The organism is Streptomyces sp. NBC_01591, assembly GCF_035918155.1.
Classification (GTDB): Bacteria; Actinomycetota; Actinomycetes; order Streptomycetales; family Streptomycetaceae; genus Streptomyces.
This window is the reverse complement of record NZ_CP109327.1, coordinates 6,520,983-6,578,653: the sequence shown is the minus strand read 5'-3', so window position 1 is coordinate 6,578,653 and position 57,671 is coordinate 6,520,983. Positions and strand designations below refer to the sequence as shown.

Genomic DNA, 57,671 nt, shown 5'->3' with positions numbered 1-57,671 from the left:
GAAGTCCAACCTGGTGTGGACCGCCGGGCACTGTGTGCACGCCGGCAAGAAGGGCGGCTGGTACCGCAACATCGCCTTCGTGCCGTCGTACAACAACCAGGGCCTGTCGCTGGCCGAGCTGAAGAAGGCGACCAAGCAGGAGATCGCCCCCTACGGCGTGTGGTGGGGCAGCTGGGCGCAGACGTCCGACCAGTGGATCTCGCAGGGTTCCTCGATGGGCGGGCAGGGCGCGCCGTACGACTTCGCGGTGCTGCACGTGACGCCGGAGAAGGGCTCGACGGGCAAGTCCCTGGAGGAGACGGTCGGTTCCGCGCTGCCCGTCGATTTCAACGCCCCGGCCGTGCCGAAGATCGACAGCATGACGGCGACCGGCTTCCCGGCCGCTCCGCCGTACGACGGCCAGAAGGCGTTCCAGTGCGCGGACAAGCCGGGTCGGCTCTCGCTGACCGCGCAGGACCCGACGATGTACCGCATCGGCTGCACCATGACCGGCGGCGCGTCGGGCGGTGGCTGGGTCGCGAACGGCCAGGACGGCAAGCCCGCGCTGGTCTCCAACACCTCCATCGGACCGGTGACGGCCGGCTGGCTGGCCGGGCCGCGGTTCGGCAAGGAGGCCAAGGGCGTCTACGACTCGGTCAGCAAGAAGTACGCGGGACAGTGACGACGGACCGTCACCCGGGCCGGTCCCGAGGACGGTGACGGCACATCAGGGGCCCCCGGCGCGGCAGTTGCGCGCCGGGGGCCCCTGTACGTCGTGCGGCACCGCCGCCCGGCCGCGCCCCGTGCGGGCCGCGCCGCCGCGGCAGGGGGCATGCTCCGGACCGTCATAGGGTGACCCCTGCATCTTCGGTGGCCGTTGGTCCGGCCACCGAGCCGTATGACACGTTCATGGCAATTTCAGAAATTTCAGGGGGAACCCTTTCCATGCGATCCATACGTCCGCTGCTCGCCGCGACCGGTCTCGTCGCCGCGCTCGCCCTGACGGCCACGGCCTGTGGTCCGAGCGAGGACAACGCGACCGGCAAGCCCGCCGCGGACTCCGCGGGTGGCCAGGACGCCGGCGGCTCCCTACCGACGGTCTGGCCGAGACGCTGAAGAAGCACGGTGTCGACCCGGAGAAGTGGAAGAACGGCGAGTGGAAGAACTGGGACAAGGACAAATGGCTGCGTGAGGCCAAGGACTTCGTCAACCCGGTCATCGAGGGGCTGTGGAAGCCCGACCGGATGAAGTCGGCCAAGGACCCGGCGAAGACCCTGGCGGCCGGCGACGTCTCCGGCGGCCAGGGCGTCACCGATCCGGAGCCCGCTCCGGTGCGGGCCGAGCGCGAGAAGACGCCGTACCACGACTACGCGGCCCCGGTCGGCAAGGTGTTCTTCGACTCCCCCGAGGGCTCGATGGTCTGCTCGGGCACGGTCGTCAAGGACCCGGAGAAGCCGGGCCGGTCCAACCTGGTGTGGACCGCCGGACACTGCGTGCACGCCGGGTCGAAGGGCGGCTGGTACCGCAACATCGTCTTCGTGCCCGCGTACAACGACAGGGGCAAGTCCGCCGCCGCCCTGGAGAACGCGCAGCCGCAGGAGATCGCCCCGTACGGCGCGTACTGGGCGGACTGGGCGACGACGTCCGGTGAATGGCTCGCCGACGGCGGCCCCACCGGGGGCGAGGGCGCCCCCTACGACTACGCGGTGCTGCATGTGAAGCCGGAGAAGGGGACCAAGTCCCTGGAGGAGACCGTGGGCAACGCCCTGGCGGTCGACTTCGACGCTCCCGAGATCTCGCGGATCGACGCCATGGGCGCCTGGGGATACCCCGCCGCTCCCCCGTACGACGGCCTGATCATGCACAAGTGCGTCGATCGCCCCGGGCGGCTCTCCATCAGCCCGGGCACTCCGGCGATGTACCGCATCAGCTGCACCATGACCGGTGGGTCGTCCGGCGGCGGATGGTTCAGAAAGGGCAGTGACGGCAAGTCCGTGCTGGTCTCCAACACCTCCATCGGACCGGTGACTTCGGGCTGGCTCGCCGGCCCCCAGCTGGGCCGGGGTGCCAAGGACGTCTTCACCACGATGAGCGAGAAGTTCGCCGGCCGCTGACGGCCACCTGCCTCCTATGACGGCCGAAGGCCCGCCCCTGGTCGGGGCGGGCTTTCGGGCGTTACCGAGCCGTACAGCGCCGCGGTCAGTGCGCCACGGGGACGAACGAGGAGAGCTCGGCCGCCAGCTCCTCGTGTACCCGCGCCTTGAGCAGGGTGCCCTCCGACGTGTGCTCCTCGGAGATCACCTCGCCCTCGGCATGCACCCGGGAGACGAGTCCACCCTGGATGTACGGCACGAGGGCCTCGATCTCGACCGACGGCCGCGGCAGTTCGGTGTCGATGAGCGTGAGCAGCTCCTCGATACCAACGCCGGTGCGCGCAGAGACGGCGATCGCGTGCTTCTCGATGCGCAGCAGTCGCTGGAGCACCAGCGGATCGGCCGCGTCCGCCTTGTTGACCACCACGATCTCGGGCACGTCCACCGCGCCGACTTTGCGGATCACCTCGCGCACCGCGGCGAGCTGCTCCTCCGGCGCCGGGTGGGAGCCGTCCACCACGTGCAGGATCAGATCGGACTCGCCGACCTCCTCCATGGTGGAGCGGAACGCCTCGACGAGGTGGTGCGGCAGATGCCGTACGAACCCGACGGTGTCGGCCAGGGTGTAGAGCCGGCCGCTCGGCGTCTCGGCCCGGCGCACAGTCGGGTCCAGGGTGGCGAACAGGGCGTTCTCCACCAGGACGCCCGCACCGGTGAGCCGGTTGAGCAGCGAGGACTTGCCCGCGTTGGTGTAACCGGCGATGGCGACCGACGGCACCTTGTTGCGCTTGCGCTCCTGGCGCTTGATCTCGCGGCCCGTCTTCATCTCCGCGATCTCCCGGCGCATCTTCGCCATCTTCTCGCGGATCCGACGCCGGTCCGTCTCGATCTTGGTCTCACCGGGACCACGGGTGGCCATGCCGCCACCGCCGCTGGAACCGCCGCCGCCCATCTGACGGGAGAGCGACTGACCCCAGCCGCGCAGCCGCGGCAGCATGTACTGCATCTGTGCCAGCGAGACCTGCGCCTTGCCCTCTCGGGACTTGGCGTGCTGGGCGAAGATGTCGAGGATCAGGGCGGTCCGGTCGACCACCTTGACCTTGACGACGTCTTCCAGGTGAATCAGCTGGCCGGGGCTGAGCTCACCGTCGCAGACGACGGTGTCGGCCCCCGATTCGAGGACGATGTCGCGCAGCTCCAGCGCCTTGCCCGAACCGATGTAGGTGGCCGGGTCCGGCTTGTCACGGCGCTGGAAGACGGCGTCGAGCACCTGGGCGCCCGCCGTCTCCGCCAGTGCGGCCAGCTCCGCGAGGGAATTCTCCGCGTCACGCACGGTCCCCGACGTCCAGACACCGACCAGCACCACGCGCTCCAGGCGCAGCTGCCGGTACTCGACCTCGGTGACATCTTCGAGCTCGGTGGAGAGCCCTGCCACACGCCGCAGGGCGGCGCGCTCGGAGCGGTCGAGCTGCTCGCCGTCCCGCTCCGTGTCGATCTCGTGGCTCCAGGCGACGTCCTCTTCCATCAGGGCGTCGGCCCGAAGGCTCTCGGTGAGGCTTTCGGTGACATTCTCCGTAGCACTCTGCGCATCCTGCGCGTCCTGGGGAAAGGAAGAAGAGGAGGTCATTGGATCCTTACGTCGTTGGAAGTCCGTTACATCAGTCACAACGCGTGACCCCTTCCGATGATTCCCGCTGTCGGGAATCTCCGGTCCGGCCGCCGCAGCGACTCGTCGATAGTGGCATGGTCGGCCGCACCCGTCACCCGGGTTTATCGCTGTCCGGCGGGCGCGGTGCTGTGCCAGTCCGGGTGTCCCGGCATCGGCGGGGTCTTCTCCCCGTACAGCCAACCGTCGAAGAACGAGGTCAGGTCGCGGCCCGCGGTCCGGGACGCCAGGCGGACGAAGTCCCCGGTGGTGGCGTTGGAGTCCCGGTGCTTCCTCACCCAGCTCCGCTCCAGCCGGTCGAACGCGCTCTCGCCGATCTCCTGGCGCAGCGCGTACAGGATCAGTGCGCTGCCGTCGTACACCACCGGCCGGAACAGGCTGATCTTCTGTCCGGGTTCCGGGGCGTCGGGTCGGGCCGGCGGGCCGCCCGCGGCGCGCCAGCCGTCGGACCTGGTATAGGCATCGCGCATCCGGCGTTCCAGCGCCTTGCCACCGTGCTCCTCGGCGTAGCGGGCCTCGTACCAGGTGGCGTGTCCCTCGTTGAGCCATAGATCGGACCAGCTCTGCGGGGAGACGCTGTCGCCGAACCACTGGTGGGCGACCTCGTGCACCATGATCGATTCGAGGTACCACTCGGGGTAGTCGTTCCCGGTGAACAGGGCCCGCTCGAAGAGTGAGAGCGTCTGGGTCTCCAGCTCGAAACCGGTCTCTGTGTCGGCGACGAGCAGTCCGTACGTCTCGAAGGGATAGCGCCCGACCTGCTGTTCCATCCACTCCAGCTGGGCGGGGGTCTTGCTGAGCCAGGGTTCGAGGCGTTTGCGGTCGGCCTCGGGCACCACGTCGCGTACCGGCAGCCCGTGCGGACCGGTCCGGTGCAGGACGGCGGAACGCCCGATCGAGACCTGAGCCAGTTCGGTGGCCATGGGGTGTTCGGTCCGGTAGGTCCAGGTGGTGTCGGCGCCTTGCCGGGCCGTGCCGGCGGGCAGTCCGTTGGCCACCACGGTGAGGTCCTTGGGCGCGGTGATCCGGAAGGTGAAGTACGCCTTGTCGGCGGGGTGGTCGTTGCTCGGGAAGACCCGGTGCGCGGCGTCGGCCTGGTTGGCCATGGCCAGACCGTCGGCGGTGCGCAGCCAGCCGCCGCTGTTCTGGTCGCCGGAGGGGTCGCTGGTGTGCCGGACGGTGATGCGCAGCGGCACCCCGGCAGGCAGCCGGCCCAGTGGCTGGATGACGAGGTCCTCGTCCTTGAGGGCGAAGTCGGCGCGCAGTCCGTTGACTTCGACCGTGCGGACCGTGCCCAGGGTGAAGTCGAGGTTGATCCGGTCGAGCGGTTCGGTGGTCCGCGCGTCAATCCTGGTGACGGCGTCCAGCGGCTTGCTGTTGTCGCCGTGGTAGGTCATTCCGACGTCGTAGGCGCGGACGTCGTACCCGGGGTTGCCGAGGTGGGGGAAGAGCGGATCACCGATGCCGAGTGGCACGGGTGAGGGGAGGGTGGCTGCGACGAGGGTGGCTGATGCGGTGGCCAGCAGAGCGGCCCGCAGACAGCGGGAGATGAACGGCATGAACTACCGCTACCAGCGACTTCGCCCTGGGCAGGCGCGGCGCGCGCCGCGCCACCCGAATGAGATCGCTGTGGCGGATGGCTCCGGCCGGCGGAGTCAGACGGTGGCCGCGGGGTGCTGGGCCCGGCTCACGTCGTACACCCCGGGCACGTCACGCATGGCGCGCATCAGGGACGGCAGTCCGGCCGCGTCGGGGAGCTGCAGGGTGTAGGTGTGCCTGACACGCTGTTCGCTGGGCGGTTCGACGGTGGCGGAGACGATCGCCGCGTCCGCCGTCGCGATCGCCTCGGTGAGATCGGCGAGCAGCCGGGGGCGTCCGAAGGACTCGGCGACCAGCGTGACCCGGCACTCGGTGGCGTCTCCCCAGCTCACCCCGACCGGCGACCGGCCGACGGACCGCATCCGGGCGACGGCGGGACATTCCAGCCGGTGCACGGTGACGGCGCCGCCGCGCACGACGAATCCGGTGACGGCGTCGGGGGGTACGGGGGTGCAGCAGCCCGCGAGCCGTACGGTGGCGTCCGGCAGGTCCACCACGGCGCTCGCGGCGCGGCCCGCGGCGGGCCCGGTGCCTGCGGGCTCCTGCGGCTGCGGTCCGGGCCTGGAGTGGCCGTGCGACTGCTGCTCGGGCCCGGATTCCGCGGGCCGGCCGCCGTGCGGGCCACGGGTGTCCTCGGGGTGGGCGTCCAGCCAGCCGGTGATGGCGATGCGGGCGGCGGGGGTCCGGGCGTGGTCGAGCCAGTCGGGCGAGGGGCCCGAGGCGGCGTCCTCGGCGAGCAGCAACTGCACGGTGTCTCCGTCGCTGAGTACGGTGCCGAGGGTGGCCAGGCGGCCGTTGACCCGGGCGCCGATGCAGTTGTGCGCTTCGTCCCCGTACTGCGCGTAGGCGGCGTCGACGCAGCTGGCTCCGGCGGGCAGCCCGAGCGTGCCGCCGTCGGTCCGGAAGACCGTGATCTCCCGGTCCTGGGCCAGGTCGGCGCGGAGCGTGGTCCAGAAGGTGTCGGGGTCCGGGGCGGACTGCTGCCATTCGAGGAGCCGGGAGAGCCAGCCGGGCCGGGTGGGGTCGGCGCGCTCTCCGTCGGCGGGTTCGGCGGCCTGGGGTCCGGTGCCGCTCTCCGCGGCGTACGGATTGCCGAGGGCGATGACTCCGGCCTCGGCAACCTTGTGCATCCGGTGGGTACGGATGAGGACTTCGGCGACCGCCCCGTCCTCGCCCACGACGGCGGTGTGCAGTGACTGGTACAGGTTGAACTTGGGGGCGGCGATGAAGTCCTTGAACTCGGAGATCACCGGAGTGAAGCAGGTGTGCAGTTCTCCGAGCACGGCATAGCAGTCGGCGTCCTCGCCGACGAGCACCAGCAGTCGGCCGAAGTCGGTGCCGCGCAGTTCGCCGCGTTTGATGCCGACCCGGTGCACGGACACGAAGTGGCGTGGCCTGATGAGGACTTCGGCGGGGATGCCGGCCTCCCGCAGCACCGTCGTGACGTTCTCGGCGATGGCCGCGAGCGGGTCCTGACGGGCGGCGCCGGAGCCGTCCGGGTGCGCCGACGCGGCGTCGATCAGCGCGCGGGTCCGTTCGTACTCCTCGGGGTGGAGGATCGCGAAGACGAGGTCCTCCAGCTCGGTCTTGAGGGCCTGCACCCCGAGCCGTTCGGCCAGCGGGATCAGTACGTCGCGGGTGACCTTGGCGATCCTGGCCTGCTTCTCGGGACGCATCACGCCGAGGGTGCGCATGTTGTGCAGCCGGTCGGCGAGCTTGATGGACATGACCCGGACGTCGTCCCCGGTGGCGACCAGCATCTTGCGGAAGGTCTCCGGTTCGGCAGCCGCTCCGTAGTCGACCTTCTCGAGTTTGGTGACGCCGTCGACGAGATAGCAGACCTCTTTGCCGAACTGGTCCCGTACCTGATCGAGGGTCACGTCGGTGTCCTCGACGGTGTCGTGGAGCAGCGACGCGGTGAGTGTCGTCGTCTCGGCGCCGAGCTGGGCGAGGATCAGCGTGACCGCGAGCGGGTGCGTGATGTACGGCTCGCCGCTCTTGCGCATCTGGCCGCGGTGCGAGGACTCCGCGAGTACGTAGGCCCGGTGCAGGATCGAGAGGTCGGCGTCCGGGTGGTGGGCCCGGTGGGCCTCGGCGACATGGCCGATGGCATCGGGCAGCCGGTCGCGGGAGACGGGGCCGAGCAGCGCGACGCGCCCGAGCCTGCGCAGATCGATCCGGGGACGGCCCCGTCTGCGGATGGGGGCACCTGGGCTGGTGGCCTCTGTGCTCATGCGGGGCACCTCCGGCGACGTCGACCGGCGGTGGGAAGGTGCGGTCGCGCCTCCGGGCCGGTGCTTGATGCTACCGAGCCCACCACGTGGCGGAGTCCGGCTCTCGCCCAGCGTGAAAGGGATCACCCATTCGAGCGAAGGTCCGGGGCCCTTCGTTTGGATCATTCCGGGCTCGCGGGCCCCGGTGCCTGATCCGGCCTGATCCAAACGAGAGGCCCTAGCCGATCACCGTTTCGAGCCAGGAGGAGTCGATCAGGCCTTCGGCGACGATCACAGCCGGTCCGGTCATCTCGATCTCGCCGTCCGGCCGCTCGGTGATCACGAGGGTGCCGCCGGGCAGATCGACCGTGTACGTGACAGGGGTGCCGGTCTCCGCGGGGTCCGCGCCGTCCCTGCGGGCCGCGGCGACGGCCACGGCGCAGGCACCCGTGCCGCAGGAGCGGGTCTCGCCGGAGCCGCGCTCATGGACCCGCATGGCGACATGGCGCGGTCCGCGGTCCACGACGAATTCGATGTTGACGCCGTCGGGGTAGACGGCTGCGGGGCTGTAGGGCGGTACGGAGAGCAGATCGCCGGCGTGGGTCAGGTCGTCGACGAAGGCGACCGCGTGGGGATTGCCCATGTTCACGTTGCGGGCGCCCCAGCTCCGGCCGCCGAGACTGACCGTGACGCCGTCCTCGGGGAGGAGCGCGCGCCCCATGGAGACCGTGATGGCGCCGTCCTTGGCGATGTGCACCTTCTTCACGCCGCCCCGGGTCGCGACGGCGAGGTCGCCCTCCTCGACGTGCCCGGCGCGCTGGAGGTATCCGGCGAAGACCCGTACCCCGTTGCCGCACATCTCGGCGATCGAACCGTCCGCGTTGCGGTAGTCCATGAACCACTCGGCCTCGCCCGCCATGGCCTGCGCCTCGGGGTGCGCGGCGGACCGTACGGCGTGCAGCAGCCCGTCACCGCCGATACCGGCGCGGCGGTCGCAGAGCCGGGCGACGACGGACGCGGGCAGGTCGATGGCGTTGTCCGGGTCGGGAACGATCACGAAGTCGTTCTCGGTGCCGTGACCCTTGAGGAAGGCGATCTGCGAGGTGCTCACAGGGCAACTGTACGAAACGGCGCCGACAACCGGCGGCCCCGGCCCGCCCCCGCGGGCTCCGGCATGACGGCAGGGCCTGCGGAAAGGGCCCGCTCCGGCCGTCAGCGGAGCCGTGCCACGCGCCAGACGGCCAGTGCGACCAGCGCGCCGCAGACGGCGACGTACAGGGCGATCACCCGCCAGTCGGAGCGCTCGCCCGAGCCACGCTGCGGCAGCCCGGGCCAGGTGTATCCCACGCGGCGGGCGGCCATCATGCCCCAGCCCGCGGCGCAGCAGCTGATCAGCAGGCCCAGCATGGCCACGACCGCGCCGCCGTCGCCGAACTCGAAGGCCAGCGGGAAGGCGAACATCAGCGACCCCACCGCGGCGAGCATGACGATCGGTGCCAGCTGCCAGATCCGCAGCTTGCGCGCGGGCCGCAGCTCGACCTCGACCTCGGGGGTCGCTTCGAGCTCGTCCGGCCCGTCGGGGCTCAGACTTGCTGCCTCATGCAGCGCGTCCGGTGCGTCTTGTTCAGTGTCGCGAGGGCCGGCCTCCATCGCCACGCGCCCTCCCAACTCGGACTCCACTGGTCGATCGATGCTCGATGATGGCACGCTCCAGGTCGCCGAAATGACGGGCAGGGCTTCCCGATGCCATCACGTGATCAGGCTGTAACCGCTCGTTTGACCAACGCCAGCGCCTGGTGCGGGAGTTCCCCGCGGTGTTCCGCGGCACCACTCAGCCAGTGGACCCGCGGGTCGCGGCGGAACCACGAGTCCTGACGGCGGGCGAATCGCTTGGTGGCGCGAACGGTCTCGGCCCGCGCTTCGTCCTCGGTGCACTCCTGGGCCAGCGCGGCAAGCACCTGCTGGTAGCCGAGCGCCCGGGACGCGGTTCGCCCCTCGCGCAGGCCGTGTGTCTCCAGGGCGCGGACCTCGTCGACGAGTCCGGCCGCCCACATCCGGTCGACCCTCAGGGCGATGCGTTCGTCGAGTTCGGGGCGGGCCACGTCGACACCGATCTGGACGGTGTCGTACACCGCATCGTTACCGGGGAGATTGGCTGTGAAGGGCTTGCCGGTGATCTCGATGACTTCGAGGGCCCTGACGATCCGGCGGCCGTTGCTCGGCAGGATGGCCCGGCCTGCTTCGGGATCGGCGGCAGCGAGCCGGGCGTGCAGCGCGCCGGAGCCGCGCTCGACCAACTCCTCCTCCAGCCTGGCCCGTACCTCGGGGTCCGTGCCGGGGAACTCCAGGGCGTCGATGGCGCCCTTCACGTAGAGGCCGGAGCCGCCGACCAGGACGGGGGTGCGGCCGGCGGCGAGCAGCCGGTCGATCTCGGCGCGGGCCAGCCGCTGGTACTCGGCGACACTGGCGGTCTCGGTGACGTCCCAGATGTCCAGCAGGTGGTGCGGGACGGACTCGCGTTCGGCGAGCGTCAGCTTCGCGGTGCCGATATCCATCCCCCGGTAGAGCTGCATGGAGTCGGCGTTGACCACTTCGCCGTCGAGCTGCTGAGCAAGGAATACCCCCAGATCGGACTTTCCGGCTGCAGTGGGACCGACGACGGTGATGACCCGCGGTGCGGGAGCTGAACTTCTCACCGCCACAGTCTCGCAAACCTCCGCCCCACTTCCCGAACGAGTGAGGTGACCGGCCGTGAACAGGAATTGCCGTCCCGGCCCGGACCCGTCCTGCCGCGCCCCCCGGGCGGCGCGGATCTTCTCGCAGGCCAGTAGAATTCATAGTAAGTATGGGCGGTTTTTCATGGTTTGAAGAACCGCCCGACCGCAGTCCCCCAGCAGGGAAGGTGCCCGATGGGCTTCCTGGACAATTTGAAGGCCAAGCTGAGCCCCGCCAAGGACAAGGTCGGCGAACTCGCGCATCAGCACGGGGACAAGATCGACCAAGGGCTCGACAAGGCCGCACGGACGGTCGACCAAAAGACCAAGGGCAAGTACAGCGACAAGATCGAGTCCGGAGCGAGGAAGGCCAAGGACGCGGTCGAGCGCCTGTCTCACAAGGACGAGGGGTCCCACAAGGACGAGGGCGGTACGCCGCCGCCCGCTTCCTGACCAAGAATTGATCGAGTCCGACGGACGGCCGTGGAGCGAGAACGCTGCACGGCCGTCGCCCGTCGGTCCCCGGGCGGCGGCGGTTCAGGACCAGGTGGCGACCAGGTAGCCCACGCCGTACGGAGCGTCCTCGTACAGCAGCCGCCCGGCCAGGCCGGTCCCTTGGGCCGCACCCGCGAGCACCTGCCAGGGCGCCCGGCCCGCAGCCTTCAGTTCGTACGCCAGTGACTCGTCCAGTGCGATCAGCGCGCCGGGGTCCGCCGCGCCCAGCGCACGGGCGGCCGCCGCGTCGAACGCCTCGGCACGTTCGTCCAGATAGCCCGGGGCCTTGAGCGTGCGGCAGGCGCTGCCGTCACCCATCACGAGCAGCGCGACCCGGTCCGCCCTGGCGGCCAGGTCCCGTCCGGCGCTCGTGCAGCGGCCGGTCTCCAGCGGCTCCCCCACGCCCAGCCCCTCGACCGGCGCACCGGTCCATTCCGCGCGGGCCAGCAGCCAGGCGCCGACGGACAGGGACGGCGGGAGCGAGTGGTCCGCCACCGGTCCGCGGTCGCGACCGAGCCGTACGCCGAGGTCGACGCCGAAGCCCTTGAAGGTGCCGGTGGCGCCCTCGGGGTGCGGGCCGCGGCCCGGCCGGTCCGCGGGGCCGACCACGATCAGCAGATCGGGGCGCGCGGCGGCGAGCACGCCGACGGCGTCGGCGCAGGCGTCCCGCAGGGTGTCGAGCTCGGGCGCGGCACCGGCAGCGACCTCGGGTACCAGCAGGGGCGGGCAGGGGCAGACAGCGGCGGCGACAAGCATGGTGGGCAGCGTACTGCTAGGACCCGGCACACCTGTCGGCCGCCGTCGGGCTCCGTCGGGCGCCCCCCGGTGTCAGTCGCAGCCGCAGCCGGGGGCCGCCGCGGCCGGCAACGGCGCCGGGGCTCCGATGCCCGGCAGTCCCAGCATCACTCCGGCCGGCTTGGCGGCCTCGGCGGCGTTGCGCTTCTCCCAGGCGTCCCCGGCCCGGGTCCGCCGCACGGCCGGCGGTGCGCCCTCGGCGAGCAGATGGTGCGGGGCCGCGTAGCTGATCTCGACGGTCACCACGTCGCCCGGGCGCACGTCCTCGTCCGGCTTGGTGAAGTGGACCAGGCGGTTGTCGGGGGCGCGGCCGGAGAGGCGGTGGGTGGCGCCGTCCTTGCGGCCCTCGCCCTCCGCGACCATGATCTCCAGCGTCCGGCCGACCTGCTTCTTGTTCTCCTCCCAGGAGATCTCCTCCTGGAGGGCCGACAGGCGCATGTACCGCTCCTGGACGACCTCCTTGGGGATCTGCCCCTCCATCTCGGCGGCCGGGGTCCCGGGACGCTTGGAGTACTGGAAGGTGAAGGCGTTGGCGAAGCGCGCCTCGCGGACCGCGTGCATGGTCTGATCGAAGTCCTCCTCGGTCTCGCCGGGGAAGCCCACGATGATGTCGGTGGAGATGGCGGCGTCCGGCATCGCGGCGCGCACCTTCTCGATGATGCCGAGGAAGCGTTCCTGCCGGTACGAGCGCCGCATCGCCTTGAGGATTGTGTCGGAGCCCGACTGCATCGGCATGTGGAGCTGGGGCATCACGTTGGGCGTCTCGGCCATGGCCGCGATCACGTCGTCCGTGAAGTCGCGGGGGTGCGGAGAGGTGAAGCGGACCCGCTCCAGGCCCTCGATCTTCCCGCAGGCGCGCAGCAGCTTGGAGAAGGCCTCGCGGTCGCCGATGTCGGAGCCGTATGCGTTCACGTTCTGGCCGAGCAGGGTGATCTCCGAGACGCCCTCGGCGACCAGGGCCTCGATCTCGGCGAGGATGTCGCCGGTGCGGCGGTCCTTCTCCTTGCCGCGCAGCGCCGGGACGATACAGAAGGTGCAGGTGTTGTTGCAGCCGACGGAGATCGAGACCCACGCGGCGTAGGCGGACTCGCGTCGGGTGGGGAGCGTGGAGGGGAATGCCTCCAGGGATTCGGCGATCTCGATCTGCGCCTCCTCCTGGATACGGGCGCGCTCCAGCAGCACGGGCAGCTTGCCGATGTTGTGCGTACCGAAGACGACGTCGACCCAGGGGGCCCGCTCGACGATGGTGTCGCGGTCCTTCTGCGCCAGGCAGCCGCCGACGGCGATCTGCATGCCGGGCCGCTTGGTCTTCATCGGGGCGAGCCGGCCGAGGTTGCCGTAGAGCTTGTTGTCGGCGTTCTCCCGCACCGCGCAGGTGTTGAAGACGACGACATCGGCGTCACCGTCGGAACCCTCGGCGGCACGTACGTAACCCGCGCCCTCCAGCAGCCCCGACAGCCGCTCGGAGTCGTGGACGTTCATCTGGCACCCGTAGGTGCGCACCTCGTACGTTTTCAAACCGTCCACTACTCCACCAGCCACGTCGTTGCCGCTCACCCGTCCAGGGTAAGGGCTCCGACCGGGCCCCGATGATGAATACCCCGCCGCCGGGGAGCGGCCCTGGTCATCGCCGGGGCGGACTGGCAGGATCGCCGCCATGCTCCAGGCACTCTCCCGTATCGGCACGCGACGCGTTCTTCAGGCGTGCGCCGCCGTCGCCGTCGCGCTCGGGCTGCTGTTGTGGTGGCTGCTGCCGCTCGGGCAGCCGGAACCGACCGGAACGCTGACCTTCAGCACCGGTGTGCGCAGCGGGGTCTACCAGCGCTACGGCGAGCGCCTCAAGGGGGACCTGGCCAGGGATCTGCCCGAGGTGTCGATACGGCTGCAGACCAGTGAGGGCTCGCAGCAGAACATCGCACGGGTGGCGACCGGGAAGGTCGACTTCACCATCGCCACCGCCGATGCCCTCGCCACCTATCTGCGCAGCGGCAAGCCCGGCGCCGACCGGCTGCGGGGCTGTGTGCGGCTGTACGACGACTACATCCAGCTGGTCGTGCCCCGCGACTCGGAGGTGCGGAAGGTCTCGGATCTGCGTGGCAAGCGTGTCGGGGTGGGGCAGCGGGGTTCGGGGGTACGGTTGGTCGCCGACCGGCTGCTGACCGCCGCGGGTCTTGATCCCGCGAACGACGTGACACCGGTTTCCGCCGGTATCGACACGATGCCGGAGCAGTTGGAGAACGACCGGCTCGATGCCTTCTTCTGGTCCGGCGGACTGCCCACGTCCGCCGTGCAGGAGCTGTCGGACCGGTTCGCGATCCGGCTGGTGCCGCTGGAGGCCCCGCTGATCAAGGAGCTGCAGGCGGCGGGCGGGTCCGCCCGCTACTACCGTTCGGCCATGATGCCGGCCGATGCCTACCGCAATGCGCAGCAGGACGCGGCGGTGCCGACGGTCGCGGTCGCCAATGTGCTGGTGACCACGGAACGCTCGGACCCGACGTTGACGGAGGCGTTCACCCGGACCGTGATCGACAGCCGGGACCGGATCGGGCGCGAGGTGCACGCCGCCCAGCTGGTGGATCTGCGTACGGCGATCTACACCGATCCGCTGCCGCTGCACGAAGGGGCCAGCCGCTACTACCGCTCGGTCAAGCCCTGATCGTTCCTCTTCTTCTGTTCCGCTCAGCCCTGCGGGAGCTGCGGTTCCGCTCAGCCCTGCGGGCCGTTGCGCGGCACCGAGACCGTCACCCGCAGCCCGTGCGGCTCATGAGCCGCGTAGCTCAGGGAACCGCCGCCGGCCGCCAGGAGCGCCTGCGAGATCGAGAGCCCGAGGCCGGAGCCCTGGATGTTCTGATGCTGGGTGCTGCGCCAGAAGCGGTCGCCGACGCGTTCCATCTCCTGTGCGGTCAGGCCCGGCCCGCGGTCGGCGACGACGACGCTGACGTCATCGCGGCCGGAAGCGACCGTGACGACGACCTCTTCGTCGGCCGGGGTGAATTTCAGGGCGTTGTCGATGATCGCGTCGAGGGCGCTCGACAGCGCGATGGGGTCCACCCAGGCGGTCACCGCGGACGAGCCGTCCGCCCTGAGCCGTACCCCCTGTTCCTCGGCGAGCGGCCGCCAGGACGCGACGCGCTCCGCGGTGAGCGCGCCGATGTCCGTGAGCTGCAGATCGGCCGCGGCGTGTTCGGCCAGCGCCAGGTCGAGCAGGTCGTCGAGGACCTGCGCCAGGCGTTTGCCCTCCGTGCGCACGGAGGCGATCTCCTCGTTGTCCTCGGGGAGTTCGAGCGCGAGGAGCTCGATCCGCAGCAGCAGCGCGGCGAGGGGGTTGCGCAGCTGGTGCGAGGCGTCGGCGACGAAGGCGCGCTGCTGCTCCAGCACGTCCTCGACGTTGTCGGCCATCTCGTTGAACGACCGGGCCAGGCGCCTGAGTTCCGGCGGCCCGCCGGAGGCCGCGACCCGGGACCTCATCCGCCCGCTGGCGATGTCGTGGGTGGCCGCGTCCAGGGTCCGCACGGGCAGCAGCACCCAGCCGGTGAGGCGGATCGCGGCGCCGACCGCCACCAGCATCGCGATCGCTTCGCCGGCCGCGATCAGCAACCAACCGCGCAGCGTGCGCGAGCGCATCTCGGCCGTGGGCGAGTCGAGGACCACGACGGCGACGACATCGCCGTCCCGTACGACGGGTGAGGCGACGACGACCCTGCCGTCCTGCCACGGCCAGACCTGCGGCGGATCGTGGCTGCGCCGCCCCAGCAGGGCCTCCTTGAACGCCTCGCGCCCCTCCCCCTCGATCGGGAGCTGCCAGGCCGCGGGGGCCTTCGCCATGGCGCTGTCGTCGCGGTAGAAGACACCGGCGCGGATTCCGTACACCGATGCGTAGGTGTCGAGTTCGCTCCGCAGGGTGCGCCGCCGCTCGTCGTAACCGGCTGCCCGCTCGGTGATGAACTGTGCGAGTGCGGCGAAGCGTGCCGTGTCGTCGATGCGGTCGATGACGACGCGTTGCTGCTGGGCCGCCGCCACGCTGACGGCCAGCGGGAAGCCGAGGGCGAGGAGCACGCCCGCCATGAGAACGATGAGCAGGGGAAGCAGCCGGGTACGCACCTGGGACGGACGCCTCTACGCGGACGGGGCGACGAGGCGGTAACCGACTCCGCGCACCGTCTCGATCAGTGCGGGCAGCCGCAGTTTGGAACGCAGGGACGCGACGTGCACTTCGAGCGTGCGCCCCGTGCCCTCCCAGCTCGTGCGCCACACCTCGCTGATGATCTGCTCCCGGCGGAACACCACTCCGGGGCGCTGGGCGAGCAGCGCGAGCAGGTCGAACTCCTTGCGGGTGAGCTGGACTTCCGATCCGTCGACGCTGACCCGGCGGGTCGGCAGCTCGATGTGGACGTGGCCGAGACGCAGCGCGGCGACGGGCATGGGCACGGTGTCCTCGCCCGGCGCGTTGCGCCGGCTGACGGCGTGGATACGGGCGAGGAGCTCGCCGGTGTCGTACGGCTTGACCACGTAGTCGTCGGCGCCGAGGTTGAGGCCGTGGATCCGCGACCGTACGTCGGCGCGCGCGGTCACCATGATCACCGGGGTGGAGGTGCGCTTGCGGATCTTCCCGCACACCTCGTAGCCGTCCTGGTCGGGCAGGCCGAGGTCGAGGAGCACGACACCGAACGGCTCCATGCCCGCGGGCAGCAGCGCCTGCAGTGCCTCCTCGCCGCTGCGCGCGTGCACGACCCGGAAGCCGTGCCGGGCCAGGATGGCGGAGAGAGCGGCCGCGACGTGGTTGTCGTCCTCGACGAGCAGAAGTCTCATGGCCTCCCTCTCCGGTTCTCCGATGGTTTCGATCGTGCGGTGCCGGTACGCGTCGGCAGGTGTCGGTGCGGTCTCTCGTACGTTCCTCGTCACTTCCCCGTACCGGTTCCCGTACCGAGGCGTTCCACGTCATGACGTACCAGGGCATCCACTCCGATGAGAGGCAGGTCAGTCAAGGCCCGCCCGTCGCTTCCGGCCATCTGTTATCCACCCGGTACGCCGCGGGCATCGCACCCTGCGTCCCGTTCACACGGAGTGTCCGGTTGCCGCCGGATCGTTATCCTCAATTTCCGCTCAGATGTAATGACGCTGGTAGCACTGCGTCACTAGGGTCCTTCCCAACCGAGGAGGACGGAGCGTGAAGCCGATGAGCGGAGTTTCAGTGACCAAGGGTGCCGGGGACGCCGCGCCTGCGGCGGACGACCTTGTCGTACTGAGCAACGTCAACAAGCACTTCGGCGCGCTGCATGTGCTCCAGGACATCGACCTGACGATCGCCCGTGGCGAGGTCGTGGTCGTCATCGGGCCCTCCGGGTCCGGGAAGTCCACGCTGTGCCGCACGATCAACCGCTTGGAGACGATCGACTCGGGCGCCATCTCGATCGACGGCAAGCCGCTGCCCGCGGAGGGCAGGGAGCTGGCCGGGCTGCGTGCCGATGTCGGTATGGTCTTCCAGTCGTTCAATCTCTTCGCGCACAAGACGGTGCTCGAGAACGTGATGCTGGGCCAGATCAAGGTCCGCAAGACGGACAAGAAGGCCGCCGAGGACAAGGCCCGTACTCTGCTCGACCGGGTGGGTGTGGCGACGCAGGCCGACAAGTACCCCGCCCAGCTCTCCGGCGGTCAGCAGCAACGCGTGGCCATCGCACGGGCGTTGGCGATGGACCCGAAGGTGATCCTCTTCGACGAGCCGACCTCCGCGCTCGACCCGGAGATGATCAACGAGGTGCTGGAGGTCATGCAGCAGCTCGCCCGGGACGGCATGACGATGGTCGTCGTCACGCACGAGATGGGCTTCGCGCGCTCGGCGGCGAACCGGGTCGTCTTCATGGCGGACGGAAAGATCGTCGAAGAGGCCACGCCCGACCAGTTCTTCAGCAACCCGCGCAGTGACCGGGCCAAGGACTTCCTGTCGAAGATCCTTCACCACTGACTGATCCTGCACCGCCGGGCCCGGACCGGCCGATCACTCACATCGCGTCAACTCTAGGGAAAACCACCATGCAGCTTCGTAAGGTCACCGCCGCCTCGGCCGCCGTGCTCGCCCTCGCCCTCACCGCCACCGCCTGTGGCTCCGACAAGGAGGACGGCGGCTCGGGCGACGGCAAGAAGATCACGATCGGCATCAAGATCGACCAGCCGGGCATCGGCCTGAAGACCCCCGACGGCAAGTACGTCGGCTTCGACGTCGATGTCGCCACGTACGTCGCCAAGGAGCTCGGCTACAAGGCCGAGGACATCGTCTTCAAGGAGACCAAGAGCGCCGACCGCGAGACGGCGATCGAGCGTGGTGACGTGAAGTTCATCGCCGCCTCCTACTCGATCAACGACGAGCGCCTGCAGAAGGTCGACTTCGCGGGTCCGTACCTGCTGGCCCACCAGGACATCCTGGTCCGCGCCGACGACGATTCGATCAAGTCGCCGGAGGACCTGAACAACAAGAAGCTGTGTTCGGTCACCGGCTCGACCTCGGCGAAGAACGTCAAGGACAAGCTGGCCCCGAAGGCGCAGCTCCAGACGTACGGCGGCTACTCGGAGTGCCTGACCGGCCTGGAGAACAAGGTCATCGACGCGCTGACCACCGATGACAGCATCCTGGCGGGCTACGCCTCGCAGCAGAACTTCCAGGGCAAGTTCAAGCTGGCCGGCTTCAAGATGACCAACGAGAACTACGGCATCGGACTGAAGAAGGGCGACGCCGACCTCAAGAAGAAGGTCAACGACGCACTCACCAAGATGGTCTCGGACGGTTCCTGGGACAAGGCCGTGGAGGCCAACTTCGGCCCGGCGAACTACAAGAACGAGCCCGCCCCGAAGATCGGCAACATCGTCAAGTGAAGCAGGGCTGACCGGGCGCGCCGTCCGTGAACGGCGGCGCGCCGTGCCCTCCTACACGCGGAAGCGCGGGAGATCGTGTTCGACTTTCTTGAAGGTTACGACCTGCTGGGGGCCTTCTGGGTGACGGTGCAGCTCACCGTCTACTCCGCCCTCGGCTCCCTCATATGGGGAACGCTGCTGGCCGGCATGAAGGTCAGCCCGGTCCCCCTGATGCGCGGCTTCGCCACCGCGTACGTGAACGTGGTCCGGAACATTCCGCTGACCGTGATCATCGTGTTCTCGTCGCTGGGTCTGTACCAGACGCTGGGCGTCATGCTCGGTGCCGATGTCATCGACGACATCAACTTCCGGCTGGCCGTACTCGCCCTGGCCGCCTACACAGCCGCCTTCGTCTGCGAGGCGCTGCGCTCCGGCATCAACACGGTACCGGTCGGCCAGGCCGAGGCGGCGCGCGCACTCGGGCTGAGCTTCACGCAGGTACTGCGGCTGATCATCCTTCCTCAGGCATTCCGTGCGGTGGTCAACCCGTTGTCCAACGTGCTGATCGCGCTGACGAAGAACACCACGGTCGCCTCCGCGATCGGTGTCGTCGAGGCCTCCTACCTGATGAAGGACATGATCGAGGCCGAGGCCCAGCTGATCCTCATCTCGGCGGTCTTCGCGTTCGGCTTCATCGTTCTGACCCTCCCAACCGGCCTGATCCTCGGCTGGGTGAGCAAGAAGGTGGCGGTGAAGCGATGAGTTCCGTCCTCTACGACGCACAGGGCCCCCGCGCCAAGCAGCGCAACATCCTGTACACGGTGCTGTTCGTGCTGTGCGCCGCGGCCGTGGTGTGGTGGGTGTACGACGGCCTGGCCGAGAAGCACCAGCTCGACTGGATCAAGTGGAAGCCCTTCTTCACCAGCTCCCAGCCCTGGGTCACGTACATCTGGCCGGGTCTCGAGAGCACGCTCAAGGCGGCGTTCTTCGCCCTGATCATCGCGCTGCCGCTCGGAGCGCTCTTCGGTGTCGGTCGGCTCTCCGACCACCGGTGGGTACGGGTGCCGGCCGGCGTGGTCGTGGAGTTCTTCCGTGCCATCCCGGTGCTGATCCTGATGATCATCGCGAACGCGGTGTACTCGGAGTACACGAACATCAGCACCGAGGACCGTCCCCTGTTCGCCGTGGTGACCGGTCTGGTGCTGTACAACGCCTCCGTACTCGCCGAGATCGTGCGAGCCGGTATCCACACCCTTCCGAAGGGTCAGGGTGAGGCTGCCAAGGCTCTCGGCATGCGCAAGGGCCAGACCATGGTGTTCGTGCTGCTGCCGCAGGCGGTGACGGCGATGCTGCCGGCGATCGTCAGCCAGCTCGTCGTCATCGTGAAGGACACCGCGCTGGGCGGCGCCGTGATGACCTTCCCCGAGCTGCTGGCCTCGGTCCGCCCGATGGCTGCGAACTACGGCGCGAACACCATCGCGTGCTTCACCATCGTCGCCCTGATCTACCTCCTGGTGAACTTCGCGCTCACCTCGTTCGCGAGCTGGCTGGAGCAGTGGCTCCGGCGCAAGAAGAAGGGGAAGGGCACCGCGCCCGGGGGCGCACCCGAGATCATCGGTACGCCGTCGCTCGTCGTCGACGACGAGCGCGCCGTCTGACGGCTCGTCGAAATGCGTCCCCGAGGGGCGGTGGCAGATCTGCCACCGCCCCTCACCGCTCTTTGGTGTCGCTTGACGCAAGCACCGGCAGTAGGTTGCATACGTTCTGTGATCGCGCCCCCTGTCCTCTCCGCCGCCACGCCTCCTCAACCCTCCATCCGCCTTTCGAGCCGCTCGCTCCTCGCGTCCGCGTCGTTTGAACGGATCTCAGGAGTCGCGCCGTGGACCCGGTGATCGTCGTGGGTGCCGGGCCGGTCGGCCTGGCGCTGTCGCTCGCCCTCGCGGCGCAAGGCGTTCCCTCCGTCCTGCTCGACGAGGACCCGGGCAAGGACGAGACACGCCCCGCCCGCACCGTGGTGCTGCGCGAGGACACCGCGGCCCTGGTGGAGCGGCTGGGCTGCAAGGCGCTCCGGCACGAGGGGGTGCGATGGGCCGGGTGGCGGTCGATGCGGCGCAAGCAGCTGGTGCGTGAGCTGCCGCTCGGCGAGGACTCCTCCGAGGGTGATCCGCTGCCGGCCCCCATCCATCTGCCCCAGCACGTGCTGGCGCGCGGGCTGCGGGACGCGGTGGCCGCGCAGGAGCTGGTGCGGGTGGCCCCGTACAGCCGGATCGACACCCTGGAGCAGGACGCCACCGGCGTCACCGTGCACACCAGGGAGCCGAACGCGACCTGGTGGCGCGGGAGTTATCTGGTGGGCTGCGACGGCGCCAGGTCCACCGTGCGCAAGCTGCTCGACATCCGGTTTCCCGGACGTACGGCGGTGGAGCGGCATGCCGTCGCGGCGCTGCGTACCGAGCTGCCCTGGCCCGGACAGGCCGTGCTGCACCGGCTGCCGCCGTGGCGCACCGGTGGCGCCGAGGTGACGGCGCGGCCGCTGCCGGACGGCGTCTGGCGGCTGGACTGGCTGCTGCCGCCGCGCGGCGAGCTCGTCACCCCGGATGCCCTGATCACCCGGGTCCGGGACACCCTGGCGGGCTGGTGCGGGGAGACACCGCCGTACGAGCTGCTGGACACGGGCGTGTACACGCTGCACCACCGGCTCGCCCTGCGCTGGCGGGTCGACCGGGCCTTCCTGGCCGGCGACGCCGCCCATCTGCTGGGCGCGCTGGGCACCCAGGGGCTCGACGAGGGGTTGCGGGACGCCGAGAACCTGGCCTGGAAGCTGGCCCAGGACTGGCACCACGGCGCCTCCGACGTGTTGCTCGACAGCTACCAGGCCGAGCGCCGGGCCGCGGTCGCCGCACGGCTGCGCGCCGCAGACCAGTCGCTGCCGATACTGCGTGGCGGCGGAGGGCTGCGGACGCTGGTCCCGGGGAGCGCACGGGAGCACGATTCGCTGCTCGCCGACGGACATCTGGGATGCGGCCCCCTCGGTGCGCCCCCCTCGTACTCGCATTCGCCCCTTGCGCCCCCACGCGCCGAGGCGCACACCTCTGTGGGTACGCCCCCCGGTGCGCCGGTGGCCGATGTGCGGGTGACGGCCCCCGACGGCACGACCGTGCGGCTCCGGGAACGGTTGGGGCAGGGGCATCTGCTGGTGATTCTGGTGGCCCCCGGGACCGGGGTCTGGGACCGGCGTCACTGGATGACCGCCGGTGTCATGCCCCGCCTCGTCGCCGCCGTCGACGCCCTGCCGATGAAGGGCGAGCTGCTGGTGACCGAGAGCTACCCGGGGGCGTCGGCCCACACCGTGCTCCTGGTCAGGCCGGACGGTCATCTCGTGGCGTCGTTCGGCGGGGTGCAGCCCCGGGACCTCTTCGCGGCGGCGGACGCGGTACGTGGCGGAGCGGTGCGCGCCGCCGTACGTTCCGACCAGACTGCGGGCATCAATTGACCGATGCGGACGTGGATGGTGTACTCCGAATCGTGACCGACACCGATGTGCGCCTGTGGCGGAGGGTCCATATGGACCTCGTCCGCTATGCGGGCTGCGTGTGTCGGCCGTCCTGCTGAATCGCCTTCCCCTGCCCCGCCGTGCGCGCTGCCGTACGGGCGGGCGCCCGCGCGAACCCTCAGGACGGTCTCTGTGTCTGCCCCTGCCTCACTCCCTGTAAGCACGCCTGCGCCCGTTCCCGGGCCCGCATCCGCATCCGCATCCGCATCCGTCGATGGTTCCGGTCCGACGGCTGCGGAACTGCTCGGTTTCGTCCGCCGTGTCGCCGCCGACGCCGAGATCGTCGCCTCGCTCCCCCTCGATCCCGAAGGCCGCACCTGGGTCCAGCTCGAAGGCCCGGGCGGCAGCGAGGCCTGGCTGATCGGCTGGCCGCCGGGGACCGGCACCGGCTGGCACGACCACGCCGACTCGATCGGCGCCTTCACCACCGCGGCCGGCACCCTCAGGGAACTGTCGCTGGCCGCCCGGCTGCCCACCGACGGCTGGAAGACCCTCGAACTCACCGAGGGCATCGACCGCTCCCAGGAACTGGCCACCGGCCAGGGCCGGGCGTTCGGCCGCCACCACGTCCACGAGGTGCTGAACGAGTCCGCCACGGAGCACGCCGTCTCCGTCCACGCGTACTACCCGCCGCTGCCGCGGATCCGGCGTTACAGCCGCAGCGGTGCGCTGCTCCGCCTTGAGCAGGTCGAACGGCCGGAGGACTGGCAGTGAGTGACAGCCGCCGGGGCGGTACGGAGCCGCTCGGGATCGACGATCTGCTGGACAGCGTCCGGGCGGGGTTCGTCAGGGTCGGCCCGCAGGAGGCGGCGGCCGCCGCTGCGGACGGTGCGCTGCTCGTGGACATCCGCTACGTGGAGCTGCGGGAGCGGGACGGGCTGATTCCGGGGGCGCTGGTCGTCGAGCGCAATGAGCTCGAATGGCGGCTCGACCCGCGGGGAAGCCATCGGGCGCCGCAGGCGGTGAGCCACGATCTCCGGGTCGTGGTGGTCTGCAACGAGGGTTACGCGTCGAGCCTGGCTGTCGCGTCCCTGCGACAGTTGGGGCTGCACCGGGCGACGGATCTGATCGGCGGGTTCCAGGCGTGGCGCGCTGCGGGGTTGCCAGTCGAGGTGTGACGGGCCGGGACTCACTGCCTGAACGTGGCCGCCTCCATCGGCCGGACCCTGAGTGCGAGTCGGCCGGGCAGCGCGGTGGCGGCCAGTGTCAGCAGTGCGGCGGCGCCCACCACCGTCGCGTACAGCCTCGGCAGAACGGTGGGCGCCGCGTTCGTCGCGGCTGCCCTGCCTGGCGACCAGGACAGTGGCGGCAAGCAGGTTATCCATGTGCCGCGGCCGGGGTCGTCGGGCCGCCGGGCTCGTGGTCCCGGCCGGTGACACGACAGGCCCGATGCGGACCGTGCGGGCGCCCACAGGGGGTGCGACATCGACGCACTCGCGCCGCCGCTTCTCCGCCATGCGCAGGTTCCTCGCACTGAGCGGCTTCTCTGCCATGTGTCACACAGTGCTCCGTGCACAGATACCTGCGCACTGGAGCGTGCCTGTGTCTTCATGCGGGGCTGTCCCTCATGCGTTCTTCATGCGGGGCTGTCCCTCATGCGTTCCACCGGGCCCACCCCTTCTGCCGCCGGCCGTTCCCCCGAATCCGCCCCGACACACCCGAACGCCACGCTCCGGTGGAGCAATCCCCGTACCCGACGGACATTCACCTCAACACCAAGGACCGACGTGACGGAGACCTCGCACCCATGCCGACGCCCACCCTGACCCCCGACCAACTGGACGCCAAGGCCGCTCGCCTTCATGACACCGCGGCATGGCAGCAGATCATCACCGGCTGGGAAGCTACGGCCCCCGACCCTGTACGGCCTTCCTCTCCCGCTGCCCCCGGTGCCGCGGAACAGCTGCCGGACCGCCGGCCGACCGACTGGCGCGACCTGCTGTCCGTGCCGGTCGACCAGCTCATCGCCGACTCCGTCCGTGGCCTGCCGGCGACCGCGCCGCGCGAACGGCCGCTTCCCGGGAGGCTGGGCGCGGTGCTCCCGGACCGGCTCCACTCCTGGCGGCGCATCGGCCAGCCCGAGGTACGCCCCTCCACGCACCTCGCCTACGCGAGGCAGATCCTGACCGAATGGGGCTGGCAGAACACCCCGTACCGGCTCCGCAACACACGCGGCGCACGATGCATCTGCGGCGCTCTCCTCACCGCGCACCGCCTGGGCTACGGCTCCCTCGACACCGTGGACCGGGCCGGTGCCTGGCTCGTCGCCGAGTTGCGCTCCCGGGGCTGGACCGGGCTGATCGGGCCCTGGAACCGCTGCCCCGGCCGCACCGCCGCAGATGCGCTCGCCCTGATCGACGCCACCATCACCCGCGCCGCCCGCGCCGGGCAGTGATCACTCCGCCTCTCCCGCAGGCCGCCTGACCACGGCGGCGATACCCGGAGCGCTCTCTCCCTCGTACGAACCCACACGAGCCCGGTCAGAAGGGCTCGTCCAGGCCTTCCGTGTCCTCGCCCTCGTCCTCCAGCGCCTGCCGCACGACGCGCAGGGCCATGCCCTCCCCGTACCCCTTGCGCGCCAGCATGCCGGCAAGGCGGCGCAGCCGCTTGTCGCGGTCCAGGCCACGAGTGGAGCGCAGCTTGCGCGCAACCAGCTCGCGGGCGGTCGCCTCCTCCTGTTCGGAGTCGAGCTGCCCGACGGCCTCGTCGATCACGGCGGAGTCCACCCCCTTGGTACGCAGCTCACGGACGAGAGCGCGGCGGGCCAGTCCGCGTCCGTGATGCCGGGACTCCACCCAGGCGTCCGCGAACGCCGCGTCGTCGATCAACCCGACATCCTCGAAGCGCGAAAGCACTTCTTCGGCTGCCTCATCCGGGATCTCCCGTTTGCGCAGGGCGTCCGCGAGCTGCTTACGGGTGCGCGGTGTCCCGGTGAGCAGGCGCAGGCAGATGTTGCGCGCCTGCTCGACCGGGTCTCGCGGCTCCCCCTTCTCGGCCCTCGACGAGGAAGGGGAGCCGCTGCTCCTGGTGCGGGAGCGGGCACGACGGCCCGCCCCCTCGCCGAATCCGGTGCCCGAGCCCGTGCCACGACCGGGACCGGCCTCCGGCTCGTACTCACCCTCGGACTCGGCCATGTACCCGGCGGCGATCTCGTGACCGGGTCCGGCGTGATGGTCAGTGGCGCTGACCGGCCACTCCGTACGACGCGTCACGGGCTAGCTCTTGGCCGCCGCGGTCTTGGCCGGCTTGGCCTTGCCGGCCGGAGCGGGCACCGACTTCGCGCTGTCGGCCGGAGCTGCGGCACCGCCTGCCGCGTCCGCACCGGACTCGGCGGCGCTGTCATCGGGCCTGACGCCGATGCCCAGCTTCTCGAGGATCTTCTTCTCGATCTCGTTGGCGAGATCGGGGTTGTCCTTGAGGAAGTTACGGGCGTTCTCCTTGCCCTGGCCGAGCTGGTCGCCCTCGTACGTGTACCAGGCGCCCGCCTTGCGGACGAAGCCGTGCTCCACGCCCATGTCGATCAGACCGCCCTCGCGGCTGATGCCCTGGCCGTAGAGGATGTCGAACTCGGCCTGCTTGAAGGGCGGCGCGACCTTGTTCTTGACGACCTTGACGCGGGTGCGGTTGCCGACGGCGTCGGTGCCGTCCTTCAGCGTCTCGATCCGGCGGATGTCGAGGCGCACCGAGGCATAGAACTTGAGCGCCCGGCCACCGGTCGTGGTCTCCGGCGAGCCGAACATCACACCGATCTTCTCGCGGAGCTGGTTGATGAAGATCGCGGTGGTCTTGGACTGGTTGAGCGCGCTGGTGATCTTGCGGAGTGCCTGGCTCATCAGACGGGCCTGCAGACCCACGTGCGAGTCACCCATCTCACCCTCGATCTCCGCGCGTGGCACGAGCGCCGCGACGGAGTCGATGACGATCAGATCGAGGGCGCCGGAGCGGACCAGCATGTCCACGATCTCGAGGGCCTGCTCGCCGTTGTCCGGCTGGGACAGGATGAGGCTGTCGATGTCGACGCCGAGCTTCTTCGCGTACTCGGGGTCGAGGGCGTGCTCCGCGTCGATGAAGGCGACCGAGCCGCCGAGCCTCTGCGCGTTCGCCACCGCGTGCAGCGTCAGCGTCGTCTTGCCGGAGGATTCCGGTCCGTACACCTCCACCACACGGCCGCGCGGCAGGCCGCCGACACCGAGGGCCACGTCGAGGGCGGTCGACCCGGTGGGGATCACTTCGATGGGCTCGTTCGGCCGCTCACCGAGGCGCATCACCGCGCCCTTGCCGAATTGCCGTTCAATCTGTGCGAGTGCGGCGTCCAGCGCCTTCTCGCGGTCGGTTCCTGCCATGGGTTCCACCCGATTTGCTTGAGTCGATCGCTTCACGTCAAAGACGCTAACCCCTGCCACTGACAATGGGCCTCGACGTCCTCCCGGCCTGTGGACAACTCCACGGTCGGGCCCGGGAAAACCCGGCCGGAATCCCATGAGAATGGATGTTCGATTTTGCTGTCAAGCGCACCATGCCGAACCGATCCACACCCGAGCAGCCCCTGACGCTCCGCTGCCGGGCAGTCAAGAACAGGCGATTGACACCATGCTAAATTCCGGCGATATGGGGTCAAAATCGACAGGAAAGGTGGCTCTGGTCGCCGGGGCGACACGGGGTGCGGGCCGCGGCATCGCCGTTCAACTGGGTGCGATCGGAGCGACCGTCTACGTCACGGGACGGACGAGCGGGTCGGAGCGCTCGGAGATGAACCGCCCGGAGACCGTGGAGGAGACTGCGGCTCTCGTGGACGAGGCGGGCGGCTGCGGGATCCCGGTCCGGGTCGACCCATCTGGTGCCCGAGGAGGTCGACGCGCTCTTCGCGCCAGCGCACGAGCTGGAGCCCCACGGTGCGACCGCCGTGTCCCTCACACCCGGCTGGCTGCGGTCCGAGGCCATGCTGGAGGCCCACGGCGTCACCGAAGCGAACTGGCATGACGCGATTGCGCACTCGCCCCACTTCGCCATCTCCGAGAGCCCGGCGTTCGTCGGCCGGGCGGTGGCCGCGCTCGCGCAGGACCCCCGGGTGTCGCGCTGGAACGGCAGGTCGCTGTCGAGCGGACAGCTGGCGAAGGTCTACGGCTTCACCGATCTCGACGGCAGCCGACCCGATGCCTGGAGGTACGTCACCGAGGTCCAGGACCCGGGCCGCCCCGCCGACGTAACGGGCTATCGCTGAGGACCAGAACCCGAGAGACCCGGAAAGCACTGCCGACGAAACGGTCAGGCGAACTCCGGGCCCTCGCGACGAAACGGTCAGGCGCTCTCCGGCTCCGCGGCAGCGCCCTGTCCGCCCTCGCCCCCGCCGCTCCCGTCACCCCTGTCGCTCCCGGAGGCGCGCCAGGAACGGCGCAGCCGCGTGAGCACCGGCTCGCCCCGTCGTCGGCCCCGGCCGTGCATCCGTGGGTCGTCCGTCACGTCATACCGCTTCACATACGCGCCGAGGAACGCCTGGAGCGTGGCGACGGCCGGGATCGCGATCAGCGCGCCCACGGCGCCCATCAGGGCCGTGCCCGCGATGACCGATCCGAAGGCGACCGCCGGATGGATGTCGACGGTCTTGGAGGTGAGCTTGGGCTGCAGGGCGTAATTCTCGAACTGCTGGTAGATCACGACGAAGCCGAGCACCCACACCGCGTACCAGGGGTCGACGGTGAACGCGATCAGCATCGGCAGAGCGCCCGCCAGATACGTACCGATCGTGGGGATGAACTGGGAGACCAGCCCGACCCAGACGGCGAGCGCCGGCGCGTACGGAACGCCGAGGATCACCAGCAGGATGTAGTGCGCGATCCCGGAGACGAGGGCCATCAGACCGCGCGAGTAGAGGTAGCCGCCGGTCTTGTCGACCGCGATCTCCCAGGCCCGCAGGACCTCTGCCTGCCTGGCCGGCGGCAGCACGGAGCACAGGGCGCGCCGCAGCCTGGGGCCGTCGGCCGCGAAGTAGAACGAGAACAGGAAGATCGTCAGAAGACGGAACAGCCCGCCGAGCACGGTGGTGGAGATGTCGAGCACTCCGGTCGCGCTGTTCTGGACGTACTTCTGCAGCCAGTCGGAGTGGAGCAGACTGTCCTGGACCTCGACCCTGGAAAGGTCGGTGTGGAAGGTCTGGTTGACCCAGTTGATCACCGAGTCCAGATACTTCGGGAACTCCTCGACCATGTCGACGATCTGGCCCGCGAGCATCGAGCCGAGCAGCACGACGAAGCCCACCCCGGCGATCAGCACCCCGAGGAAGACCAGGAAGGTGGCGAGGCCGCGGCGCATGCCGCGCGCCGACATCCGGCTCACCGCCGGCTCGATGGCAAGCGCCAGGAAGAACGCGATCAGCACATTGATCAGCAGCCCGATGAGCTGGTCGAACGCCCAGCTGCCGAGCCGGAAGCAGGCGTAGAGCGCCAGGGCGAGAATCATGGCGCGCGGCAGCCACGCGGGCATGCGCACCGGCCCGTTGCCGACGGGCGCGACGGGTGGCGCGGCCGGCGGGACGGGCGGTGTGGAAGGCGGCTGGGTCTGTGCTGTCTCGTCTGTCGGTGCCACGGTTCCAGTCTCGCCTACGGCTGTGACAGGCAAGCGCCCACCCCGGACAACAGCACAGGTCCGTCCGCTGACGGGTCGGAAATCAGTGCAGGTCCGGCCGCTGACGAACCGGAGATCGGCACGTGTCCGCGACGGGCCGGAAGCCGGCGATCGTCCGCGACGAGCCGAGAACCGATGTCTGCCGGCGACGAGCCGGGAGTCGACGCGGGTCGGCCGCGGACCCGGACGTCAGCGCTTGTCCGCGGGGATGCCGACCGCGGTGCAGACACCGCGCCAGACGTCCTTGGTTTCCCAGCCCGCGGCCAGCGCCTGGTACACCGTCTGCCCGCCGAGCTCGGCCATCACATGATCGCGCGCGAAGGAGTCGGCGTACCCCACGCCGAAGTGGTCTGCCATCCGTTCCCAGAAAATCGTCAACCGCATGACCTCAGTATCCCGCTCCTGAGAGTGCAGCCGGGCCGCTACGTCTTGCCGAGAGCGCTTACCGCCCTACGGTCGGTCCATGGCTGGAACCGGAACAAGTCCCCTCAACCGTGCCGAGCAGTTCATTTGGCTCACGGCCCGTGTCCTGGAACAGCGGCGGTTCGCTCATCACTTCCTGGAAGGAAGTGCGGACGCCGTGGAAACCGCACTCGCCGCCTATCTGAACGAGGACGGCGGCTACGGGCACGCGCTCGAACCCGATCTGCGCGGCCCTGTCAGTCAGCCACTGCACACCGCGCACGCCCTCAATGTGCTGGACTCCATCGAGCGCTGCGACGGGTTGCGGGTGGAGCGGATCTGCCGCTTCCTCACCGAGGTGTCGACCAAGGAGGGCGCGCTGCCCGCGCTCCTGCCGACACAGCGCGGCTATCCCGCCGCGCCGTTCATCCCGATCGTCGACAATCCTCCCGCGGAGCTGTTGACCACCGGCCCCGTCGTCGGGCTCCTGCACCGCAACGCGGTGTGGCATGCCTGGCTGTTCCGGGCCACCGATTTCTGCTGGGCCGCGGTGGACGCACTGGACCGGTCGCATCCGTACGAGATCGAGGCGGCCCTCGTGTTCCTGGACGGCGCTCCGGACCGGGCGAGGGCGGAGGCGGCGGCCGACCGGCTCGGGCGGCTGGTACGGGATCAGCGGCTCGCCGTACTGGATCCTGAGCGGCGCGCCGAGTACCCCGTCGCGGCCGGATACGCGCCGGGTGAGCAGCACTTTCCGTACGACTACGCCCGTACGCCCGAGTCACTCGCCCGTCACTGGTTCACCGACGAGGAGCTCTCCCGCTCGCTCGACCACCTCGCGGCCGAGCAGCAGGCGGACGGCGGCTGGCCGGTCAACTGGCGGCAGTGGGCACCGGGGACGGCTCTGGAGGGACGGCCCATCGTGACGCTCAAGGCTCTTCTGACACTGCGCGCCCATGGGCGCAGCCTCGGCTGAGACCCGGTGGCCGGTGCGGGTGCCGGTCAGCCGGCTGCGGACGCTCCGTCGGGCCCGGCAGCTGTGTCGCGCAGCAGCAGGGCCGCGATGGCGAGCGCGGCGCCGCGTGGTGACGACGGATCGAGGCCGGTCAGCTCGGTGAGCTTGGCCAGGCGGTTGTCGACGGTGTTGGGGTGCAGCCCCAGCAGAGCCGCGGTGAGGCGTCGGTCCTGGTGCTGCGCCAGGTGGGTGCGGAGGGTCCGCAGCAGTTCGGGGCGGCCCGCGACGGGGTCCAGCAGGGCGGCGATGCGGTGGCTGCTGGGGCCGGGGCGGGACAGGTGGAATTCGAGGAGTACGTCGTCCAGGACGTGCAGTCCGGGCGGCAGCCCGCAGGTGCGGGCGACCCGGAGGATCTCCACGGCCGTCCGGGACGCCTCGGGGACCGCTTCCGGCGTCGCCGCCGGCACGGCGGCGATCCGGACTTCGGCCCCACAGGCGCGTGTCAGCCGCTCGGCGAGGTCGCCCGGTGGTTCGCATCCCCGCGGTACGACGGCCCGTCCGGCCCCCGCGTCGAAGAGGAAGAGCAGTTCCGCGCCGAATCCCTGGTCGAGCACGGTCTGGATGCGCCGCATCCGGCGCCGTATGGTCACCGCGTTCCCCGGTTCCGGACCGCCGGGTTCCGCACCGCCCTGGTCCGCATCGCCCGGTTCCGCACCTGCGTCGGCCGAGGGTTCCAGGACGACGGCGAGCACGAGCGCGGGCCCGTCGAGGCCGAGCTGCTCAAGCAGGGCGCGGCCGGGTTCCAGCGTCCCGTCGAGAAATCCGCGTATCAGGGAGCGACGCCGCTCGCGCTGTTCCGCCTCCAGCGCGGACCGCTCGTCCATATAGGTCTCGGCCACCGCACCGACCAGGGAGTGGTGCGACCGGAGCAGCAGATCGACCAGTTCGATCAGTGCACCCTCCTCGCCGGGCTCCGCCGTCTCCCGCAGCAACTGCCACAGGACATAGACGCCGAGCGCGTGGCTGCGCAGCAGCAGATGCAGTGGCATTCCCTCCTCCGCGCGCTGCGCCGCCCGCTCCCGGAAGAGGCGGAGCCCGCCCGGACCGGGGTGCGGTTCGGTGACGCGGCGGAGAAAGAGGCGTACGCCGTGCCGGACGGTCGCGGCGATCTCCAGGTCCTTCACATCGTCCGGGAGCCCCGCGTACCCGGGGAGCTGCTCGAAGGACTCACGGGACATGTGCCGCGCCAGCCCATTGACCTTGGGCTCGCAACGCAGGGCGAGGACCCTGGCCCCGTCGGACAGCGTCACGTCGGTGCTCCCTCTCCCCGGAGGATCTTGTGACACGTCACAGTACGCGGCCCGCCGAGGTGTGACGAGAGCGGGTGTCGCAGGTCACCTCCGCAGCCGAGACTCGGGTTCCTGGCCGTCCGCCGTACAGCACCGAAGGAGCCGCGGGTATGACCGAGCACAAGCCGACGGACTATCTCAGCTATATCGACCGGGTGTGGCAGGGCGAGGACACGCTGCTGGCCCACCTGTCCGGGGCGTACACCGGCGCGGAACTGGTGCCCGTGCGCGAGCGGGTCGGATTCCTGCCCGCCTTCGCCAATGTGGCGGTGTTCGACACCGGCGACGGACTGGTGCTGGTGGACTCCGGCGACATACGGACGGCGGCTCCGCTGCACGAGGCGGTCCGCGCCTTCAGCGATCAGCCGGTCAGTACCGTCGTCTATACGCACGGCCATGTGGACCATGTCTTCGGTGTCGCGCCGTTCGACGCGCAGGCGGACAGCGAGGGGCGCCCCCGTCCCGAGGTGATCGCGCACGAAGCGGTCACGGCCCGCTTCGACCGGTACGTCAGCACGGCGGGCTACAACACCTGGATCAACCGCAGGCAGTTCGGCGTACCGTCGCTGGACTGGCCGTCCACCTATCGCTACCCCGACACCACCTACCGCGACCGGATGACCGTCGAGCGCGGCGATCTGACCTTCGAGCTGGTGCACGCCAAGGGCGAGACGGACGACAGCACCTATGTGTGGGTTCCCGAACTCAAGGCGCTGTGCACCGGTGACCTCTTCATCTGGAACACCCCGAACGCGGGCAATCCGCAGAAGGTGCAGCGGTATCCGGAGGACTGGGCCCATGCACTGCGCGCCATGCAGGAGCTCGGCGCCGAACTGCTGCTGCCCGGCCACGGTGTGCCGATCGTGGGCAGGGAGCGGGTGTACCAGGCGCTCGACGACACGGCCCGGTTCCTGGAGTCGCTCTGCGAGCAGACCAGGGACCTGATGAACGCCGGGCACCGGCTCGATACCGTGCTGCACGGCGTGCAGGTGCCGCAGGAGCTGCTGCGGAAGCCCTATCTGCATCCCGCCTACGACGAGCCGGAGTTCGTCGTGCGCAATCTGTGGCGGCTGTGGGGCGGCTGGTACGACCAGAACCCGGCGCACCTCAAGCCGGCCCCGGACGCCGCGGTCGCCACCGAGTTCGCGAACGCCGCGGGCGGCGCGTCCGTGCTGGCGCAGCGGGCGCTGAAGCTGCTGGAGGAGGGTGAGCCGAGGCTCGCCTCGCATCTGGCGGAGACCGCCGCGCTGGCGGCGCCTGCCGATGTGGAAGTGGCACGGATACGCGCACGCGTCTACGGACAGCGGGCGGCGTCCGAGACGTCGACGATGGCCCGTGGGGTGTTCAACTGGGCGGCGGCGGAGTCGGCCGCGGTGGCGGAGGGAACTGACCTGGAGACCGAGCTGACCCGCTCCCCCGACGGCCGGAAACGGGCAGCCGGAATGATCAGCGTCGGTGTCGTGGACGAGGACGAGTGCGGCTGCGGAGTATCCGGGGAGGACGGGTGACAGCGCCTGCCGGGGCCGCCGGCCGGCTCCGGACGGGCGGCGGAACCGCGGGGGCTGAGCGGGCGCGCAAGGGTGCCTGGGGCACCACCTGGCTGCTGCTCGCCTTCATGCTGGTGAACTTCGCCGACAAGACCGTCATGGGCCTGGCCGCCGGCCCGATCCGTGACGAGCTGGGGCTGACCAGGGGTGAGTTCGGCACCGCGCAGTCCTCGTTCTTCGCCCTGTTCAGCCTGGCCGCGCTGGGGGTGTCGTTCCTGACCCGCCGGGTCCGCACGACCGTGCTGCTGCTCGGCATGGCCCTGCTGTGGTCGGTGGCGCAGTTGCCGATGCTGCTCGGCGCCGCCGGTTTCGGGACGCTGGTGGCGACCCGGGTGCTGCTCGGGGCGGCCGAGGGACCGGCCGCCCCGGTGGCGGTGCATCATCTGCACGGCTGGTTCGGGCAGAAGGAACGGACGCTGCCGACCTCCGTGCTGATGGTCGGTGCGGCAGGCGGGGTGGCGCTGTCCGCTCCGCTGCTGACCCTGGTGATCGACGCGTGGGGGTGGCGCTGGGCCTTCGGCGCCGTCGGGCTGGTCGGCCTGGTGTGGGCGGTGTGCTGGTACGCACGGGGCGAGGAGGGGCCGCTCGCGCCACTGTCGGGGGCGGCCTCCTCGGCCGATTCCGACGGGACGGGCCAGGCCGTTCCGTATCGCGGACTGCTGCTCTCCGGCACGTGGCTGACGGCGGCCTTCGGCGCGTTCGCCGCCTACTGGATGCTCTCCGCCGGACTGACCTGGGCGCCCGACTATCTGCACGAGGTTTCGGGGCTGACTTCGAAGCAGTCGGGAGCGGTGGTGACGGCAACCGCCGTCGGCAACGCCGTGGTGCTGCTGACTCACGGGCTGCTGGCGCGGCGGGCCTCCCGAAGGGGAACCGCGCCCCGGCTCCCGGCTGGACTCGGCGGTGGCCTCCTGATGTGTGTGGCCGCCCTGTCGATCGCGGCGTTCGCCGAGGTGGACTCGGTGGGCATGAAGATCGCGCTGATGGTCGGTCCGATGACGCTGACGAATGTGATCCTCACCGTCTCGCAGACGGCCGTCGCAAGGATCACGCCCGCCGGGCAGCGCGGGGTGGTGCTGGGTGCCCTGGCCTTCGTCTACGCACTCGCCGGAGTCCTTTCACCGCTGGTCACGGGCCGGATGGTGGATGCGGCCGCATCCGTGCCCACGGGCTACCACTCGGCGTATCTACTGATGGCCGCACTGGTGGCGGTGGCCGGTGTGCTCGCTGTCTGCTTCCTGCGACCGGAGCAGGACGCGGCACGGCTGGGCGTGACGGAGACCCCGCCGACAGGTCCCGGGGGGCACTGAGACCGGCCGTCCGCGGGTGCGTGTAAGGGGCTCGGTCCCATTGACCGAGCCCCTTACCGAATGCATGCCCCTACCGGATGTCTACCCCGTACGAGAGGCCTGCAAGGCGGGCCTGCCGGGGAAGCACTTGCAGGGGAGATCCATGCGGGCCCTGTACAGAAGGTCTGACGGGCCCCTGTACGGGAGGTCTAACTGAGGGCACGTACCCCTGCGGTGACGACCACGGCGGAGCCCACGACCACGAGGAAGGGCGCACGCAGGACCAGCGCGAGCGCCGCTGCGGCGAGGCCCGCGCCCCTGGCGTCCAGTGCCAGGTACTGCCCGTCGCCGAACGTCTGCTGCGCGGTGAGGGCGGCCAGGAGCGCCACGGGCAGGAGCGCGGCGAGACGTTGGGCGAGCGGACGTTCCAGCACACCGGCGGGTACCAGCAGTCCGAGCAGTTTGGCGAGGTAGCAGCCGACGGCGGTCAGCGCGATGGCGATCCAGACGTTCATCGGTCCTCCTCCGTGGTGGCCGCCGACCGGGTCGTCGTCCGATTCTCGCTCGCAACGGCCGTGTCCCGGTTCTCCTTTGTCGTGGCCGTTCCCCGGCCCGCGCCCTTCCGGCGTCCGCTCAGGAAGAGGACGGCGGGTGCGGCGAGCGCGGACAGCAGGACGGGAACGCCCGCGGGCAGCACGGGCAGCAGGCCGAGCGCGAGCAGGACCGCGATCGCGGCGGTGACGCGTTCCGTGGTGCTCTTCAGCATCGGCGCGAGCAGGGCGAGGAAGACCGCGGGTGATGCCGCGTCCAGGCCCCAGGTGTCGGTGTCGCCGAGCGCCTCGGCACCGAGGGCTCCCAGCAGCGTGGTCAGGTTCCACAGCACGTACAGGGTCAGTCCGGTGACGGCAAAGCCGATCCGTGCCGCGCGCCGGGTCGGCTGCGGCAGTGTCACGGCGGTCGTCTCGTCGATGACCCACTGCGCGGCGAAGGGGCGGAGCGCGCGCGGGAGCGCCAGCAGCTGCGACAGCCGCAGGCCGTAGAACGAGTTGCGTACGCCGAGGAAGAAGGCCCCGGCAGCCGCGGTGTACGGGTTGCCGCCCGCGGCGAGGGCACCGACGAGGGCGAACTGCGAGGCGCCGGTGAAGACGGCGAGGCTGAGCGCGCAGGTCTGCAGCAGGCTCAGCCCGGAACCGGCCGAGGTCACGCCGAAGGCGAAGCCGGAGAGCCCGACGGCTATGCCGACACCGAGCGCATCGCGTACGACGGCCGCGTCCGGCTTCGCCCCGGCCGCGTCCGGCCATGCTCCGGGGCCGGTCGCGTTGCCGGGGGGTGCGTCGGCCGATTCGCCGACGCCCTCTGGGAGTGTTGTTTGTTCTGCCACGCCCGGAACGCTATGTGGGCAGATCGGGACCGGTCTTGTACGTTCTTGCACGTTCGCGCTGGTACGCGCCGGGCGGCACCCCCACGATCCGGGTGAAGTGACGGTTGAGATGCGGCTGATCGGTGAAGCCGACCTCCGCGGCCGCCTGCGCGGGCGCCGTCCCCGCGTCGAGCATCCGCCGCGCCGCCCGCACCCGGGCATCGGTGAGCCAGGCGTGCGGCGGCATCCCGTACTGCTTCTTGAAGGCTCTCAGAAGCGCGAACGGGCTGGTGCCGAGCTCCTCCGCCAGCGCCTCCAGGGTGGGTGGCGCCGCCATCCTGCCCTCCAGCACCGCGCGTGCCCGCGCCGCGTCGCGCGCGCCCGCCGAGCGGGGCGCGCGGGCGGGCAGCGCGCTGCCGTGCAGGCTGAGCAGCCGCGTGACCATGACCCGCAGCACCGTGTCGGCGGCGAGTGCGTTGCCTTCCTCGGCCGCCCGGTGGACCTCGCCGATCAGCCGGGCCGCGTACGGATCCACGACGCTGGTCTCGGTGAATCCGACCGTGCCGCGCAGGCTCGTCGTGTCGGCCGCGATGTCGTTGATCACCTGCGCGGACGGGTACAACGTGGCGTACACCCAGCCTTCGGGCACACCCGCGCGGGCCGTGTGCGGAACCTCCGGGTTGATCATGACAACGGTGCCGGGGCCGGCGTGGACGGTGCCGTCCGGCAGCCCGACGTCCTCCACCCCGCGGCTGATGGTGCCGAAGACATAGCCCTCGTGGCTGTGGCGCGGGAAGGTGTGGCGCACATACCGGGCACGCAGCAGATCGAGGTCGGGCAGTTCCGCGTACTGCCAGTACCTCGCCCACTCCCCCGATCCCGACTCCGGTATCGCCGCCATGCACGAATTCTCGCAGCTCCGGGACAGTGCCGCCGAGAGCGGTCGGGGTCGTTGTCAGTGGCGGGGTGCACGATGGGGGGCATGACCGGCTCAGCGCTCGATTCGTTCTCACCCGCGACCCGCGGCTGGTTCGCGGGTGCCTTCAGTGCGCCCACCGCCGCGCAGGAGGGTGCCTGGCGAGCGATCGGCGAGGGTTCGGACGTGCTGGTCGTCGCGCCGACCGGCTCCGGCAAGACCCTCGCCGCGTTTCTCGCCGCGCTGGACGCCCTGGCGTCCGTCCCGCCGCCCGCCGAGGCGAAGGAGCGCTGCCGAGTGCTGTACGTGTCGCCCCTCAAGGCGCTCGCGGTCGATGTCGAGCGCAACCTCCGCTCGCCGCTGACCGGTATCCGCCAGGAGTCGGTGCGCCTGGGGCTGCCCGAGCCCGAGGTCCGGGTGGGGATCCGCTCCGGCGACACCCCGCCCGCCGAGCGCCGCTCGATGGCGACCCGGCCGCCGGACATCCTGATCACCACCCCCGAATCGCTGTTCCTGATGCTGACCTCGTCCGCCCGGGAGGCGCTGTCCGGTGTCGAGACGGTGATTCTCGACGAGGTGCACGCCGTGGCGGGCACGAAGCGTGGCGCCCATCTCGCCGTGTCGCTGGAGCGTCTCGACGAGCTGCTGCCGCGTCCCGCTCGGCGGATCGGCCTGTCGGCGACAGTCCGTCCGGTCGACGAGGTGGCACGCTTCCTCTCGCCCCGGCGCAAGGTGGAGATCGTCCAGCCGCCGTCCACCAAGCAGTTCGACCTGTCGGTGGTCGTGCCGGTCGAGGATCTGGGCGAGCTCGGCGGCTCCCCCGCCACCGACCCCGACCAGGCCGGCCAGGCGGACAAGCCGTCGATCTGGCCCCATGTCGAGGAGCGGATCGTCGACCTGGTCCAGCAGCACCGCTCCACCATCGTCTTCGCCAATTCCCGCCGCCTGGCCGAGCGGCTGTGCAACCGGCTCAACGAGATCGCGTACGAGCGGCTCACCGGCGAGACGATCGCCGAGTCCAGCTCCCCCGCCGAGATCATGGCCGAGTCCGGTGCGGCGAAGGGTGCCCCGGCGCTGCTCGCCCGTGCCCACCACGGTTCGGTCTCCAAGGAACAGCGCGCCCAGGTCGAGGAGGATCTCAAGGCGGGCCGGCTGCCGGCCGTCGTCGCCACCTCCAGCCTGGAGCTGGGCATCGACATGGGGGCGGTCGACCTCGTGATCCAGGTGGAGTCGCCGCCCTCGGTGGCCTCCGGCCTGCAGCGGGTCGGCCGGGCCGGACACCAGGTCGGTGCGGTCTCCACCGGAGTGGTCTTCCCGAAGTACCGGGGCGATCTGGTGCAGGCCGCCGTGGTCACCGAGCGGATGCGCGAGGGCTCCATCGAGGCGCTCCGGGTCCCGTCCAACCCACTGGACGTGCTGGCCCAGCAACTGGTCGCCATGGTCGCTCTGGACAGCTGGCAGGCGGACGACCTGCTGGCGGCGGTCCGCCGCGCCGCGCCCTTCGCCGCACTGCCCGAGTCCGCGTTCACCGCCGTGCTGGACATGCTCGCCGGTCGCTACCCCTCCGACGCCTTCGCCGAGCTGCGCCCGCGTGTGGTCTGGGACCGGGTGGCCGGTACGGTCACCGGCCGCCCGGGCGCACAGCGGCTCGCCGTCACCTCCGGGGGAACGATTCCCGACCGGGGGCTCTTCGGGGTCTTCCTCGCGGGCGCCGATCCCAAGAAGGGCGGCGGCCGGGTCGGTGAGCTCGACGAGGAGATGGTGTACGAGTCCCGGGTCGGCGATGTCTTCACGCTCGGCACCACGTCCTGGCGGATCGAGGACATCACGCGCGACCGGGTCCTGGTGTCGCCCGCCCCCGGCGTTCCCGGCCGGCTGCCGTTCTGGAAGGGCGACCAGCTGGGCCGCCCGCTGGAACTGGGGCGTGCGCTTGGGGCGTTCCTCCGCGAGATCGGCGGACTGTCGCAGGAGGACGCCCGCGAGCGCCTGCTCGCCGCCGGTCTCGACACCTGGGCCGCCGACAACACCCTGTCGTACATCGACGAACAGCGCCGCGCCTGCGGCCACGTGCCGGACGACCGGACCATCCTCGTCGAACGTTTCCGTGACGAGCTGGGTGACTGGCGGGTAGTGGTCCACTCCCCGTTCGGCGCGCAGGTGCATGCCCCGTGGGCGCTGGCGCTGAGTGCCCGCCTCGCCGAGCGGTACGGCATGGACGCCCAGGTGATGCATGCCGACGACGGCATCGTGCTGCGGCTGCCCGACGCCGACCTGATGGGCCTGGACCTCCTGGACTTCGATCCAGCGCAGGACCTCGCCCTGGACCCGGCTCAGGATCCGGCACCGCTGCCGGGCCTCTCGTACGACAGTGAACAACCACCGGTCGGCGCCGCGGATGTGACGTTCGAGCAGGGCGAGATCGGTCAGATCGTCACCGACCAGGTCGGCGGATCGGCGCTGTTCGCCTCCCGGTTCCGCGAGTGCGCGGCCCGCGCCCTGCTGCTGCCGCGCCGCAGCCCCGGCAAACGCACCCCGCTGTGGCAGCAGCGCCAGCGCGCCGCGCAACTGCTCCAGGTCGCGTCGGAGTTCGGCTCCTTCCCGATCGTCCTGGAGGCGGTCCGCGAATGCCTCCAGGACGTCTTCGACGTCCCCGGGCTCACGGAACTCATGGGCGACCTCGAAGCACGTCGCGTCCGCCTGGTCGAAGTGACCACCCCGGAGCCCTCGCCCTTCGCGCGCTCGCTCCTGTTCGGCTACGTCGCCCAGTTCCTGTACGAGGGCGACTCGCCCCTGGCCGAACGGCGGGCCGCCGCCCTCTCCCTCGACTCCCATCTCCTGGCGGAGCTCCTCGGCCAGGCGGAGCTGCGCGAGCTGCTCGACGCAAATGTCCTGACCGAGCTGGAGCAGGAGCTCCAGTGGCTGACCGAGGACCGCCGGATCAAGGACGTCGAAGGCGTTGCCGACCTCCTCCGGGTCCTCGGACCGCTCACCGACGAGGAGTTGACGGAGCGCGGCGCCGACCCGTCATGGGCTCCGGAGCTGGCCGCAGCCCGCCGGGCCATCCGGGTCCGGATCGGTGGAGCCGACCACTGGGCCGCGATCGAGGACGCGGGCCGCCTGCGGGACGCGCTGGGCACCGCCCTCCCGGTCGGCGTCCCCGAGGCGTTCACCGAACCGGTGAAGGACCCTCTCGGCGACCTACTCGGCCGATACGCCCGTACGCACGGCCCGTTCACCTCCACCCAGGCCGCCACCCGCTTCGGCCTCGGCACCGCTGTCACGGACGGGGCGCTGCAACGGCTCTCCGCGTCCGGCCGGACCGTCCAGGGCGAGTTCCATCCCGCCGGTATCGGCCAGGAGTGGTGCGATGCCACCGTGCTGCGCCGGTTGCGCCGCCGTTCGCTCGCCGCGCTCCGCCACGAGCTGGAGCCCGTCCCGCCCGCCGCCCTCGCCGGCTTCCTTCCGCAGTGGCAGCACCTGGGCAGCAACAGCCTGCGCGGAATCGACGGACTGGCCCGCGCCATCGAGCAGTTGCAGGGCGCGCCCGTCCCGGCGTCGGCGCTGGAGAAGCTGATCCTGCCTGGCCGGGTCACGGGCTACACCCCCGCGCTGCTCGACGAGCTGACCACCACCGGCGAGGTCGTCTGGGCCGGCGCGGGTGCCCTCCCGGGCAAGGACGGCTGGCTGTCCCTCTACCTCGCCGACAGCGCGCCCCTGCTCCTCCCGCCCCCGCACCCGCTGGAACTCAGCGCGTTGCACGAATCCGTCCTGACCGCCCTGAGCGGCGGATACGGGCTGTTCTTCCGGCAGATCGCCGATCAGGTCCGCGCCACCACGCATCCGGACTGCACCGATCCGCAACTCGCCGATGCCATCTGGGAGCTGGCCTGGTCGGGCCGGCTCACCAATGACACGCTCGCCCCGCTGCGTTCGCTCCTCGGCTCCGGCCGCACGGCGGGGTCGACCGCCCACCGCGCCAGACGGAGTGTCCCGCGCGGGCGTTACGGCTCACTCACCTCCGCCGCTCGGCCCGCGTCCCGCACCGGCCCGCCCACCGTCTCGGGCCGCTGGTCCCTGCTGCCCGCCATCGAACCCGACCCCACACACCGTGCTCATGCCCTGGCCCGCACACTCCTCGACCGCCACGGGGTGGTGACCCGCGGCGCGGTCCAGGCCGAAGGCGTCGAAGGCGGCTTCTCCGCGACGTACCGCATCCTGTCCGCCTTCGAGGACAACGGGCAGGCCCGGCGCGGGTATGTCGTCGAGGGCCTGGGGGCGGCGCAGTTCGCGATGGACGGCGCGGTGGACCGGCTGCGTGCCACGTCCACCGCCCGCGACCGTACGGAGCCGGGTGCCGCGCCCCACGCCCTGGTGCTCGCCGCGGCGGACCCGGCCAATGCGTACGGTGCGGCGCTGCCCTGGCCCGAGCCGCCGGACGGCGCCGGGCACAAGCCCGGCCGCAAGGCGGGCGCCCTGGTGGTGCTGGTCGACGGCGAGCTGGCGATGTACATGGAGCGCGGCGGCAAGACACTGCTGGCCTGGCCGACCGACCCGGACGACCCGGCTCTCCTCGCGGCAGCAGGGGCGCTGGCGGCGGCCGCCCGCGCGGGGGCGCTCGGCACGGTCACGGTGGAGCGCACCAATGGCGCGTCGTCCCTGACCTCCCCGCTGGGCCGCACGCTGGAGGCAGCCGGCTTCCTCGCAACCCCGAGGGGTCTCCGCCTGCGCGCCTGAACCAGCGGCACCCCCACTCCTCGCACACCGGCCGTGCCGTCGGCACGGCCGCACACCACACCGCCAGCACCGTCGGCCACACACCGCACCGCCAGTACCGTCGGCCGCACCCCGTACACCCCCCGTACGCCGCTCCCCACCCCACACCGTCCTGCAGACCGCCAAGCGTCTGCACACCGCACTCGCCGGTCAGGTCCTCATCCGCTCCGACCTGCGCGTCCCCCGATTCGCCACCGCCGATCTCACCGGCCGGACGATTCTGGACGTCACCTCTCGCGGCAAGCATCTCCTCACCCGCATCGAGGGCGGCCTGACCCTTCACAGCCACCTCCGGATGGACGGCGCCTGGCGCGTCTACGCCACGGGCGAGCGCTGGCGCGGCGGGCCCGCCCACCAGATCCGCGCCGTCCTCGCCAACGCAGAGCACACCGCCGTCGGCTACCGGCTGCCCGTCCTCGAACTGCTCCGCACCCGGGACGAGGAGAGCGCGGTCGGTCATCTCGGCCCGGATCTGCTGGGGCCCGACTGGGACCCCGACACCGCTCTGCGCAATCTGCTCAGCACCCCCGACCGCTCTCTCGGCGAAGCCCTGCTGGACCAGCGCAATCTGGCCGGAATCGGCAACATCTACAAGGCCGAGCTCTGCTTCATGGCCCGCGCCACCCCCTGGCTCGCCATCGGCGAACTGACCGCCCCCACCGCCGCCCGCCTGATCACGACGGCCAAGCAACTACTCGAAGCCAACCGCGACCGCCCCATGCGCACAACCACCGGCACAGCCCCGCGCGGACACGGCCCGAAGGACCGGCTCTGGGTCTACGGCAGGGCCAACCGCCCCTGTCTGCGCTGCGGCACCACCATCCGCACCGCGGACCAGGGCGCCCGACCCACCTACTGGTGTCCGCGCTGCCAGTCGGGCCCCACAAGTTAGTTGACGATCCGTCAGCTCCAGTCGTACCGTCCGGTCATGCTTCTCACCGCGTACGACCTCACGGGCCGCTCCGCGTTCATCACCGGCGCGGCGGGCGGCATCGGCCGAGCCTGCGCCGTCCTCCTCGCGGCCGCGGGCGCCATCGTGCACTGCGCGGACCTCGACGAGAAGGGCCTGCTGGAAACGCGGGACCTGATCGCCGAGGCGGGGGGCGCATCGCACATCCACGTCCTCGATGTCACCGACCGCAGTCGGGTCGGGGCCGCGGTGGCCGCCGCGGGCGACCTCGACATCCTGGCCGCCGTCGCCGGAATCATGCACACGAGCAGCGTCCTGCAGACCTCGGACGAGGATCTCGACCGCATCCTCGCGGTCAATTTCAAGGGCGTGCTGTACGCCTGCCAGGAAGTGGCCCGCAGCATGATCGCGCGCGGCGCCCCCGGCTCACTGATCACCATGGCCTCGGGAGCGGTCGATTCCGCCGGCCCGGGACTGCTCTGCTACAGCGCGGCCAAGGCGGCGGTCGTCCAGCTGACGAAGACGCTGGCGACCGAACTGGGGCCGCACGCGATCCGCGTCAACACCGTCGCCCCGGGCTGGATCCGCACGCCCATGACCGCCCGCCACGACGCGGACCGGCAGCACCGCGTGGAGGCGGCGATGGCGCGGATCTCCCCGCTGGGGCGGGTGGGCGAACCCGAGGACGTCGCCCACACCGTGCTCCACCTCGCGTCCGATGCCTCGGCCTTCATGACCGGCCAGATCCTCCGCCCGAACGGCGGCGTAACCATGCCCTGGTAGCCCGCCGGCCCCGCTCCGCGCACCGCGTCCCGACAACGAACCAGCGGCCCGCCGACCGCGCCCCGGCAGTCGGCCACCGAGCCGCACCCGCTTCCGCGCCCCCACCGCCCCTGTCCGCGGCGCCCCCACCGCCCTTGTTCGCGCCGCCCGCACCCGCCGACCCGGCAGTCGCGGCCACATGCACGGGCAGCAGACTCAGTCCCCATCCGCCCGCCGCCACCGCACCCTCGACAAGCCCCGCATGGGCCGGTTCCAGCACGAGCCGCAGCACGGCCCACCACCACACCCCGCCGAGAACGAGCGCCGGCACCCATCGCCGTACCATGGCTGCCTCCTCCGGCCGAACCTAGTGCGGCGCACTCACCCGGCGGGAGAGCGCATCGGCGCACCACCGGCGCGCTGCGCGCAACCGCAGACGGTTGCACGCTCTTGTCCGGATCTCCAGGGCCTGCTGCCGCACGCTCCTGCCCGGAACTCCAGGGCCTGCCGCGCCGGATCGGACCCCGCTACCGCCGGGGACTCCGGTGCAGGACCGGAACACACTCCCCAGCGCGAAGCAGGAGGGCGCGATGACGCTGCGCCACGGGCCGGCGTTCCGCCCTCCGCAGTCTCGCCCGGCAGCGCCCGGGCCGCATCCAGAACCAGCGGCACCACGACACCACCGAGCCCCCACCGTTTCGAGTGGGGGCCCGGTGAACGCGGTCAGCGCTCGTCGCGGCGCAGAGAGTCCTTCATGCCTTCCGCGCGCTTCTCGGCATCGCTCATGGCGTCCTTGGCCCGGCCCTTGGCCTGGTCCGTCTTGCCTTCGGCCTCCTTGCGCCGGTCGCCGGTCATCTTGCCCATGGCTTCCTTCGCCTTGCCCTTGATCTTGTCCTTGGCGCCTTCGTCAACCATTGCGACTCCTTCGGGTAGGGGGATGTCTCTCTGCCTCGTTCAGGGCCTCGACCGCGTCCGTGCCCTCGGGGCCCAGCCTTGGGACACGACGGCGATCACGGAGGGCCGCTCAACCGCAGACATACGATCCGATCCGGCAGCTCTTCCGTTCGACATCACCCACGATGACACAAACGAAACAAATCGGTCATTCGAGGATTCGCCCGATCCCGTCCGCGACCCCGGGCATGCAGAAACCCCGGCCGCCCCCTCAGGGGGACGACCGGGGCTCCGATTCACACCGGACCACGCGGGTCAGGCGGCGACGACATCCACCGCTTCCGCGGGCGCCTTGATGGTCACCCGTCCCGTCGGCACGCCTGCCACCGACGTCACGGAGACGGAATTGAGCATTGGCCGCACCGGCACAGGCACCGGATCGCTGGCTGCTGCCGACTCGGCCAGTTCGGCCAGCGACAGCTCATCGCTCACTTCACGCATGAGCTCGGACATCCGTACGTCAAGCGCGTCGCAAATGGCGGAGAGCAGCTCGGAGGATGCCTCCTTCTGCCCCCGCTCCACCTCGGAGAGATAGCCGAGCGAGACTCGGGCGGACGAGGAGACTTCGCGCAGAGTACGGCCTTGGCGCTGGCGCTGCCGACGCAGCACGTCACCAAGCAGGCGACGGAGCAGAATCATCGGTGGCTCCCTCCTCGGACCGCGTAGCCGCATCCTTCACGCCCTACCGTACCGCCTTGCGCCGCGGCCGTGCGGGGAGCGATGTCGTGTTCACTCAGGGCTGCAAACATCAATTCCCCCCGTTCTGTTCCGTATCCTGTGCCCTTGCATTCTTGCCGAGTTCGGCGGAGAGCAACTCGAGCACGCTCCGTACGCTCTCTTCACGGATGTCCGCCCGTCCGCCGTTCAACCTCAGCTCGGCCATATTCTCCACGCCGTCCGGCCCGGCCACCGCGACATAGACCGTTCCCACAGCCTTGCCGTCCTGCGGCTCGGGGCCCGCGACCCCGGTGGTGGCCAGGCCCCAGTCCGCCCCGAGAACACGGCGCACACCTGCTGCCATCTGCCGCGCCACCTCCGGGTCGACCGCACCGCGCTCCGCCAGCAGGACGCCGTCCACACCCAGGACGTCCCGCTTCAGGGGCGTTGCGTACGCCGTCACGGAGCCCCGGAAGGACTGCGAGGCACCCGGCACGGAGGTCAGCTCCGCCGCGACCAAACCGCCGGTCAGCGACTCGGCGACGGCAAGGGTCTGCCCACGCTCCACGAGCAGCTCCAGCACCCTGGCCGCGGCAGTCACCGCTCGGCCTCCGCCGAATCACGGCTTCCCGTGGCCACCGCGCCCGCTGCGTCCGCCGCGGCGGCCCGCTCCGCCGCGAGCCCCTTGCGGCGCAGTACGACGGCCTGGCGCACATAGTCGAGCCCGGTGACGACCGTCAGTACGACGGCCACCGCCATCACCCAGAAGCGCAGGGTGGCAAGTGGACCGGTCAGCGCCAGGACGTACATCCCGACGGCCGTCCCCTGTGCCAGGGTCTTCATCTTCCCGCCGCGACTGGCCGGAATCACCGCATGCCGTATCACCCAGAAGCGCATCAGCGTGATGCCGAGTTCGCGGAAGAGGATCACGCCCGTGACCCACCAGGGCAGATCGCCGAGATACGAGAGACAGATCAGCGCCGCACCCATGATCGCCTTGTCCGCGATCGGGTCGGCGATCTTCCCGAAGTCGGTGACCAGGTTGTAGGTGCGCGCCAGATGACCGTCGAACAGGTCGGTGATCATGGCGATGGCGAAGGCCGCCCAGGCGAACGACCGCCAGACCGGGTCGTACCCGCCGTTGTGCAGCAGCAGCAGCACGAAGCCGGGCACCAGCACCAGCCGCAGCATGGTGAGCAGATTGGCGATGTTCCACAGGCTGGCCTGATTGACGGCCGCAGTGCCCAGCTTGCCGCCGCGGACCGGCTTCGCGCCGGAGCCGCCTGCCGCGGATGCCGGGGCTCCCGTCATCTGGCCGCCTCCACGAGTTCGGAACACTCGGCCACCAGGTCCACTCCTTCGGTGCCCACAACCTTTGCCTCGACCATAAGGCCGGGCACGAGGCCGTCGCGTGTGGTGAAGAGCACCTGGCCGTCCGTTTCGGGTGCCTGGTGCGCCGCACGCCCCACCGCGCCGTCCTCGTCGTCCACGGACTCGACCAGCACCTGGAGCGACTCGCCCAGGCGCTCCTCGGCACGCTGCGAGGTCAGCTCCTCGGCCAGCTGCGAGATGTGCGCGAGCCGCTCGGCGATGACATCGGCGTCCAGCTTGTTCTCGTAACCGACCGCCTCGGTGCCCTCCTCGTCGGAGTAGCCGAAGACGCCGATGGCGTCGAGCCGGGCACCGGTGAGGAAGCGTTCCAGCTCCGCCAGGTCGGCCTCGGTCTCGCCGGGGAAGCCCACAATGAAGTTGGAGCGGGCACCGGCCTGCGGCGCCTTGGTCCGGATGGTGTCCAGCAGTTCCAGGAACCGGTCGGTGTCACCGAAGCGGCGCATCGCCCGCAGCACACCGGGGGCCGAGTGCTGGAAGGACAGGTCGAAGTACGGCGCGACCTTCGGCGTCGCGGTCAGCACGTCGATGAGGCCGGGCCGCATTTCGGCCGGCTGGAGATAGCTGACCCGGATCCGCTCGATGCCCTCGACGTCGGCGAGCTCCGGCAGCAGCGTCTCCAGCAGCCGGATGTCGCCGAGGTCCTTGCCGTACGAGGTGTTGTTCTCGGAGACCAGCATGACCTCCTTGACGCCCTGCTCGGCCAGCCAGCGGGTCTCCTGCAGCACGTCCGAGGGGCGCCGCGAGATGAAGGAGCCGCGGAAGGACGGAATGGCGCAGAAGGAGCAGCGGCGGTCGCAGCCGGAGGCGAGCTTCACCGAGGCGACAGGGCTGGTGCCCAGCCGCCGGCGCAGGGGCGCCCGCGGCCCGGAGACCGGGGCGACGCCGTCGGGGAGGTCCTCCGGGGCGGGGGCCGGTGCGGCCTCCTGTGCGTGCCCGGGCAGGGCCACGGCCGCGTCCTGCCGCTCGGCCGGGCTGATCGGCAGCAGCTTGCGGCGGTCGCGCGGGGTGTGCGAGGCGTGGATGCCGCCGTTGAGGATGGTCTGGAGGCGGTCGGAGATGTCGGCGTAGTCGTCGAAGCCGAGGACGCCGTCCGCCTCGGGCAGGGCCTCGGCGAGGTCCTTGCCGTAGCGCTCGGCCATGCAGCCGACCGCGACCACGGCCTGGGTTCTGCCGTGGTCCTTCAGATCATTGGCTTCGAGCAGGGCGTCGACGGAGTCCTTCTTGGCGGCCTCGACGAATCCACAGGTGTTGACGACGGCGACATCCGCGTCGGAGGCGTCCTGGACGAGCTCCCAGCCGTCCGCTGCCAAGCGGCCTGCGAGCTCCTCCGAGTCCACCTCGTTACGGGCGCAGCCAAGAGTGACAAGGGCGACGGTACGGCGTTCGGGCATGGGCTCAAGACTACTTTGTCCCGGCACTCGCCCTGCCGCGCAGGGTTCCACCGTTACACCGAGTAACAAATGCGGCGAGCGCCCGGCAGGATTGCCGGGCGCTCGCCGTGTCGTCGATGCCGCCTGAGGAACGGCGCGTGTACAGGTCAGCCGACCGCCGGGTCGCCCTTCGTGTACGAGAGGCGCTCGACCTGGCCGGGCTGGAACTGGTCCTCGACCTTCTTGCCGTTCACGAAGAGCTCGATCGAGCCGGCGTCGCCGAGGACGAGGTCGACCCGCTCCTGGTCCTGGAAGGTCTTGGACTGGCCCTGCAGCAGCAGGCCGTCGAAGAGCAGCCGCCCATTGTGGTCCTTGGCGGAGATCCAGCTCTTGCCCTGGTTGGCGTCGAGCCTGACCGTCACCTTGTCCCTGGGTGCCGCGGCAATGGCACTGTCGGAGGGCGCCGGCTTGGGGTCGACGGGCTTGTCGGTCTTCGGTGCGGAGCTCTTCTTGTGCGGCGCGGGGCCCTCCGCGACCTGGGTGGCCGCGGGGCCGTCGTCGCCGCCCTTGAAGAAGGTGAAGCCGACGAAACCGACGACGGCGACGATCGCCGCGACCATGGCCGCCGTCCAGTTGGGCCGGCGGGGTTCGGAACGGATTCTCTCGGCTTCGAACAGCGGCGCCGCGGGGGTGGGTGCGGGACGGCCGCCGTGTTCTGCGTCGTACTGCGAAACCAGCGGTTCCGGATCGAGCTTGACAGCACGCGCCAACGTACGGATATGGCCGCGCGCGTACACGTCGCCGCCACAACGGGAGAAGTCGTCCGCTTCGATCGCGTGCACGATGGGGATGCGCACCCGGGTGGACGAACTGATCTCTTCGACCGTGAGACCTGCGGCGATGCGAGCCTGCTGGAGCACTCGACCGATCGAAGGCCGGTCGTCTTCGGGGGAGTTGCCGATGGACACGGGGGTGCCTTTCGAGCGTGAGCCACCTGCTGGGTGTTCAGTCTAGGGGGGGTACGAAAGGGTGGGGCAACCGGGAGGAAGGACTTTGTCCGCCATCGGACTCGAACACCGTCCGATTCGCCGGACCGTCCCGGGAAGGACAATTCTGCCGCCCCTCCCTCCAAGTTGACGTACGACCCGACGAAACGGTTGCCCGTACTTCACCTACTTCTCCTACGGAGCGGATTCCCCGCGGATCAGTGCCAACACCCCGTCCAGCTCGTCGGGTTTCACCATGACGTCGCGCGCCTTGGATCCCTCGCTGGGCCCGACGATGTTCCTCGACTCCATCAGGTCCATCAGCCGGCCGGCCTTGGCGAAGCCGACCCGCAGCTTGCGCTGGAGCATCGAGGTGGATCCGAACTGGGTGGAGACGACCAGTTCGGCGGCCTGGCAGAGCAGATCCAGGTCGTCGCCGATGTCCTCGTCGATCTCCTTCTTCTTGGCGCTGCCGACCACCACGTCCTCGCGGAAGACCGGCGCCATCTGATCCTTGCAGTGCTGGACGACGGCCGCGACCTCGTCCTCGGTGACGAAGGCGCCCTGCATACGGGTGGGCTTGTTCGCCCCCATCGGCAGGAACAGACCGTCGCCCTTGCCGATGAGCTTCTCGGCGCCGGGCTGGTCGAGGATGACCCGGCTGTCGGCCAGCGACGAGGTCGCGAAGGCGAGCCGGGAGGGCACGTTCGCCTTGATCAGACCGGTGACGACATCCACCGAGGGCCGCTGGGTCGCGAGCACCAGGTGGATACCGGCGGCGCGGGCCAGCTGGGTGATCCGGACGATGGCATCCTCCACGTCACGCGGAGCGACCATCATCAGGTCGGCGAGCTCGTCGACGATCACCAGCAGATACGGGTAGGGCGAGAGCTCGCGCTCACTGCCCTCCGGCGGCTTGACCTTGCCGTTGCGGACGGCCTGGTTGAAGTCGTCGATGTGCCGGTACCCGAACGCGGCGAGGTCGTCGTACCGCAGGTCCATCTCCCGTACGACCCACTGGAGTGCTTCGGCGGCGCGCTTCGGGTTGGTGATGATCGGCGTGATCAGGTGCGGAATGCCCTCGTACGCGGTCAGCTCGACGCGCTTGGGGTCGACCAGCACCATCCGGACGTCGTCCGGGGTCGCCCGCACCATGACCGAGGTGATCAGGCAGTTGATGCACGACGACTTGCCGGAACCGGTCGCGCCGGCCACCAGCACGTGCGGCATCTTCGCCAGGTTGGCCATCACATAGCCGCCCTCGACGTCCTTGCCGAGCGCGACCAGCATCGGGTGGTCGTCCTCGGCGGCGTCCGCGAGACGGAGCACGTCGCCGAGGTTGACCATTTCCCGGTCGGTGTTGGGGATCTCGATGCCGACCGCGGACTTGCCCGGGATCGGGGAGATGATCCGGACGTCGGGGCTGGCGACGGCGTAGGCGATGTTCTTGGCGAGCGCGGTGATCCGCTCGACCTTCACCGCGGGGCCGAGCTCCACCTCGTACCGCGTGACCGTCGGTCCGCGGGTGAAGCCGGTGACCGCGGCATCGACCTTGAATTCGGTGAAGACGTTGGTCAGGGACGCGACGATCGCGTCGTTGGCGGCGCTGCGGGTCTTGCCGGGGCCGCCGCGTTCCAGCAGGTCGAGCGAGGGCAGCGAGTAGGTGATGTCGCCGGAGAGCTGGAGCTGTTCGGCGCGGGCCGGCAGCGGTTGGGACTGCGAGTCGGGCACTGGCTTCGTCAGATCGGGTACGCCGCCCGTGGGCGCCGGCTGCTTCCCTCCTCCGGAGGAGGGTTCGCCCTCCCTGGCACCGGGGACCGGCGTGCCCGGACGTTCGCGCTCGACGGAGACGCCCTGGGTGAGGTCGGCGACGATCGGCGAGGGCGGCATGCCGTTGAGCACCGCCCCGTCGAGGGCCGCGGCCGCGGCGGCCGCCACATCCACCGCGTCCATGGTGCGGTTCATCGCGGGCTGCACGGAGGGCCTGCGCGGCCGGCGGCGCTTGGACAGCGCATCGACCTCGGCCTGGTCGGGGTCGTACTCGGCGGGCGCTTCGGAGCGGCGGGCCGGGGAGCGACGGGAGCGGGCGGGAAGTTGCTCGCGCCACTGCTCGTCGTAGCGCTCGTCGTCGTTCTCCTCGTCCGCCTCCGGGTCGTACACCGGGTGGAGGAGGCCCAGCTTGGTGCCGAGCAGCCGGAGCCGTTGCGGGATGGCGTTGACCGGGGTGGCGGTGACGACCAGCAGTCCGAAGACGGTGAGCAGCAACAGCAGCGGTACGGCGAGAACCTCGCCCATCGTGTAGATCAGCGGCTTGGAGGCCGCCCAGCCGATGAGCCCGCCCGCGTTCTGCATCGCCGTGGTGCCGTCCTCCCGGCCGGGCGATCCGCACGCGATGTGGACCTGCCCGAGCACCCCGATGACGAGGGCGGAGAGCCCGATGACGATGCGGCCGTTGGCCTCGGGCTTCTCCGGGTAGCAGATCAGCCGTACGGCGATGGCGCCGAGCAGTATCGGTACGAGCAGATCGAGCCGGCCGAAGGCCCCGGTGACGAGCATCTCCACGAGGTCGCCGACGGGCCCGCGCAGATTCGACCAGGTGCCCGCGGCGACGACCAGCGCGAGACCGAGCAGCAGCAGCGCGACGCCGTCCTTGCGGTGTGCGGGGTCGAGCCCCTTGGCGCCACGCCCTATGCCGCGGAACGCCGCTCCGACGGCGTGGGCCGCACCGAGCCAGACGGCGCGCGCCAGGCGGTACACACCACCGGTGGGCGACGGGGCGGGTTTGGGCGGGGCCACCTTCTTCGCCGCCGCCTTCTTGGCGGGGGCCTTCTTCGCGGGCGCGGTCTTCTTGGCGGCGGTCTTCTTCGCGGGCGCGACTTTCTTGGCCGGCCCCGCGGTACGGCCGACGCGCTTCGCGGTGCCCGCCGTGCCCTGGGAACCCTTGCCGGACGTACGTGAGGCCATGGTGCCGAGGTTACCGGTGTCTATGGCTGTTAACACGAGCGCGTGCCGCTTCACCCGTCCGTGTCGCTGCACAAGGGCCGCAAACTGACGCGGCCTCACCATCGGATGCCCCGTTGCCGCACCGTCGAACAGCGGAGCGGGAAGGGCAGTTGAGCCGACGGCCCGGACAACCGCCCGTCCCCGGCCGGAGTCGCGCCGCGAACCCGGCCCTTCCCCCGATACGGAGTCGCGGCGGTACGGCTGCGGCGTTACGAGGGAAGGGGGGCGGCGCCGCTTCCGGTGCCGGGCTCCAGGGCGTCGAGCGCCCGGCGCAGCCCGGTCAGCTTGCGCTCCAGATGGGCGGCGGTGGCCACCGCCGCGGCGTCCGCCGACTCGTCGTCGAGCTGCTTGGAGAGCGCCTCGGCCTGCTCCTCGACGGCTGCGAGCCGCGCCGAGAGCTCGGCGAGCAGCCCGGCGGGCTCCTTCTCGTGGTCCGCGCCGCCCGTATCGCCCTCGAGCTGGAGCCGCAGCAGCGCCGCCTGCTCGCGCAGCTTGCAGTTCTTCATGTACAGCTCGACGAAGACCGAGACCTTGGCCCGCAGCACCCACGGGTCGAACGGCTTCGAGATGTAGTCCACCGCGCCCGCCGCATAGCCCCGGAAGGTGTGATGCGGACCGTGATTGATCGCGGTGAGAAAGATGATCGGGATGTCCCGGGTCCGCTCCCGCCGCTTGATGTGCGCGGCGGTTTCGAAACCGTCCATGCCCGGCATCTGGACGTCCAGCAGAATGACCGCGAAGTCGTCCGTGAGCAGCGCTTTGAGCGCTTCCTCCCCTGACGATGCCCGTACCAGTGTCTGATCGAGCGCAGAGAGGATGGCCTCCAGCGCCAGCAGATTCTCCGGCCGGTCATCGACCAGGAGGATCTTGGCCTTCTGCACCATGGCCCGTCCTCCTCGCCCCGGAATTGCACCGGGCGCCGCCCCAGGGGACGACTCCCTTACGCCGTCCGTCCTTGTGCCGGTCATGGTAGCCGCACCCCGCCCGTCGCCACACCCTGTCACCGCGATGTCACTGTGCACACAGCAGAAACGCGGTGGGGGACCAGAAGGTTCCCCGTATACCGCCTTCTCACACCCCTTCGAGCACAGTCGATCAGTAACTCACCAAGATTCTCTTGATCAATGATCACTCTCCGCGCATCCACTGCTCCATTACGGAAAGGAGATGATCAGGATCGACAGGCTTGGTGACATAGTCGGAAGCGCCGGATTCGATGGCCTTCTCCCGGTCACCCTTCATCGCCTTCGCGGTCAACGCGACGATCGGCAGCCCGGCGAACTGCGGCATCCGGCGGATCGCCGCCGTCGTGGCATAGCCGTCCATCTCCGGCATCATGATATCCATCAGTACGACCGTCACATCGTCGTGCTGTTCCAGGACTTCGATGCCCACCCGCCCGTTCTCCGCGTACAGCACCGAAAGACCGTGCTGCTCCAGCACGCTGGTGAGCGCGAAGACGTTACGGATGTCGTCGTCGACGATGAGCACCTTCTCGCCACGGAACCGGAACGTCCTGCGGACCTCGGGTCCCTCCTGCCCGGCGAGCGTCCACGGCTCCTGCGGAGCCGCCGGCGCGGCGCTGCGGGGCGGCAGCGCGGGCCGCCGCTCCGCACTCCCCAGGCTCTTGCGGCGCCGCCGCATCAGACCGGCCGCACCGGCCGGATCCGGCGCCGTGGCCGCCGGGTCGGCACCCGAACCGGCCTCCGACAGCAGCCCTTCCTCGACCGCGGCGCCATGCGCCTCGATGGGACCGGGGCCGATCTGCGGGTATCCCTGCGGCGGCAACTCGCTCGGGTGCAGCGGCAGATACAGCGTGAACGTCGAGCCGCGGCCCGGCTCGCTGGCCGCGTGGATCTCGCCGCCCAGCAGCCGGGCGATCTCCCGGCTGATGGACAGTCCGAGTCCCGTACCGCCGTACTTGCGGCTGGTCGTACCGTCCGCCTGCTTGAACGCCTCGAAGATCACCAGCATCTTGCTGGAGGCGATCCCGATACCGGTGTCGGTGACCGAGAACGCGATCAGGTCGGCGTCCGCGTCACGCAGTGAGCCGGCCTCCAGGAGCTGCTCCCGGATGGCGTTCGGCACATCCTCGTTGGCGTGCCGGATCACCAGCTCGACCGCCCCGCTGTCGGTGAACTTCACCGCGTTGGAGAGGAGATTGCGCAGCACCTGCAGCAGCCGCTGTTCGTCCGTGTGGAGTGTCGCGGGCAGTTCCGGCGAGACCCGTACGGAGAAATCGAGTCCCTTCTCCGCGGTGAGCGGGCGGAATGTCGCCTCCACGTAGTCCACCAGCTGGACCAGCGCGATCCGGGTCGGACTGACGTCCATCTTGCCCGCCTCGACCTTCGTCAGATCGAGAATGTCATTGATCAGCTGGAGCAGATCGGAACCGGCCCCGTGGATCGTCTCGGCGAACTCCACCTGTTTCGGCGAGAGATTGCCCTCGGCATTGTCCGCGAGCAACTTGGCCAGAATGAGCAGCGAGTTGAGCGGCGTACGCAACTCGTGCGACATGTTCGCCAGGAACTCGGACTTGTAGCGCATCGAAACCGCGAGCTGCTCGGCGCGCTCCTCCAGGACCTGCCGGGCCTCCTCGATCTCGGTGTTCTTGACCTCGATGTCGCGGTTCTGCTGAGCCAGCAGTTCGGCCTTCTCCTCCAGTTCCGCGTTGGAGGCCTGGAGCGCCTTCTGCCGGTTCTCCAACTCCTTGGAACGGTCCCGCAATTGCTCGGCCAGCTCCTGCGACTGTTCGAGGAGTTTCTCGGTCTTCGTATTGACGCTGATGGTGTTGACGCTGGTCGCGATCATTTCGGCGAGCTGGTTGAGGAAGTCCCGCTGGATGTGGGTGAACGGCTGGAACGACGCCAGCTCGATCACGCCGAGGACCTTCCCCTCGAAAAGCACCGGCAGCACGATCACATGCGCGGGCGGCGCCTCGCCGAGCCCGGAGGAGATCTTCAGATATCCCGGCGGAACGTTGTCCACCTGAATGGTCCGCTTCTCCTCCGCGGCCGTGCCGATGAGGGTCTCGCCCGGCCGGAAGGACGTCGGCATCGAGCCCGCCGAATATCCGTAGCTGCCCCTCATGCAGAGTTCGTACGAGCTGTCCCTGTCGCTGTCCGAGCCCACCGCGCCGGTGTCCCCGGTCGGCATGGCCAGGAAGAACGCACCGTGCTGGGCGGAGACGACCGGGGTCAGCTCGCTCATGATCAGCGAGGCCACGTCGTCCAGATCGCGGCGGCCCTGCATCAGACCGGAGATCCGGGCGAGGTTGCCCTTGAGCCAGTCCTGTTCCTTGTTGGTCGCCGTGGTGTCGCGCAGGTTGGCGATCATGGTGTTGATGTTGTCCTGCAGGGCCTGGATCTCGCCGGCCGCGTCCACATCGATCTTCAGGTTGAGATCGCCTCGGGTCACCGCCGTGGCGACGGCCGCGATGGCCCGCACCTGGCGGGTGAGATTTCCGGCCATCTCGTTCACCGACTCGGTGAGGTCGCGCCAGGTGCCGTCGACGTCCCGGACCCGGGCCTGACCGCCCAGCTGCCCCTCGGTGCCCACCTCGCGGGCCACCCGGGTCACCTGCTCGGCGAACGAGGACAGCTGGTCGACCATCGTGTTGATGGTGTTCTTCAACTGCTGGATCTCGCCGCGCGCGTCGATGTCGATCTTCTTGGTGAGGTCGCCCTTGGCGATCGCCGTGGTGACCGCGGCGATCTGCCGCACCTGACCGGTCAGGTTGGACGCCATCGAGTTCACCGACTCGGTGAGGTCCTTCCACGTACCGGAGACCCCCGGCACCCGCGCCTGGCCGCCCAGTTCGCCCTCCGTGCCCACCTCGCGGGCGACTCGCGTCACCTCGTCGGCGAACGAGGACAGCGTCGTCACCATCGTGTTGACGGTGTCTGCGAGCTCGGCGACCTCGCCGCGCGCCTCGACGGTCACCTTCTTGCGCAGATCGCCGTTGGCGACCGCCGACGAGACCCGGGAGATGTTCCGCACCTGACTGGTCAGGTTGTTGGCCATCAGGTTGACGTTGTCGCTGAGGTCCTTCCAGATGCCGGTCGCACCCGGCACCCGGGCCTGGCCGCCGAGGATGCCCTCCGTACCCACCTCACGGGCGACCCGCGTCACCTCGTCGGCGAAGTTGAGCAGCTGGTCGACCATCGTGTTGACGGTGGTGACCAGTTCGAGGATCTCGCCCTTGGCGTCGACGGTGATCTTCTTGGAGAGATCGCCGTTCGCGACCGCGGTGGTGACCTCGGCGATGTTACGGACCTGCAGGGTCAGGTTGTTCGCCATGCCGTTGACGGACTGGGTGAGGTCCTTCCACGTACCGGACACCCCCTGCACCTCGGCCTGGCCGCCGAGAATGCCCTCCGTACCCACCTCACGGGCGACCCTGGTCACCTGCTCGGCGAAGTTCGAGAGCTGGTCGACCATCGTGTTGATGGTGTTCTTCAGCTCAAGGATCTCGCCCCGGGCGTCCACGTCGATCTTCTGCGACAGGTCACCGCGCGCCACCGCCGTGGCGACCTGCGCGATGTTACGGACCTGAGCGGTGAGGTTGCCCGCCATGCCGTTCACCGAGTCGGTCAGATCACGCCACACACCGGCCACTCCGGGCACCTGCGCCTGCCCGCCGAGCCGCCCGTCGGTGCCGACCTCGCGGGCCACCCGGGTCACCTGCTCGGCGAAGGCGGAGAGCTGGTCGACCATCGTGTTGATGGTGTTCTTCAGCTCAAGGATCTCCCCGCGCGCGTCCACGTCGATCTTCTGCGACAGGTCACCGCGCGCCACCGCCGTGGTCACCTGGGCGATCTGCCGGACCTGCGAAGTCAGGTTCCCGGCCATGAAGTTGACGGAGTCGGTGAGCTCCTTCCAGGTACCGGAGACGCCGTCCACCCGGGCCTGGCCACCGAGGCGGCCCTCCGTGCCCACGTCCCGCGCCATCCGCGTCACCTGGTCGGCGAAGTTCGAGAGCTGCGCCACCATCGTGTTGACGGTGTTCTTCAACTCCAGCATCTCGCCCGCGACATCCACGGTGACCTTCTGCGACAGGTCGCCATTGGCCACCGCCGTCGTCACCTGCGCGATGTCGCGCACCTGCCCCGTGAGGTTGCGGAACGCGGCGTTCACCGAGTCGGTGAGGTCCTTCCAGGTCCCCGCCGCACCAGGCACCTCGGCCTGACCGCCGAGCCGGCCCTCGACGCCGACCTCCCGGGCCACCCGGGTCACTTCCGAACCGAAGGCCTGGAGCTGGTCCACCATCGTGTTGACGGTGTTCTTCAGCTCCAGCATCTCGCCGGCCACATCCACGGTGACCTTCTGCGTCATGTCACCGTTGGCGACCGCCGTGGTCACCTGCGCGATGTCCCGCACCTGGGTCGTCAGGTTCCGGAAGACCGTGTTCACCGAGTCGGTGAGGTCCTTCCAGGTCCCCGCCGCACCTGGCACCTTCGCCTGCCCGCCGAGCAGCCCCTCGCCACCGACCTCGCTGGCCACCCGGGTCACTTCGTCCGCGAAGAGCCGCAGCGTGTCGGTCATCTGGTTGATGGTCTCGGCCAGCTGCGCGACCTCGCCGCGGGCGCTCACCGTGACCTTCTGGGACAGGTCGCCGTTGGCGACGGCCGTGGTCACCTCGGCGATCCCGCGCACCTGGGAGGTGAGGTTCCCGGCCATCGTGTTGACGGAGTCGGTGAGGTCCTTCCACACCCCTGCCACACCCGGCACGGTCGCCTGCCCGCCGAGCTCGCCCTCCGTGCCCACCTCACGGGCGACCCGCGTCACCTCGGAGGAGAACGACGACAGCTGGTCCACCATCGTGTTGACGGTGTTCTTCAGCTGGAGCATCTCGCCGGCCACATGGACGGTGACCTTCCGCGACAGGTCACCCTTGGCGACCGCCGTCGTCACCAGGGCGATGTCGCGCACCTGCGCGGTCAGCCGGTACGCCATGGTGTTCACGGAGTCCGTGAGGTCCTTCCAGGACCCGGACATTCCGCGCACCTGAGCCTGTCCGCCCAGTTTGCCCTCGGTGCCCACCTCGACCGCGACCCGCGTCACCTGCTCGGTGAACGCCGACAGCTGGTCGACGAGGCTGTTGACCGTACGGGCGACCTTCAGGAACTCGCCGCGCAGCGGCCGTACCGTCTCGTCGGACGTGTGCGACCGCAGTTCCATCCGCTGTTCGAGATCACCGTCGGCCACCGCCGACAGCACCCGCCCGACCTCCGAGACCGGGCGGGCCAGATCGTCGACCAGCTCGTTGGAAGCGTCGATCGCGGCGGCCCAGGAGCCCTCGCAGGCGCCCGTCTCCAGCCGCTCGGTGAGCTTCCCCTCGCGTCCGACCACCCGCCGTACCCGGGCCAGCTCACCGGTGAGATGCAGATTCCGGTCGGCGACCTCGTTGAAGACTGCCGCGATCTCCGCCATCACGCCGTCGCCCGAGACGGTCAGACGCCTGCGGAAATTC

General features: G+C 70.2%; 46 protein-coding genes and 3 pseudogenes (2 of these 49 cut by a window edge). 20 read left to right on the top strand and 29 right to left on the bottom strand.

The genetic code is table 11. The annotated features are described in order from the left end of the window. Together OG978_RS30365 and OG978_RS30360 are read left to right on the top strand one after the other, a co-directional pair. Positions 1-661: the 3' portion of a trypsin-like serine peptidase gene (locus OG978_RS30365; protein ID WP_326768244.1), read on the top strand. 560 nt of this gene lie to the left of the window's left edge; the window shows 661 of its 1,221 coding nt (coding positions 561-1,221); the start codon falls outside the window, past its left edge; it ends in the stop codon at positions 659-661. A gap of 263 nt (positions 662-924) precedes the next feature. Then, positions 925-2,093, top strand: a pseudogene (locus OG978_RS30360) (trypsin-like serine peptidase). An 85-nt stretch (positions 2,094-2,178) separates the two neighbouring features. Here the strand turns inward: OG978_RS30360 and hflX are convergent. The 6 genes from hflX to miaA all read right to left on the bottom strand — a co-directional run bounded on the left by hflX (position 2,179) and on the right by miaA (position 10,246). Continuing rightward, positions 2,179-3,699 carry a GTPase HflX gene (gene hflX / locus OG978_RS30355; protein WP_326768243.1) on the bottom strand — a complete coding sequence of 507 codons (1,521 nt, stop codon included), beginning with the start codon at positions 3,697-3,699 and terminating at the stop codon, positions 2,179-2,181. A gap of 143 nt (positions 3,700-3,842) precedes the next feature. Then, on the bottom strand, positions 3,843-5,297 hold the full coding sequence (locus tag OG978_RS30350; RefSeq protein WP_326768242.1) for a M1 family metallopeptidase: 1,455 nt from the start codon (positions 5,295-5,297) through the stop codon (positions 3,843-3,845). Between the two features lie 96 nt (positions 5,298-5,393). Beyond that, a complete protein-coding gene (locus OG978_RS30345) occupies positions 5,394-7,571 on the bottom strand; it encodes a RelA/SpoT family protein (protein WP_326768241.1) in 2,178 nt (725 codons plus the stop codon). A gap of 217 nt (positions 7,572-7,788) precedes the next feature. Beyond that, positions 7,789-8,661: a diaminopimelate epimerase gene (gene dapF / locus OG978_RS30340; RefSeq protein ID WP_326768240.1), complete on the bottom strand. Its 873-nt coding sequence runs from the start codon at positions 8,659-8,661 to the stop codon at positions 7,789-7,791. 101 nt (positions 8,662-8,762) lie between these two features. Continuing rightward, entirely contained in the window at positions 8,763-9,200 is a 438-nt protein-coding gene (locus OG978_RS30335; protein WP_326770216.1) for a hypothetical protein, read from the bottom strand. A gap of 107 nt (positions 9,201-9,307) precedes the next feature. After that, positions 9,308-10,246 carry a tRNA (adenosine(37)-N6)-dimethylallyltransferase MiaA gene (gene miaA / locus OG978_RS30330; protein ID WP_326768239.1) on the bottom strand — a complete coding sequence of 313 codons (939 nt, stop codon included), beginning with the start codon at positions 10,244-10,246 and terminating at the stop codon, positions 9,308-9,310. A 213-nt stretch (positions 10,247-10,459) separates the two neighbouring features. Between miaA and OG978_RS30325 the strand changes: the two genes are divergently transcribed. Continuing rightward, a complete protein-coding gene (locus OG978_RS30325; protein ID WP_326768238.1) occupies positions 10,460-10,717 on the top strand; it encodes an antitoxin in 258 nt (85 codons plus the stop codon). An 84-nt stretch (positions 10,718-10,801) separates the two neighbouring features. On the opposite strand, the gene OG978_RS30320 is transcribed toward OG978_RS30325, so the two are convergent. After that, positions 10,802-11,515 carry a class III extradiol dioxygenase subunit B-like domain-containing protein gene (locus OG978_RS30320; RefSeq protein WP_326768237.1) on the bottom strand — a complete coding sequence of 238 codons (714 nt, stop codon included), beginning with the start codon at positions 11,513-11,515 and terminating at the stop codon, positions 10,802-10,804. Positions 11,516-11,587: 72 nt separating this feature from the next. Next, positions 11,588-13,081 (bottom strand): tRNA (N6-isopentenyl adenosine(37)-C2)-methylthiotransferase MiaB, encoded by a 1,494-nt coding sequence (gene miaB, locus OG978_RS30315; RefSeq protein WP_326770215.1) that lies wholly within the window; start codon positions 13,079-13,081, stop codon positions 11,588-11,590. 130 nt (positions 13,082-13,211) lie between these two features. Here miaB and OG978_RS30310 point away from each other — a divergent pair, with 130 nt between their 5' ends. Continuing rightward, positions 13,212-14,210 (top strand): TAXI family TRAP transporter solute-binding subunit, encoded by a 999-nt coding sequence (locus OG978_RS30310; protein WP_326768236.1) that lies wholly within the window; start codon positions 13,212-13,214, stop codon positions 14,208-14,210. A 50-nt stretch (positions 14,211-14,260) separates the two neighbouring features. Here OG978_RS30310 and OG978_RS30305 read toward each other — a convergent pair whose 3' ends face one another. Together OG978_RS30305 and OG978_RS30300 are read right to left on the bottom strand one after the other, a co-directional pair. Then, positions 14,261-15,655, bottom strand: coding sequence for a sensor histidine kinase (locus OG978_RS30305; RefSeq protein ID WP_326768235.1), 1,395 nt, complete (start codon positions 15,653-15,655; stop codon positions 14,261-14,263). 15 nt (positions 15,656-15,670) lie between these two features. Further along, positions 15,671-16,363 (bottom strand): response regulator transcription factor, encoded by a 693-nt coding sequence (locus OG978_RS30300; RefSeq protein WP_326768234.1) that lies wholly within the window; start codon positions 16,361-16,363, stop codon positions 15,671-15,673. A 367-nt stretch (positions 16,364-16,730) separates the two neighbouring features. Between OG978_RS30300 and OG978_RS30295 the strand changes: the two genes are divergently transcribed. The 8 genes from OG978_RS30295 (at position 16,731) to OG978_RS30265 (ending at position 23,071) form a co-directional block, all read left to right on the top strand. Continuing rightward, on the top strand, positions 16,731-17,516 hold the full coding sequence (locus OG978_RS30295; protein WP_326768233.1) for an amino acid ABC transporter ATP-binding protein: 786 nt from the start codon (positions 16,731-16,733) through the stop codon (positions 17,514-17,516). Between the two features lie 68 nt (positions 17,517-17,584). After that, positions 17,585-18,421, top strand: a complete 837-nt coding sequence (locus OG978_RS30290; protein ID WP_326768232.1) for a glutamate ABC transporter substrate-binding protein — start codon at positions 17,585-17,587, stop codon at positions 18,419-18,421. Positions 18,422-18,496: 75 nt separating this feature from the next. Then, positions 18,497-19,162, top strand: a complete 666-nt coding sequence (locus OG978_RS30285) for an amino acid ABC transporter permease (RefSeq protein WP_114247033.1) — start codon at positions 18,497-18,499, stop codon at positions 19,160-19,162. Continuing rightward, on the top strand, positions 19,159-20,058 hold the full coding sequence (locus OG978_RS30280; RefSeq protein ID WP_326768231.1) for an amino acid ABC transporter permease: 900 nt from the start codon (positions 19,159-19,161) through the stop codon (positions 20,056-20,058). The genes OG978_RS30285 and OG978_RS30280 overlap by 4 nt, the downstream gene beginning before the upstream one ends. Before the next feature lie 221 nt (positions 20,059-20,279). Next, complete coding sequence (locus OG978_RS30275; protein ID WP_326768230.1) at positions 20,280-21,893, top strand: FAD-dependent monooxygenase; 1,614 nt, start codon at positions 20,280-20,282, stop codon at positions 21,891-21,893. An 11-nt stretch (positions 21,894-21,904) separates the two neighbouring features. Further along, positions 21,905-22,012, top strand: a complete 108-nt coding sequence (locus OG978_RS48385) for a putative leader peptide (RefSeq protein ID WP_442817766.1) — start codon at positions 21,905-21,907, stop codon at positions 22,010-22,012. 73 nt (positions 22,013-22,085) lie between these two features. Continuing rightward, positions 22,086-22,667 (top strand): cysteine dioxygenase, encoded by a 582-nt coding sequence (locus OG978_RS30270; RefSeq protein ID WP_326768229.1) that lies wholly within the window; start codon positions 22,086-22,088, stop codon positions 22,665-22,667. Further along, positions 22,664-23,071, top strand: a complete 408-nt coding sequence (locus OG978_RS30265; RefSeq protein ID WP_326768228.1) for a rhodanese-like domain-containing protein — start codon at positions 22,664-22,666, stop codon at positions 23,069-23,071. The genes OG978_RS30270 and OG978_RS30265 overlap by 4 nt, the downstream gene beginning before the upstream one ends. A gap of 11 nt (positions 23,072-23,082) precedes the next feature. Here the strand turns inward: OG978_RS30265 and OG978_RS30260 are convergent, their stop codons facing one another. Next, positions 23,083-23,265, bottom strand: a complete 183-nt coding sequence (locus tag OG978_RS30260) for a hypothetical protein (RefSeq protein WP_326768227.1) — start codon at positions 23,263-23,265, stop codon at positions 23,083-23,085. Positions 23,266-23,700: 435 nt separating this feature from the next. On the opposite strand from OG978_RS30260, the gene OG978_RS30255 reads away from it, so the two are divergent. Then, entirely contained in the window at positions 23,701-24,348 is a 648-nt protein-coding gene (locus tag OG978_RS30255) for a DUF6197 family protein (protein ID WP_326768226.1), read from the top strand. Positions 24,349-24,433: 85 nt separating this feature from the next. Here the strand turns inward: OG978_RS30255 and recX are convergent, their stop codons facing one another. Both recX and recA read right to left on the bottom strand, forming a co-directional pair. Beyond that, positions 24,434-25,165 (bottom strand): recombination regulator RecX, encoded by a 732-nt coding sequence (gene recX / locus OG978_RS30250; protein ID WP_442817765.1) that lies wholly within the window; start codon positions 25,163-25,165, stop codon positions 24,434-24,436. Positions 25,166-25,168: 3 nt separating this feature from the next. Then, positions 25,169-26,296 carry a recombinase RecA gene (gene recA, locus OG978_RS30245; RefSeq protein ID WP_326768225.1) on the bottom strand — a complete coding sequence of 376 codons (1,128 nt, stop codon included), beginning with the start codon at positions 26,294-26,296 and terminating at the stop codon, positions 25,169-25,171. A 265-nt stretch (positions 26,297-26,561) separates the two neighbouring features. On the opposite strand from recA, the pseudogene OG978_RS30240 reads away from it, so the two are divergent. Next, positions 26,562-27,174: pseudogene (locus OG978_RS30240) on the top strand (hypothetical protein). Positions 27,175-27,251: 77 nt separating this feature from the next. Here OG978_RS30240 and OG978_RS30235 read toward each other — a convergent pair. Next, on the bottom strand, positions 27,252-28,433 hold the full coding sequence (locus OG978_RS30235; protein WP_326770213.1) for an AI-2E family transporter: 1,182 nt from the start codon (positions 28,431-28,433) through the stop codon (positions 27,252-27,254). A 330-nt stretch (positions 28,434-28,763) separates the two neighbouring features. Further along, a complete protein-coding gene (locus OG978_RS30230; protein ID WP_326768224.1) occupies positions 28,764-28,958 on the bottom strand; it encodes a DUF3046 domain-containing protein in 195 nt (64 codons plus the stop codon). Between the two features lie 79 nt (positions 28,959-29,037). Between OG978_RS30230 and OG978_RS30225 the strand changes: the two genes are divergently transcribed. Continuing rightward, the gene (locus OG978_RS30225; protein ID WP_326768223.1) at positions 29,038-29,952 is read left to right on the top strand and encodes a hypothetical protein; all 915 of its coding nucleotides are present in this window, start codon (positions 29,038-29,040) and stop codon (positions 29,950-29,952) included. Positions 29,953-29,978: 26 nt separating this feature from the next. Here OG978_RS30225 and OG978_RS30220 read toward each other — a convergent pair whose 3' ends face one another. Then, the gene (locus OG978_RS30220) at positions 29,979-31,241 is read right to left on the bottom strand and encodes a PucR family transcriptional regulator (RefSeq protein WP_326768222.1); all 1,263 of its coding nucleotides are present in this window, start codon (positions 31,239-31,241) and stop codon (positions 29,979-29,981) included. 149 nt (positions 31,242-31,390) lie between these two features. On the opposite strand from OG978_RS30220, the gene OG978_RS30215 reads away from it, so the two are divergent. Both OG978_RS30215 and OG978_RS30210 read left to right on the top strand, forming a co-directional pair. Then, the gene (locus OG978_RS30215) at positions 31,391-32,788 is read left to right on the top strand and encodes an alkyl sulfatase dimerization domain-containing protein (RefSeq protein ID WP_326768221.1); all 1,398 of its coding nucleotides are present in this window, start codon (positions 31,391-31,393) and stop codon (positions 32,786-32,788) included. Beyond that, complete coding sequence (locus OG978_RS30210) at positions 32,785-34,137, top strand: MFS transporter (protein ID WP_326768220.1); 1,353 nt, start codon at positions 32,785-32,787, stop codon at positions 34,135-34,137. Before OG978_RS30215 ends, OG978_RS30210 begins: the two co-directional genes overlap by 4 nt. A gap of 188 nt (positions 34,138-34,325) precedes the next feature. Here the strand turns inward: OG978_RS30210 and OG978_RS30205 are convergent, their stop codons facing one another. From OG978_RS30205 to OG978_RS30195, 3 genes are read right to left on the bottom strand one after another with little or no spacing between them, the layout of a single operon-like run. Beyond that, on the bottom strand, positions 34,326-34,631 hold the full coding sequence (locus OG978_RS30205; RefSeq protein ID WP_326768219.1) for an AzlD domain-containing protein: 306 nt from the start codon (positions 34,629-34,631) through the stop codon (positions 34,326-34,328). After that, positions 34,628-35,497: an AzlC family ABC transporter permease gene (locus tag OG978_RS30200; protein ID WP_326768218.1), complete on the bottom strand. Its 870-nt coding sequence runs from the start codon at positions 35,495-35,497 to the stop codon at positions 34,628-34,630. Before OG978_RS30200 ends, OG978_RS30205 begins: the two co-directional genes overlap by 4 nt. A 10-nt stretch (positions 35,498-35,507) precedes the next feature. Then, complete coding sequence (locus OG978_RS30195) at positions 35,508-36,377, bottom strand: AraC family transcriptional regulator (protein WP_326768217.1); 870 nt, start codon at positions 36,375-36,377, stop codon at positions 35,508-35,510. A gap of 81 nt (positions 36,378-36,458) precedes the next feature. Here OG978_RS30195 and OG978_RS30190 point away from each other — a divergent pair, with 81 nt between their 5' ends. From OG978_RS30190 to OG978_RS30180, 3 genes are all read left to right on the top strand, one after another. Then, positions 36,459-41,126, top strand: a complete 4,668-nt coding sequence (locus OG978_RS30190) for a DEAD/DEAH box helicase (protein WP_326768216.1) — start codon at positions 36,459-36,461, stop codon at positions 41,124-41,126. A 151-nt stretch (positions 41,127-41,277) separates the two neighbouring features. After that, a complete protein-coding gene (locus tag OG978_RS30185) occupies positions 41,278-42,057 on the top strand; it encodes a DNA-formamidopyrimidine glycosylase family protein (protein ID WP_326770212.1) in 780 nt (259 codons plus the stop codon). A gap of 36 nt (positions 42,058-42,093) precedes the next feature. Then, entirely contained in the window at positions 42,094-42,858 is a 765-nt protein-coding gene (locus OG978_RS30180) for an SDR family NAD(P)-dependent oxidoreductase (protein ID WP_326768215.1), read from the top strand. A 130-nt stretch (positions 42,859-42,988) separates the two neighbouring features. Here OG978_RS30180 and OG978_RS48380 read toward each other — a convergent pair. The 10 genes and pseudogenes from OG978_RS48380 to OG978_RS30130 form a co-directional block, all read right to left on the bottom strand. Next, positions 42,989-43,183: pseudogene (locus OG978_RS48380) on the bottom strand (hypothetical protein); the annotation flags it as partial. 377 nt (positions 43,184-43,560) lie between these two features. Next, positions 43,561-43,752, bottom strand: a complete 192-nt coding sequence (locus tag OG978_RS30170; protein WP_326768213.1) for a CsbD family protein — start codon at positions 43,750-43,752, stop codon at positions 43,561-43,563. A 294-nt stretch (positions 43,753-44,046) separates the two neighbouring features. After that, positions 44,047-44,430 (bottom strand): helix-turn-helix domain-containing protein, encoded by a 384-nt coding sequence (locus OG978_RS30165; protein ID WP_018105285.1) that lies wholly within the window; start codon positions 44,428-44,430, stop codon positions 44,047-44,049. Between the two features lie 109 nt (positions 44,431-44,539). Next, positions 44,540-45,049: a CinA family protein gene (locus tag OG978_RS30160; protein WP_326768212.1), complete on the bottom strand. Its 510-nt coding sequence runs from the start codon at positions 45,047-45,049 to the stop codon at positions 44,540-44,542. Beyond that, positions 45,046-45,759, bottom strand: coding sequence for a CDP-diacylglycerol--glycerol-3-phosphate 3-phosphatidyltransferase (pgsA, locus tag OG978_RS30155; RefSeq protein ID WP_326768211.1), 714 nt, complete (start codon positions 45,757-45,759; stop codon positions 45,046-45,048). Before pgsA ends, OG978_RS30160 begins: the two co-directional genes overlap by 4 nt. Beyond that, positions 45,756-47,231 (bottom strand): 30S ribosomal protein S12 methylthiotransferase RimO, encoded by a 1,476-nt coding sequence (rimO, locus tag OG978_RS30150; protein WP_326768210.1) that lies wholly within the window; start codon positions 47,229-47,231, stop codon positions 45,756-45,758. Before rimO ends, pgsA begins: the two co-directional genes overlap by 4 nt. Positions 47,232-47,377: 146 nt before the next feature. Beyond that, on the bottom strand, positions 47,378-48,178 hold the full coding sequence (locus OG978_RS30145; protein ID WP_326768209.1) for a helix-turn-helix domain-containing protein: 801 nt from the start codon (positions 48,176-48,178) through the stop codon (positions 47,378-47,380). Positions 48,179-48,391: 213 nt separating this feature from the next. Beyond that, positions 48,392-51,160: a DNA translocase FtsK gene (locus OG978_RS30140; protein ID WP_326768208.1), complete on the bottom strand. Its 2,769-nt coding sequence runs from the start codon at positions 51,158-51,160 to the stop codon at positions 48,392-48,394. Positions 51,161-51,408: 248 nt separating this feature from the next. Further along, positions 51,409-52,083, bottom strand: coding sequence for a response regulator (locus OG978_RS30135; protein WP_326768207.1), 675 nt, complete (start codon positions 52,081-52,083; stop codon positions 51,409-51,411). A 244-nt stretch (positions 52,084-52,327) separates the two neighbouring features. Then, a protein-coding gene (locus OG978_RS30130; RefSeq protein WP_326768206.1) for a HAMP domain-containing protein crosses the window boundary here: on the bottom strand, positions 52,328-57,671 show its 3' portion. 86 nt of this gene lie beyond the right edge of the window; the window shows 5,344 of its 5,430 coding nt (coding positions 87-5,430); its start codon lies off the right edge, out of view — the gene reads right to left on this strand; it ends in the stop codon at positions 52,328-52,330.

Excerpts from the sequence above, each read along its gene's own strand:
- hflX (WP_326768243.1), bottom strand. The coding sequence starts at position 3,699 with ATGACCTCCTCTTCTTCCTTTCCCCAGGACGCGCAGGATGCGCAGAGT.
- OG978_RS30350 (WP_326768242.1), bottom strand. The coding sequence starts at position 5,297 with ATGCCGTTCATCTCCCGCTGTCTGCGGGCCGCTCTGCTGGCCACCGCA.
- OG978_RS30345 (WP_326768241.1), bottom strand. The coding sequence starts at position 7,571 with ATGAGCACAGAGGCCACCAGCCCAGGTGCCCCCATCCGCAGACGGGGC.
- OG978_RS30335 (WP_326770216.1), bottom strand. The coding sequence starts at position 9,200 with ATGGAGGCCGGCCCTCGCGACACTGAACAAGACGCACCGGACGCGCTG.
- OG978_RS30325 (WP_326768238.1), top strand. The coding sequence starts at position 10,460 with ATGGGCTTCCTGGACAATTTGAAGGCCAAGCTGAGCCCCGCCAAGGAC.
- OG978_RS30320 (WP_326768237.1), bottom strand. The coding sequence starts at position 11,515 with ATGCTTGTCGCCGCCGCTGTCTGCCCCTGCCCGCCCCTGCTGGTACCC.
- OG978_RS30310 (WP_326768236.1), top strand. The coding sequence starts at position 13,212 with ATGCTCCAGGCACTCTCCCGTATCGGCACGCGACGCGTTCTTCAGGCG.
- OG978_RS30300 (WP_326768234.1), bottom strand. The coding sequence starts at position 16,363 with ATGAGACTTCTGCTCGTCGAGGACGACAACCACGTCGCGGCCGCTCTC.
- OG978_RS30295 (WP_326768233.1), top strand. The coding sequence starts at position 16,731 with ATGAGCGGAGTTTCAGTGACCAAGGGTGCCGGGGACGCCGCGCCTGCG.
- OG978_RS30290 (WP_326768232.1), top strand. The coding sequence starts at position 17,585 with ATGCAGCTTCGTAAGGTCACCGCCGCCTCGGCCGCCGTGCTCGCCCTC.
- OG978_RS30280 (WP_326768231.1), top strand. The coding sequence starts at position 19,159 with ATGAGTTCCGTCCTCTACGACGCACAGGGCCCCCGCGCCAAGCAGCGC.
- OG978_RS30255 (WP_326768226.1), top strand. The coding sequence starts at position 23,701 with ATGCCGACGCCCACCCTGACCCCCGACCAACTGGACGCCAAGGCCGCT.
- recA (WP_326768225.1), bottom strand. The coding sequence starts at position 26,296 with ATGGCAGGAACCGACCGCGAGAAGGCGCTGGACGCCGCACTCGCACAG.
- OG978_RS30235 (WP_326770213.1), bottom strand. The coding sequence starts at position 28,433 with ATGCCCGCGTGGCTGCCGCGCGCCATGATTCTCGCCCTGGCGCTCTAC.
- OG978_RS30230 (WP_326768224.1), bottom strand. The coding sequence starts at position 28,958 with ATGCGGTTGACGATTTTCTGGGAACGGATGGCAGACCACTTCGGCGTG.
- OG978_RS30225 (WP_326768223.1), top strand. The coding sequence starts at position 29,038 with ATGGCTGGAACCGGAACAAGTCCCCTCAACCGTGCCGAGCAGTTCATT.
- OG978_RS30215 (WP_326768221.1), top strand. The coding sequence starts at position 31,391 with ATGACCGAGCACAAGCCGACGGACTATCTCAGCTATATCGACCGGGTG.
- OG978_RS30205 (WP_326768219.1), bottom strand. The coding sequence starts at position 34,631 with ATGAACGTCTGGATCGCCATCGCGCTGACCGCCGTCGGCTGCTACCTC.
- OG978_RS30195 (WP_326768217.1), bottom strand. The coding sequence starts at position 36,377 with ATGGCGGCGATACCGGAGTCGGGATCGGGGGAGTGGGCGAGGTACTGG.
- OG978_RS30190 (WP_326768216.1), top strand. The coding sequence starts at position 36,459 with ATGACCGGCTCAGCGCTCGATTCGTTCTCACCCGCGACCCGCGGCTGG.
- OG978_RS30180 (WP_326768215.1), top strand. The coding sequence starts at position 42,094 with ATGCTTCTCACCGCGTACGACCTCACGGGCCGCTCCGCGTTCATCACC.
- OG978_RS30170 (WP_326768213.1), bottom strand. The coding sequence starts at position 43,752 with ATGGTTGACGAAGGCGCCAAGGACAAGATCAAGGGCAAGGCGAAGGAA.
- OG978_RS30165 (WP_018105285.1), bottom strand. The coding sequence starts at position 44,430 with ATGATTCTGCTCCGTCGCCTGCTTGGTGACGTGCTGCGTCGGCAGCGC.
- pgsA (WP_326768211.1), bottom strand. The coding sequence starts at position 45,759 with ATGACGGGAGCCCCGGCATCCGCGGCAGGCGGCTCCGGCGCGAAGCCG.
- rimO (WP_326768210.1), bottom strand. The coding sequence starts at position 47,231 with ATGCCCGAACGCCGTACCGTCGCCCTTGTCACTCTTGGCTGCGCCCGT.
- OG978_RS30140 (WP_326768208.1), bottom strand. The coding sequence starts at position 51,160 with ATGGCCTCACGTACGTCCGGCAAGGGTTCCCAGGGCACGGCGGGCACC.
- OG978_RS30135 (WP_326768207.1), bottom strand. The coding sequence starts at position 52,083 with ATGGTGCAGAAGGCCAAGATCCTCCTGGTCGATGACCGGCCGGAGAAT.